Annotated in this window: 44 protein-coding genes and 1 tRNA gene; 5 read left to right on the forward strand and 40 right to left on the reverse strand. The window is 43.9% G+C overall.

Annotated features, from left to right (window positions below):
• From BU200_RS04950 to BU200_RS04965, 4 genes are all read left to right on the forward strand, one after another.
• A partial coding sequence (locus BU200_RS04950; RefSeq protein WP_142237021.1) for a transposase family protein occupies window positions 1-224 on the forward strand: 224 nt, incomplete at its 5' end.
• 211 nt (window positions 225-435) lie between these two features.
• A complete protein-coding gene (locus tag BU200_RS04955) occupies window positions 436-1,380 on the forward strand; it encodes a magnesium transporter CorA family protein (protein WP_075099120.1) in 945 nt (314 codons plus the stop codon).
• A 17-nt stretch (window positions 1,381-1,397) separates the two neighbouring features.
• Window positions 1,398-2,051, forward strand: coding sequence for a DUF1129 domain-containing protein (locus BU200_RS04960; RefSeq protein WP_075099121.1), 654 nt, complete (start codon window positions 1,398-1,400; stop codon window positions 2,049-2,051).
• A gap of 233 nt (window positions 2,052-2,284) precedes the next feature.
• A complete protein-coding gene (locus tag BU200_RS04965; protein ID WP_075099122.1) occupies window positions 2,285-2,854 on the forward strand; it encodes a hypothetical protein in 570 nt (189 codons plus the stop codon).
• Between the two features lie 267 nt (window positions 2,855-3,121).
• On the opposite strand, the gene rpsR is transcribed toward BU200_RS04965, so the two are convergent.
• From rpsR to truA, 21 genes are all read right to left on the reverse strand, one after another.
• Entirely contained in the window at window positions 3,122-3,361 is a 240-nt protein-coding gene (rpsR, locus tag BU200_RS04970; protein WP_002939250.1) for a 30S ribosomal protein S18, read from the reverse strand.
• Between the two features lie 32 nt (window positions 3,362-3,393).
• Complete coding sequence (locus BU200_RS04975) at window positions 3,394-3,888, reverse strand: single-stranded DNA-binding protein (RefSeq protein WP_075099123.1); 495 nt, start codon at window positions 3,886-3,888, stop codon at window positions 3,394-3,396.
• 11 nt (window positions 3,889-3,899) lie between these two features.
• A complete protein-coding gene (gene rpsF / locus BU200_RS04980) occupies window positions 3,900-4,190 on the reverse strand; it encodes a 30S ribosomal protein S6 (RefSeq protein ID WP_075099124.1) in 291 nt (96 codons plus the stop codon).
• Between the two features lie 336 nt (window positions 4,191-4,526).
• Window positions 4,527-5,894, reverse strand: coding sequence for a glycoside hydrolase family 32 protein (locus BU200_RS04985; protein WP_075099125.1), 1,368 nt, complete (start codon window positions 5,892-5,894; stop codon window positions 4,527-4,529).
• 19 nt (window positions 5,895-5,913) lie between these two features.
• Entirely contained in the window at window positions 5,914-7,533 is a 1,620-nt protein-coding gene (locus BU200_RS04990) for an ABC transporter substrate-binding protein (protein WP_172459317.1), read from the reverse strand.
• Between the two features lie 67 nt (window positions 7,534-7,600).
• Entirely contained in the window at window positions 7,601-8,488 is an 888-nt protein-coding gene (locus BU200_RS04995) for a carbohydrate ABC transporter permease (protein WP_075099126.1), read from the reverse strand.
• Window positions 8,489-8,498: 10 nt separating this feature from the next.
• Window positions 8,499-9,416 (reverse strand): ABC transporter permease, encoded by a 918-nt coding sequence (locus BU200_RS05000; protein WP_075099127.1) that lies wholly within the window; start codon window positions 9,414-9,416, stop codon window positions 8,499-8,501.
• A 140-nt stretch (window positions 9,417-9,556) separates the two neighbouring features.
• Window positions 9,557-10,564 carry a LacI family DNA-binding transcriptional regulator gene (locus BU200_RS05005; protein ID WP_075099128.1) on the reverse strand — a complete coding sequence of 336 codons (1,008 nt, stop codon included), beginning with the start codon at window positions 10,562-10,564 and terminating at the stop codon, window positions 9,557-9,559.
• A gap of 510 nt (window positions 10,565-11,074) precedes the next feature.
• Complete coding sequence (locus BU200_RS05010; protein WP_075099157.1) at window positions 11,075-12,739, reverse strand: DAK2 domain-containing protein; 1,665 nt, start codon at window positions 12,737-12,739, stop codon at window positions 11,075-11,077.
• Between the two features lie 2 nt (window positions 12,740-12,741).
• A complete protein-coding gene (locus tag BU200_RS05015; RefSeq protein ID WP_075099129.1) occupies window positions 12,742-13,107 on the reverse strand; it encodes an Asp23/Gls24 family envelope stress response protein in 366 nt (121 codons plus the stop codon).
• Window positions 13,108-13,639: 532 nt separating this feature from the next.
• Window positions 13,640-13,828: a 50S ribosomal protein L28 gene (gene rpmB / locus BU200_RS05020; protein ID WP_001140948.1), complete on the reverse strand. Its 189-nt coding sequence runs from the start codon at window positions 13,826-13,828 to the stop codon at window positions 13,640-13,642.
• 165 nt (window positions 13,829-13,993) lie between these two features.
• A complete protein-coding gene (locus BU200_RS05025; RefSeq protein ID WP_075099130.1) occupies window positions 13,994-14,875 on the reverse strand; it encodes a class II fructose-bisphosphate aldolase in 882 nt (293 codons plus the stop codon).
• Window positions 14,876-14,956: 81 nt separating this feature from the next.
• Window positions 14,957-16,186 carry a glycosyltransferase gene (locus BU200_RS05030; protein ID WP_075099131.1) on the reverse strand — a complete coding sequence of 410 codons (1,230 nt, stop codon included), beginning with the start codon at window positions 16,184-16,186 and terminating at the stop codon, window positions 14,957-14,959.
• A gap of 57 nt (window positions 16,187-16,243) precedes the next feature.
• Window positions 16,244-16,329: transfer RNA gene (locus tag BU200_RS05035), tRNA-Leu, on the reverse strand.
• A 178-nt stretch (window positions 16,330-16,507) separates the two neighbouring features.
• A complete protein-coding gene (pyrG, locus tag BU200_RS05040) occupies window positions 16,508-18,112 on the reverse strand; it encodes a CTP synthase (RefSeq protein WP_075099132.1) in 1,605 nt (534 codons plus the stop codon).
• Window positions 18,113-18,224: 112 nt separating this feature from the next.
• Window positions 18,225-18,815, reverse strand: a complete 591-nt coding sequence (gene rpoE / locus BU200_RS05045; protein WP_075099133.1) for a DNA-directed RNA polymerase subunit delta — start codon at window positions 18,813-18,815, stop codon at window positions 18,225-18,227.
• Between the two features lie 230 nt (window positions 18,816-19,045).
• Complete coding sequence (gene tig, locus BU200_RS05050) at window positions 19,046-20,329, reverse strand: trigger factor (protein ID WP_075099134.1); 1,284 nt, start codon at window positions 20,327-20,329, stop codon at window positions 19,046-19,048.
• 127 nt (window positions 20,330-20,456) lie between these two features.
• The gene (locus tag BU200_RS11370; RefSeq protein ID WP_115265024.1) at window positions 20,457-21,020 is read right to left on the reverse strand and encodes a TIGR01440 family protein; all 564 of its coding nucleotides are present in this window, start codon (window positions 21,018-21,020) and stop codon (window positions 20,457-20,459) included.
• Window positions 21,021-21,023: 3 nt separating this feature from the next.
• Window positions 21,024-21,494 carry an ECF transporter S component gene (locus tag BU200_RS11375; RefSeq protein WP_115265023.1) on the reverse strand — a complete coding sequence of 157 codons (471 nt, stop codon included), beginning with the start codon at window positions 21,492-21,494 and terminating at the stop codon, window positions 21,024-21,026.
• Complete coding sequence (locus tag BU200_RS05060; protein WP_075099135.1) at window positions 21,484-22,245, reverse strand: bifunctional hydroxymethylpyrimidine kinase/phosphomethylpyrimidine kinase; 762 nt, start codon at window positions 22,243-22,245, stop codon at window positions 21,484-21,486. Before BU200_RS05060 ends, BU200_RS11375 begins: the two co-directional genes overlap by 11 nt.
• A complete protein-coding gene (gene truA / locus BU200_RS05065; protein ID WP_075099136.1) occupies window positions 22,235-22,984 on the reverse strand; it encodes a tRNA pseudouridine(38-40) synthase TruA in 750 nt (249 codons plus the stop codon). The genes BU200_RS05060 and truA overlap by 11 nt, the downstream gene beginning before the upstream one ends.
• Before the next feature lie 146 nt (window positions 22,985-23,130).
• Here truA and BU200_RS05070 point away from each other — a divergent pair, with 146 nt between their 5' ends.
• Entirely contained in the window at window positions 23,131-23,583 is a 453-nt protein-coding gene (locus tag BU200_RS05070; RefSeq protein ID WP_075099137.1) for a Fur family transcriptional regulator, read from the forward strand.
• Between the two features lie 253 nt (window positions 23,584-23,836).
• Here BU200_RS05070 and BU200_RS05075 read toward each other — a convergent pair whose 3' ends face one another.
• From BU200_RS05075 to BU200_RS05165, 19 genes are all read right to left on the reverse strand, one after another.
• Window positions 23,837-24,502 carry an amino acid ABC transporter permease gene (locus BU200_RS05075; RefSeq protein ID WP_075099138.1) on the reverse strand — a complete coding sequence of 222 codons (666 nt, stop codon included), beginning with the start codon at window positions 24,500-24,502 and terminating at the stop codon, window positions 23,837-23,839.
• A 194-nt stretch (window positions 24,503-24,696) separates the two neighbouring features.
• Window positions 24,697-25,575 (reverse strand): transporter substrate-binding domain-containing protein, encoded by an 879-nt coding sequence (locus tag BU200_RS05080; protein ID WP_075099139.1) that lies wholly within the window; start codon window positions 25,573-25,575, stop codon window positions 24,697-24,699.
• A 115-nt stretch (window positions 25,576-25,690) separates the two neighbouring features.
• The gene (locus tag BU200_RS05085) at window positions 25,691-27,139 is read right to left on the reverse strand and encodes an amidase (protein ID WP_083609362.1); all 1,449 of its coding nucleotides are present in this window, start codon (window positions 27,137-27,139) and stop codon (window positions 25,691-25,693) included.
• Between the two features lie 742 nt (window positions 27,140-27,881).
• Entirely contained in the window at window positions 27,882-29,012 is a 1,131-nt protein-coding gene (dnaJ, locus tag BU200_RS05090; protein WP_075099141.1) for a molecular chaperone DnaJ, read from the reverse strand.
• 318 nt (window positions 29,013-29,330) lie between these two features.
• Window positions 29,331-31,154 (reverse strand): molecular chaperone DnaK, encoded by a 1,824-nt coding sequence (dnaK, locus tag BU200_RS05095; RefSeq protein WP_075099142.1) that lies wholly within the window; start codon window positions 31,152-31,154, stop codon window positions 29,331-29,333.
• 201 nt (window positions 31,155-31,355) lie between these two features.
• Window positions 31,356-31,880 carry a nucleotide exchange factor GrpE gene (gene grpE, locus BU200_RS05100; protein WP_075099143.1) on the reverse strand — a complete coding sequence of 175 codons (525 nt, stop codon included), beginning with the start codon at window positions 31,878-31,880 and terminating at the stop codon, window positions 31,356-31,358.
• A 748-nt stretch (window positions 31,881-32,628) separates the two neighbouring features.
• Window positions 32,629-33,663: a heat-inducible transcriptional repressor HrcA gene (gene hrcA / locus BU200_RS05105; protein ID WP_075099158.1), complete on the reverse strand. Its 1,035-nt coding sequence runs from the start codon at window positions 33,661-33,663 to the stop codon at window positions 32,629-32,631.
• Between the two features lie 658 nt (window positions 33,664-34,321).
• The gene (locus BU200_RS05110; protein WP_075099144.1) at window positions 34,322-35,005 is read right to left on the reverse strand and encodes a CPBP family intramembrane glutamic endopeptidase; all 684 of its coding nucleotides are present in this window, start codon (window positions 35,003-35,005) and stop codon (window positions 34,322-34,324) included.
• Entirely contained in the window at window positions 34,992-35,213 is a 222-nt protein-coding gene (locus BU200_RS05115; RefSeq protein ID WP_075099145.1) for a hypothetical protein, read from the reverse strand. Before BU200_RS05115 ends, BU200_RS05110 begins: the two co-directional genes overlap by 14 nt.
• Window positions 35,210-35,731 carry a DUF2812 domain-containing protein gene (locus tag BU200_RS05120; RefSeq protein ID WP_075099146.1) on the reverse strand — a complete coding sequence of 174 codons (522 nt, stop codon included), beginning with the start codon at window positions 35,729-35,731 and terminating at the stop codon, window positions 35,210-35,212. Before BU200_RS05120 ends, BU200_RS05115 begins: the two co-directional genes overlap by 4 nt.
• A gap of 1 nt (window position 35,732) precedes the next feature.
• A complete protein-coding gene (locus BU200_RS05125) occupies window positions 35,733-36,281 on the reverse strand; it encodes a DUF2812 domain-containing protein (RefSeq protein ID WP_075099147.1) in 549 nt (182 codons plus the stop codon).
• Window positions 36,262-36,594 carry a PadR family transcriptional regulator gene (locus BU200_RS05130; protein WP_075099148.1) on the reverse strand — a complete coding sequence of 111 codons (333 nt, stop codon included), beginning with the start codon at window positions 36,592-36,594 and terminating at the stop codon, window positions 36,262-36,264. The genes BU200_RS05125 and BU200_RS05130 overlap by 20 nt, the downstream gene beginning before the upstream one ends.
• A gap of 106 nt (window positions 36,595-36,700) precedes the next feature.
• Window positions 36,701-37,426 carry a M15 family metallopeptidase gene (locus tag BU200_RS05135; RefSeq protein ID WP_075099149.1) on the reverse strand — a complete coding sequence of 242 codons (726 nt, stop codon included), beginning with the start codon at window positions 37,424-37,426 and terminating at the stop codon, window positions 36,701-36,703.
• On the reverse strand, window positions 37,416-38,114 hold the full coding sequence (locus BU200_RS05140) for a histidine phosphatase family protein (RefSeq protein ID WP_075099150.1): 699 nt from the start codon (window positions 38,112-38,114) through the stop codon (window positions 37,416-37,418). Before BU200_RS05140 ends, BU200_RS05135 begins: the two co-directional genes overlap by 11 nt.
• Window positions 38,115-38,186: 72 nt before the next feature.
• Complete coding sequence (locus BU200_RS05145; RefSeq protein ID WP_075099151.1) at window positions 38,187-39,524, reverse strand: PFL family protein; 1,338 nt, start codon at window positions 39,522-39,524, stop codon at window positions 38,187-38,189.
• Between the two features lie 10 nt (window positions 39,525-39,534).
• Window positions 39,535-39,801, reverse strand: coding sequence for an ACT domain-containing protein (locus BU200_RS05150; protein WP_075099152.1), 267 nt, complete (start codon window positions 39,799-39,801; stop codon window positions 39,535-39,537).
• 390 nt (window positions 39,802-40,191) lie between these two features.
• Window positions 40,192-41,472, reverse strand: coding sequence for an MATE family efflux transporter (locus tag BU200_RS05155; RefSeq protein WP_075099153.1), 1,281 nt, complete (start codon window positions 41,470-41,472; stop codon window positions 40,192-40,194).
• 111 nt (window positions 41,473-41,583) lie between these two features.
• On the reverse strand, window positions 41,584-43,077 hold the full coding sequence (gene thrC / locus BU200_RS05160) for a threonine synthase (protein WP_075099154.1): 1,494 nt from the start codon (window positions 43,075-43,077) through the stop codon (window positions 41,584-41,586).
• A gap of 249 nt (window positions 43,078-43,326) precedes the next feature.
• Window positions 43,327-44,544, reverse strand: a complete 1,218-nt coding sequence (locus BU200_RS05165; RefSeq protein WP_075099155.1) for a ZmpA/ZmpB/ZmpC family metallo-endopeptidase — start codon at window positions 44,542-44,544, stop codon at window positions 43,327-43,329.
• Window positions 44,545-44,718: the final 174 nt, after the last annotated feature.

The raw sequence follows: 44,718 nt of genomic DNA on the forward strand, positions 1-44,718 counted from the left end.
ATGAAAATAGCTTTATTCCAGCTAAGAACTCAAAACATCACAGATTGACGGAAGAGGAAAAGCAACTAAATCGTGAGATGGCAGCGATTCGTATCCAAATTGAGCATTTCAATGCGAAGTTTAAGACGTTTCAAATCATGAAACAAGACTATCGTGGTCGGAGAAAACGTTTTGAAATACGTGCTGAGTTAATTTGTGGGATTATTAATTTTGAAACCAAGTAGTTACCGAACAAGTCTATTCCTTAAACACGGGATCGATTGCCTCATTCACTTCTGGTCCTTTTTATCTTGAAGAATAACTAAAAACTGGAGACAAACAATTCTTTTTTTAGGCCGTGGGCATCTATTTGTGAAAAACTTTTCCTTCAGAGAGCTTTTTTTGGTATAATGAGAGGGTGCATTTAAACGCAATAAAAACTGAGGAGGATTTGATATGAAACAGATGTTTCGTTCTACATTAACGAATTTAGAAGAAATCCAAACCTTTGAACCAGGGGCTTGGATTAACTTGGTTAACCCCTCCCAGGAAGAATCTGTCACATTGGCCGAACAATTTAACATTGACATCACTGACCTACGGGCCCCGCTCGACGTGGAAGAGTCCTCTCGGATCGCCGTAGAAGATGACTACACCTTGATTATCGTGGACGTTCCGACCTACGAGGAGCGGAACAATAAAAGCTACCATATCACCCTACCGCTCGGGATTATTGTCACAAAGGATGTCGTCATCACCACCTGTGTTCAGCCCTTGAACCTCTTTGATCACTTCTTCAATCAACGGATCAAGAATTTCTATACCTTTATGAAGACACGCTTTGTCTTCCAGTTGCTCTATCGTAATGCTGAACTCTTCATCACTGCCCTACGTTCGATTGACCGACAGACGGATCGGATCAGTGCCCATATCGACCGCGCCACCAAAAATGAACAAGTCATCGATATGATGGAGTTGGAAAAATCCATCGTCTATCTAAAAGCTTCCCTTAAACTCAATGAACGTGTGGTGAAAAAACTGTCTGTCCGAAACAGTACCTTAAAGAAATATGTGGAGGACGAGGATCTGCTTGAAGATACCTTGATCGAGACCCAGCAGGCCCTTGAGATGGCGGATATTTATGGCAATGTCTTGTACGCCCTTGCCGAAACATCTGCGGCGATTATTTCCAACAACCAAAACACCATTATGAAAACCTTGGCGCTTATGACGATGGCGCTCGATATTCCAACCGTTATTTTCTCGGCCTATGGAATGAACGTTCCGGAATCAGGTATGCCGTTTGGAGGACACCCCAACTCCTTCTGGATCATCTCCTTTATCTCGGCCTGTCTTAGTGCGGTTGTCGTCATCAACTTTTTACGCAAAAAATGGTTCTAACACAAGAGGAGATCACTATGCCATTTACAGAAATCAACGAATTAACCAAGAAAAATCAGGAATTTATCCATATCGCTACCAACCAGCTCATCAAGGCTGGTAAGACGGATACCGAAATCAAAGAATTGCTCGAAGAAATCCTCCCTGTCATTCTCGAACATCAAAAAACAGGCGTCACCGCCCGTAGTCTTTACGGAGCTCCTAGCGATTGGGCAGCTAGCAAGACTGCTCAATCTGAAGCAACAGATCAGCCACCACTCAATGAAAATCCTTGGCTCATGTGGCTCGATTCTAGCCTCTTACTCCTTGCTATTATCGGGATCGTCAACGGGGCAATGAATTCCTTTAACGCAGGTGTCAACTACGGTCTCATTACCATGTTGCTGATCGGTTTTGGAGTGGGAGCTGGGATGTATATGATGTACCACTTTGTCTACCGTGAGCAAGTCCAGACTGGTAAACGTCCGAGCCTTGTCAAAGCGCTTGGCTTTCTGGTGCTTGCAACACTTGCTTGGACCCTCGTCTTCTTCCTTGCAGCACTCATTCCAAGCAGTATCAATCCACCTGTATCACCATTCTTTGCGATTGTCATCGGTGCAGGAGCATTTGTCATTCGCTACCTCATCAAGAAAAAGTACAATATCCGCAATGCTATGCAACCCATGCCCTAATAGCAGGAAAACCGATTGGCTCCTGATGTCACAAACATCAATCGCCCTTCCCCCTGCTCCATTTCCAAAAAAAGAACCTTGAAGGTTTCTATGAAAAAAACCTACTCTTGGCAAGTCATCCTCATTTTATTTGCCCTCTATCTCATTCTTGTCGCCTTTTTCCCCGAGCTCAATATCATCTTGACTACTTCCCCCTCACCCTGCTCTTGGCTCTTGGTTTCCTGTGGTTGGGAGTGGAGCGCAAGAATACCATTTTATTCTTCATCTGGCTTAGTTTCTCCTCCCTCTACATGCGGGAGATTATCCCCTATGCCTATACTCCATTTAATGTCGGACCCCTCTTTTGGGGGATTCTCGTGCTAGGCGTTGCCGTCCACAGTATCAATAAGAAGAGGCAACAGCACAAGTTCCTCCAATTTGAAGCGACATCTACTACCACCCTTCACTCAACTGATAGCAATTACCTGAACATTGAAGCCAATTTCACCGACAAATACGCCTACTCCATTGCACCTGCCCTACAGGCTATCTCGATGAAGGCTTTCTGCGCCAATGTGCAACTCGATATAAGCCAAGCCCAATTTGAAAAAGACTTGACCCACCTCGTCGTGAAAAATACCCTTTCCAACTGTCGGATTCGGATTTCAAAAGATGTCAAGATCGTCAACACCCTCAAATCAGGATTGGGAGAACTCTACCTACCACCAACAAGCCATCAAGAAGCCACTCATCAACTCTACCTGACAGGAACAAACACCCGCAGGCACCATCACATTCTAGCGCGCTCCCCATCGAACAGCTGAGAGAGGTCGGTACCTTTCTTATATCAACCACCCGCGGTTGAAAGGAGGAAACTTGGTTCGTCTGATACTCCACAGCTGTAAATAGCTACGTCCCCACTAAAGGGGAGAGTCGTAAAGCAAACCAAGTTCAAAACAGTCATGTTTCCTTTATTATCCTACTCACTCGCTCTTTCATTTTCAGGCTCATGAAAAAATAGCCCTAGATGGGCTACAATTCGCTTTTCTAATTTATATGCTCATGAAAAAGAGGTTCACTGAACCTCTTTTTTAATCTTCATTTACAAATGGTAATAGTGCCATTACGCGTGCGCGTTTGATAGCTGTTGTTACTTTACGTTGGTTTTTAGCTGAAGTTCCAGTTACACGACGTGGTAAGATTTTTCCACGTTCTGAAATGAAACGACTAAGAAGCTCAGTATCTTTGTAATCAACATATTCAATTTTATTCGCTGCGATATAATCAACTTTTTTACGGCGTTTGAATCCGCCACGACGTTGTTGAGCCATGTTTTTCTCCTTTATTATTTTATCTGTCCTATCTAGAATGGTAAATCATCATCTGAAATATCCATTGGATTGGTTGCCCCAAATGGACTTTCATCGCGTGCAAAGTTTGGTGTAGATTGTGCAGGCGCTTGGTAAGGTGATTGATAGTCATTACCACCAGCAAAGGAATTACCAGCTGGGTAGCCACCACCTTGGCCTTCACGTGCAGTACGGCTTTCCAATAGTTGGAAATTTTCTGCAACAACCTCGGTTACATAAACGCGTTGTCCTTGCTGATTTTCATAATTACGGGTCTGAATACGACCGGTAATCCCCACCAAGGCACCTTTTTTAGCCCAGTTTGCCAAGTTTTCAGCCTGCTGGCGCCAAATCACCACGTTAATAAAGTCCGCTTCTCGTTCACCGTTTTGGTTTTTAAAATTGCGGTTAACCGCAAGCGTAAATGTCGCAACGGCTTGGTTCGACGGTGTGTAACGAAGTTCTGCATCACGGGTCATACGACCAACTAGTACTACATTATTTATCATAATCTACCTTCTTACGCGTCTAATTTCACAATCATGTGACGAAGAATGTCGCCGTTGATTTTTGAAAGACGGTCAAACTCTTTAAGAGCGACATCATCAGTTGCTTCAACGTTTACGAGGTGGTAAAGTCCTTCACGGAAATCTTTGATTTCGTATGCAAGACGACGTTTTTCCCATGCTTTTGATTCGACAATCGTTGCACCATTGTCAGTCAAGATAGAGTCAAAGCGCGCTACCAAAGCGTTTTTAGCTTCTTCTTCAATGTTTGGACGAATAATATAAAGAATTTCGTATTTAGCCATTGATATGTTCCTCCTTTTGGTCTAATGACTCATGGTCTAGCCACGAGTAAGTGAGGGCTACTCACGAGATAACATTATACCGCACTTTCGAGGAAATAGCAAGGAAAACAGCAATTTTATTTTCTTTATCCATTTCCTATCATTCCTCAAGGTAAGTGCCAGCTGTACCTGTACGCTTGAAATTGGTCCTAGATTCCTTTTCAGCCAGCATATATAGCCGTTTAGTTTATTTTTAGTACTAGGCAACGAGTCGCAGGTAGTACTGGGGTACAGCAAGACGAGTTAACGAAGTAATAAAAATATAAACTAAATGACTATAGCCTAGGACCGTTTCTGTTATTGGGCAAAAGATAACGTCCGTTCACCTGACAAGAAATAGGTGCTGGTTAGGCTATCCTGACCGCCGTTGACAAAGATTTCAATACTGTTTGTATCAATCACTACCAAGACTTTAGGATTTTCTGCACCAACAGCACGGCGTTGGGTAGACCACTCTTCTTCTCCCTGAATGGCGAATGTCAAGCGACTACGGTCAATATAAACCTCTTGCTTAGCTGCATCATAGCCAAATTCGATATAGTCGGACTTGCTGCCTAGACGAAAGACCTTGCTCATTGTCCAATCCTCTTGGAAATAGCCTCCTCTTATCTCTCCTTTCGTAGGCAAAACCAGCAAATCCTCTAACAGACTGGCAGGGATTTCTTGATACATAACACCATCTTGTATCTGCAATTTTCTCGGTATGGTCATGGCACAAGCCCAGTTGTGCTTGAGCTGGTCTGTTACATTAGTCCGCCCCCATGTCTGCATCCAGGCAAGCATGATCCGTTCACCAGCTGCGTTTTCCAAGGTCTGTGGAGCATAGAAATCATGACCATGATCCACTTCTTTTACTGTATCAGGCCGAAAAACCTTTTGCTCCCAATCCACATGCCCCGTCATGAGGACTGAGGAATTGATATTGGTATAGTCTAACCCCTCTTTTTGATAACGCATTGGTGACATAAGCAAGCAAGAAGTACCGTCTAGCTCAAAGTAGTCAGGGCATTCCCACATCAAGCCTTGGTGCGGCTCTCCTTTGAGGAAAATGGAAGCAAAGTCCCATGTGACCAAATCAGGTGATTCAAGTAGTACAATCGTACCTACATGGTCACGGTGTTTAGCAGCGACCACTGCATAATAGGTGCCGTCTTTTTCAAATACCTTTGGATCACGGAAGTCTGCCGCTACAAGCTCCTCTGGCAATATAGCTCCTGTCGCTACGGGGTTTGATGCTAGTTTTTCAAAATGAATACCGTCTGTCGAGTATGCCATGTTTTGCACCTGACGAATACTACCATCTGGATCCACAATATGACCTGTATACATCAGCCACAACCTATTATCTTTGACGATAGCACTTCCTGAAAAACAGCCGTCCCTATCGTAATCTTGGTCTGGAGCTAGAGCAACTGGAAGATGCTCCCAATGGAGCAGGTCTTTACTTTTGGCATGTCCCCAGTGCATAGCACCCCACTGTGTTCCATAAGGATAGTATTGGTAGAATAAGTGGTATTCCCCCCTGAACTGCACCAGACCGTTGGGATCATTGAGCCAGCCCACGGGAGCTGAAAAATGAAATGCTGGCTTATAGAGAGGATTGACCTCTCCCTGATGCTGCGCAATATAGCGATTCGCTTTTGTAACACTCCATACCTCTCCCATATTCTCTCACTCTCTACTTCTATTTTTGATTTTCTAAATATTTATCGTAATATTTCTGTTTGATAGCTAACCAGTCTGATAAGCCGTATTTATCTAGCTCTTTGAGATAATCATCCCATTCTTTGTCAATAGTACCATTGACAATCCATTCTGCACGTTTGCGATAGATATAGTCATTCATATCTGCCTCAATTTGTGCCAATCTATCCAAATCCTCTTCTTCCATAAAGACGCGCGGATAGATCGCCTCATTGTTCATATATGGAACATAGGTTTTCTTCAAAATATCCAACCGCCATACAGCATCGTCTGGCATGGTTGTTAGCTTACCGTAGTAGCTGTCTAAAATGGCAAGCGGTCCACCTACTTCTGTCTTTTGACGAAGCTCTCCTGGTGCTGTTCCATCAAGCGGTAAATGTTTTAGGCTATTGCTTGCCTTGTCAAATTCAAAGATATTTTGCTGACTATCATCGCCGTAAGTACCCCAGTTGTTTTGAACAGATTGCAAAGGTACATACTGGGCATCAATCCATTTGGCAGTCAATTCAAGGTTTTTATTGGCACTGGTAATGACCATACGGTCGCGCGAAAAGCCCATTCCGTTGGTTCTAGCAACGTGTTTTTTCCCACTTGGTCCAGTGAGAACAGGAAGAACATCGTAGCTATCATTGAAACCTGATACATTTGCCTTATCCCATGTAAAATAGACACCGTACTGATGATCCCCCCCTTTTGCAATATAGGTATTCCAATCTTGCTCAAAGGCTTCTGGATCTAGCAAGCCCTTTTCTTGTAGTTGACGGATGAATTTTACCCCTTCTTTATACTCCGGATTATCCGCTGTAAAATCTACAATACCGTCATTCCCAACGACCAAGTGATCATCATTGTCACCGATACCAAAGGCAGCAAACAAGAGTTTGAAGTCCTCATTTCCACCTGCATTGATAAAGGACATCGGAATCTCATCTGCCTTTCCGTTTCCATTTGGATCTTGTGTCTTAAAGGCTTCTAAAACAGTTACCAGCTCATCTGTTGTAGTTGGCATTTTGAGATTTAACTTTTTCAACCAGTCAATGTTAATCCAAGCCATATCATTTACGGAGTGAATGGATTCTTTGCCCTCACCCAATTCTTCAATCCAAGGGAAAGAATAGATATGACCGTCGGGCGCTGTGATTAAGGCACGGTATTCTGGCTTTTCATCCAAAATCTTCTTCAAATTTGGCATGTATTGGTCGATCAAGTCCTCAACTGGGATAATCACCCCTTGTTTTGCCCATTTCACTAATTCAACGTCCGATGCAACAGCATTGTGAATCGCATCTGGCAAATCACCCGATGAAATGTCCAAGTTGCGCTTTTCTGCAAAATCAGAAGAATAGTTGATCCAGTCAATATGAACACCTGTTTCCTCTTCCAAGCGTTGATAAATCAGCTTATCATTCGGATCTTTTGGTGCAAGTGGTGAACTACCTGTAATAAACTTCAAGGTCACCTTATCTTTAAGCGGGAAAGAAACATTTTCTAGCTTATAGTCTGGACTAGAGGCAGTCTTTTTATTGCCACAAGCAGTCAAAACCAAAGCAGAGGTTGCCAATAGAGTCGCACTGAGACTCATCCATGTTTTCATTTTCATGAGAAAACTCCTTTTTATATTGATATACATTTTATGACATTTCCTAAAATCTATGTTCTAGGAAGTATCAACCCTTCAACGAACCAGCCATAATCCCCTTATCAAAGTATTTCTGGAAGAAAGGATACATGACAATCAGCGGTAAGCTGGAAATCACAATCGTTGCATACTTAATCATTTCTGCGATTCGTTTTAATTCATTCATGGCTACCTGCGCTCCAATCATATCTTTACCCGGTTCACTTTGAATCAAGATTTTCCGCAAAACAAGCTGAAGCGGTTCTAGGTTCGGATCCTTGATATAAATCATGGCATCAAAGTAAGAATTCCATTGTCCTACAAAGGCATATAAGAAGAGGACAAACATGATTGGTTTGGCAAGTGGCAGCATAATCTTGATAAAAATTTCCAAATCGTTGGCACCGTCGATATAAGCTGCCTCTAACAACTCATCTGGAATCCCTTGGAAATAGGTGCGAGCCAAGATGATATTCCAGACATTGATCGCACCAGGCACGATAATGGCCCAGACGGTATTGAGCATACCCAAATCTTTTACAAGGAGATAGGTCGGTACCAAGCCTCCACCGAAGAACATGGTGAAAATCAGAAAGGCATTCAACCACTTTTTACCAACCAAATCCTTTTTCGACAAAGGATAGGCAGTCAAAACAGAGAGGAAAACCGTCAAAGCTGCAAAGCTAAAGGAATAAAAGAGGGAGTTGAAAAATCCTCGAACAATCGATTGGTCACTAAAGACCCTCTGGTAGCCCTCAATCGTCCAGTCAGTAGGGTCAAAACTAATTCCCTTACTCACGAGTACCTGTGGATCCATGAAAGAAGCCACCAAAATATACATCATTGGTACAAGTGTAATCAAGACCAAAAAGGCAATGATGAGTTTATTCACGACCAGCATCCGCTTGTCGAATCTTGTATATAGTTGTGTGTTCATTTCATTCTCCTTACAATCCTTGACCGTTGTTCAGCCGTTTGACAATCTGATTCACCGCAACCAATAAAATCACATTGATGACGGCATTGAATAGTCCAACAGCTGTCGAATAGGAATAGTCTCCTGACACAAGACCGACCTTATACACATAAGTTGAGATGATTTCTGAACTGGTCAAATTGAGAGAGGTTTGCATCAAGAAGGCTTTTTCATAACCAACATTCATGATATTACCAGCTGCTAGGACAAATTGAATGACCATAACAGGGCGCAAGGCTGGCAAATCAATATGCCAAATCCGCTGGAAGATATTGGCACCGTCCATTTTAGCTGCCTCAATCAAAGACGTATCCACATTGACCAAGGTCGCTGTGTAGAGGGTAGATGCCCAGCCCATTCCTTGCCAGATACCACTCAAAATATAGAGGGGACGAAAGGCGTTGGGATCCGTTAAAAAGTTTGTCTGAATCCCAAAGAAAGATAGGAAACCGTTGATTGGCCCACCGACTGAAAAGAAGAGGAAAACCATTCCGACAATGACCACGACTGAGATAAAGTTAGGGGCGTACAGAATCAGCTGAATCCGTTTCTTCGCCTTATCACTCAGCAACTGATTGAGCATGATTGCCAACAGAACCGGCGGCAAGAAGCCGAGTAGCAAACCGTAGATACTGAGCTTCAGCGTATTTCCAAGCAGGATACCGAAGTTCGGAGAAGAAAGAAACTTGCCAAACTCTTGAAAGCCAATCCACTCGCTTCCCATGACACCTTTTAAAGGATTGTAATCTTTAAAGGCTATCAGAACCCCGTACATCGGAATATACTTAAAGACAAAGGTCAACAAAAGTCCCGGGAGCAACATCAGTAACAATACTTTTTGTTTCTTGATTCTACTCCAGACAGAGTATTCCTTCCCCATATTCACCATTCCTCCTTTTTGAAACGTTTCAATTTTGATAAACAAGAAAATCTATTGCAGAAAATAGACTTCTTCTATTTTTAAAACGTTTCAATTTTATTGAAAAATAAATTTTGATACCTATATCTTATCATTGATAGCGCTTTCTGTCAAGACCTCCTTCTCATTTTTTTCGTTGTTGCTCCCTCAATATATGAAATCGGTAGTATACTTTGTAGTTTATAGCTCTTTTTATGAATAATAGCGAGTAAAATATTGACCGCTTCCTGCGCCATCTGCTCTAAGGGCTGCTTAATCGTAGAGACATGGTAGTTTCTATCGTTTGAGAAACGGATGCCGTCATAACCAATCACTTGGACATCTTCTGGTACACGCTTGCCTTGCTTTTCTAAAATAGCGATTGTATCTAGCGCCGTAAAATCATTGATGGCAAAAATGCCGTCAATCTGGGGATGCAGTGCCAAGAAATTTTCCAAGTCTCCAAGAAAATGATCCACCGGCTCTGCTCTATCAAAAATAAGACACTCTTTTCCTATCTGGTCTATCGTCTTCTCAAAAAATTGCCGTCGTTTCTTGGTCTCATTAAGAGTATCATTATGACTGCCGACAAAAGCGAGGTGCTGACATCCTTTCTCGAGTAAAATCTGTGCCGCCAACTCGCCACCTTTTTGGTTGTCGGATGTCACACAGGCAATTTCCTTGTCCTGATAGGTTCTATCAATACTAACAAAGGGAATATTGGATGCTAGATAGTCTTCAATCGGACTGTAAGTAATGGCAATAATACCGTCCACCTTATTCTGTCGCAGCATCATGAGGTATTCAATCTCTTTTTTAGCCCCATCTGTATTGCATAGCAACAATTTATAATTCTTTTTACTGAGGGCCTCTTCAACAAAAAAAGCAAACTCACTAAAAAATGGGTGCCAGATAGTCGGAAGAATCAAGGCTACCGTCTCTGTTCGATTGGTCTTCATCCCTCTAGCATAGACATCTGGAATATAGTTCAACTCCTCAATCGCCTGCTGAACCTTTTGAAGCGTTGTCTCTTTTATGCCCTGTTCCTGATTGATGACCCGCGATACCGTTCCAACACTAACACCTGCTAGCTGAGCCACCTCTTTCATCGTCACTGACTTTTTCTGCATTTCTTTCATCTGATCACCTCCCTTTCTACCTAGTATACCATTTTTCGAAATCGCTTTCTATATTTTTCAAGACTTCTATCCTCAAGAATAAAAGCAACCTCGTTCTCACTCCCTTGTTTCTAGGCGTTCTGCTCATACTCATCAAAAATCAAATTCTGACGTCGTTCATTCACCTTGCTGAGTAAAAGCTCCAGTAGAGATTTTTAGCCTATTCCCTTAAAACAAGAAAGAACAGAATTCTATTTGCTTCAACAGTCTAAGAATAGACTGGTGAAGGTTGGAGATAAAACGAGTGAAACTCGTGTCGAACAGGATAGGAATAGACTGGGAAAGGTGGGAAATAGAACGAGTGAGACTCGTGTCAAGTGTAGCTCCCTTTGGGACGTAGCTGTTTCAGCTTTAGCCAGTTCCAGATGTTGATTTTTATAGGGTATCAATATAGTCGTTTCGTCTGATAGATAAGAAAAGTGTCACTACAAAAATAAAGAGCTTGAACCTCTGTCCAAACTCTTCGTCTTCTTATTCGACACTAAACAAATATGGGTAGACTGGTTGTTCCCCTTGGTGGATTTCCACTTCAAGGTCTTCGTATTTTTCTTCCAAGTCTTGAGCAAGGGTGTCAGCAAGGTCTGGATCGCCCTCTTCCCCCACATAAATGGTCACGATCTCACTATCTTCATCCAACATCTTGTCAAAGGTTGCCTTGAGTGTTTCCATCATGTCTGGATTTGAAACAACAATCTTACCATCAACCATACCAAGCTGATCGTTTTCATGGATCTCAAGTCCGTCAATCCTTGTATCGCGAACCGCTATCGTCACGCTACCGCTCTTCACATCAGCAAGCGAAGCAGTCATGACCTCGAAGTTAGCTTCAATATCACGACTTGGGTCAAAGGCCAATAGGCTAGTAAAGCCTTGCGGAATCGTACGAGTCTCTACCACCTTAACAACAACTTCTGCTACTTCAGCTGCTGATTGGGCAGCCATCAAGATGTTCTTGTTGTTCGGCAACAAGATGACATTGCGGGCATTGACCAATTCAATCGCCTTAACAAAATCTTCCGTAGATGGGTTCATGGTTTGACCGCCTGAAATCACATAGTCTACACCCTGTGATTTGAAAATTTCTGTCAGCCCCGCACCTGCTGCCACAGCAATCACTGCGTATTCTTTTTGTTCAGCTGGTTTTTGGAAACCCTCTTCTTTTTCCACCTGCGCTTCATGTTGCTCGCGCATATTATCTACTTTGACCTTGACCAAGCTACCGTATTGGAGACCAGCCTGCATCACAAGACCCGGATCCTCGGTATGGACGTGAACTTTTACAATTTCATCATCATTTACGACAAGCAGAGAGTCTCCCAAGTCATTCAGATAAGCACGAAATTCTTCGTAGTCAAAGTCTTTCACATAGGTTGGACCTTGGCGGAGTGCCACCATGATTTCTGTACAGTAACCAAAGGTGATGTCTTCTGTTGCAACGTGTCCAGCGACTGATTTGTGGTGTTCTGCATTGATCATTCCAGACATCACTGCTGGTGTTGCCTCAAAATCGTCAGAAGCAATGTAGTCACCTGTAAGGGCTGCAAGGAAGCCTTCATAGATGTAGACTAGACCCTGACCACCAGAGTCTACCACTCCGACTTCTTTCAATACTGGAAGCATGTCTGGTGTTTTCTTAAGCGCGCGCTTTGCGCCCTCTAAGGTCGCACGCATCACCTCAACAGCATCATCAGTTTGTTCAGCTTTTTTCAAGGCTGCTGTGGCTGCACCACGTGACACCGTCAAAATGGTTCCTTCAACTGGTTTCATAACAGCCTTATAAGCCACTTCAACCCCATATTGGAAGGCTTGCGCTAGATCTTTACCAGTCAGCTCCTCTTTTTCTTTGACAGATTGACCAAAGCCACGGAACAATTGAGAGGTGATTACGCCAGAGTTTCCACGCGCCCCCATCAAGAGACCTTTTGACAGAATTTGCGCTGCTTCACCAACAGTATTCGCTGGTTTATCAGACACTTCTTTAGCACCATTGGTCATGGTCATGCCCATATTGGTACCTGTATCACCATCAGGAACGGGAAAGACATTTAAGGAATTAACATATTCTGCTTGTTTATTCAGGCGAGTTGATGCAGCCTGCACCATTTCTTGAAATAAACTAGTTGTAATTTTAGACACCATTATTCTCCTACGACTTTGATATTTTGAATATAGACATTGACTGTATCTGCTGCAATACCTAATTGATTTTCTAAGTTAAACTTTACACGCTCTTGAATATTGCGAGAAACTTCACTAATCTTGACACCATAGCTCATCACAGTATAAACATCTACTGCAATATGCCCTTCTTCGGTCGTTTTCACCACGACACCCTTAGCATAGTTTTCCTTTCCAAGAAGTGCTTGAAAGTTATCCTTAATCGCAGATTTGCTCGCCATACCAACAACGCCAAAAATCTCCGTTGTAGCACCCCCAACAACTGTCGCAATGACATCATCTGTTAGTTCAATCTGGCCATCTTTTGTATTGATCTTAACCGTCATTTTTTCTACCTCAAATCATTTTATCACTCTATTTTACCACAATTTCTCATGACTGTAAAAAATTATACTGTCACGGCAGAAGAAGCCCCTAGCAGCATATCCCTAACTAATTGGGCTCTATAAAAATCAAAATCTGGAACTGGCTAAAGCTGAAACAGTTATGTCCCAAAGAGATCCACACTTGACACGAGTTCCACTCGTTTTATCTTGTTTTATCAGATTTTGATTTTTGACGAGTATAGTCATTTAGTTTATATTTTTATTACTTCGTTAACTCGTCTTGCTGTACTATTGAAAAAAGTTACACTTTTCTTATCTATAACTTGTCTAGTTATCAACTGGACAACTACCTGCGACTTTTAACGAAAACTTCGTTTTCTTCATTTCCCACCTCAAACAGTCTCTCCCCAGACTGTTTGAGCTAGTACTAAAAATAAACTAAACGGCTATATAAGTGGACTAAAAAACAACAGCCCTAGTTCAGATTCTCCCATTTGAGGGTCGAAAAAAAGAGACCCTGCGGATCTCCTTTTTAAACACGTTCAACTTTACCTGATTTCAGTGCGCGAGCTGAAGCCCAAACTTTTTTAGGTTTTCCATCAATCAAAACAGTTACCTTTTGAAGGTTTGGTTTTACCGCACGTTTTGTTTGGTTCATCGCATGTGAACGGTTGTTTCCTGATACAGTTTTACGACCTGTAAAATAACATACTTTAGCCATGTCTATTCCTCCTCATTTGATCAAATATTACGGATGTGCTAGCACCACATACCTTACTATTCTACCAAAAAATTCAACTCCTTGCAAGAAGAACTTTCCAATTTTTTGCAAAGAACACTAAAAAACAACTTCTCAAACGAGAAGTTGTCGCTAGTGGAGCGCATGTTACGCTTTGTTTTCTGAACCGAAAACGTCGATACGCTCTTCAACAGAGGCTTGGATTGCTTTTACACCGTCAGCCAAGAATTTACGTGGGTCGAAGAGTTTTTTCTTGTCGTATTCCGCTACGTTTGCTTCATAGCCACGAGCGAATGCGCGAGTTGCGTTTGCAAATGCGATTTGGCACTCGGTATTTACGTTTACTTTTGCAACCCCAAGTTTGATCGCTTCTTGGATTTGCTCATCTGGAATACCAGAACCACCGTGAAGAACGATTGGGAAACCTGGAACAGCTTCTGTCAATTTCTTCAAGTGATCAAGGTCAAGACCTTCCCAGTTTTCTGGGTATGGACCGTGGATGTTACCGATACCAGCTGCCAAGAAGTCGATACCAGTTTCTACCATTGCTTTTGCGTCTTCGATTGGCGCAAGCTCACCAGAACCGATAATTCCGTCTTCTTCTCCACCGATTGTTCCAACTTCAGCTTCAACTGAAATACCTTTTGCGTGTGCCAATTTAACGACTTCGCGAGCTTTTTCAAGGTTTTCTTCAACTGGAAGATGTGAACCGTCAAACATGATGGAAGTGTAACCAACTTCGATACACTCAAGCGCATCTTCATAGTGACCGTGGTCAAGGTGAATCGCAACTGGAACTGTAATATTCATTGACTCTACAAGATTTGCAATCAAGTTACGAGCTACTTTATACCCTCCCATGTATTTTGCTGCACCCATTGAAGTTTGGATAAGAACAGGAGCTTTTTTAGCTTCTGCTGCACGCAAGATTGCTTGCGTCCACTCAAGGTTGTTTGTGTTAAATCCACCAACTGCGTAACCGTTGTCACGAGCTGCTTGAACGAATTTTTCTGCTGAAACGACTGGCATTTTCTAGCCTCCTTTTATTTTTGTGGGCATCCCCACTTACATTGTTTATTTTATCACATTTTCAAGAAAATGGCTAATGTTTCATGAATTTTTTATTTTTTCTTCTCTTTTATAGCCCTCTAAAAATTCTACCAATCTCTGTGGCTGGGCCGTTGGAAACATCATTGTCGTATAATCTCCAACTGTCGTGTCAAAGGAGAGAATCTCCCTTCCCTTACCTTTTACTTCCCCTAAAACATCCTCAAACTTGCCACCATGGTTAATATCCAAGTATAGGTCTGCTTTCTTCATTAAGTCCTCAATCGTCACTCTCATAATCTTAGGATATAGCCTCACATTTTCATACTGGGCCAAACGGGTCAGAGTTCCCGACATTGCGGTGTAAGCTCCAATATGGAAACAACAGTCTGGTAAAGAAACTACCAACTGCTCAATATGCTCCAAAAGGTGACTATTAGTAAGAGTAAAAAGGTGCAATCTAGTAGAAAGGATGGGGATTGCTCTTACCCCCCCCCCCTCAAAAACTTTAGCAACAATCTCTTCCCAATCCAACATAGCATAGTCCCACCAGATCTGCCGAAGCCTTCCTGAGGAAAAGGTATTCCAAGGCTTATCTGGAGAAATATAGTGAAGAACCAAGGGGAGAGGAGTAAGAGGGAGGTCAAAGACACCTAGCTCGCCACGCACATAGGCTCCATAGTCGTAGCCAATGGGGAAATTGTAGGTTTGGTCTAAGGCAAGCCAACGTCCAGAAAAAAGGCTATTAAGAATCGATTGATCTCCTTCAGGCACCTGCTGCCAATCCCGCCGCGTTCTTTCGATGAGCTGTTCAAATACCTTTTCCTCTTTCCAACGCTTATTATCAATCAGCAAAACACCCGAATTAAAGAGTGAGGTCATCCCATGCAAGGCAGCTACTGCTGCTAGATAGTTCTCTCCCAAATCCAAATCAAATAAATGGCAGATTTCTCCAGTTACAATCAAATCACTATCTAGATAGAGCACACGATCCTCCACCACATACTCAGGGATAAAATAGCGGGCAAAAGCCATATAGTTGATGTGCTCAAAACCAGCCGTCCAGTCCCTATCCAAGCGGGAATCTAACAACTTAATATCAACTAGTTCCGAACCGATTCTTACCAGTTGCCGTCGGGTCGCCCGAAACCACTCACTAGGTATATCTTGGTTAAAAATATAGACCTTTATTTCTCGATTATGAGAACACAGCGATTTTAAGGTGCTTTCGATTTGGCGAAGATAACCATAGTCACCCGCTAATACAATAGCTGATTTTTGCCTGCCTGTCATCCTATTCCTCCCATGCTAGCAACTAACAAAAAAGACTGGGCAAACCAGTCTGTTCCATGCGGAGAGAGGGACTTGAACCCTCACGACCTAAAGCGGTCACAGGATCCTTAGTCCTGCGCGTCTGCCAATTCCGCCATCCCCGCGATAGAGTACCTTACCAGTATATCAGCTACTCTATCTCTTGTCAATACTTTCCGAATATTTTTTCTAAATTTTCTTCATCCCGTATCTACTGGCATGTCAACATGTGAGGTGACAGCAAGCACTAAAGCTACTGACACGCCTCATCACAGGACGAGATTTCCTCGCTTTTACTCCTGCCTATCTCCGATTTTCAATCGCTGACGACACAAAGGCGGTGTAAAGCTCCTCTGGGCGATTTGGACGGCTGGATAACTCCGGGTGATACTGGCAGGCTACGAAGAATTTGTTTTCAGGAATTTCCACGATTTCGACCAAGCGATTGTCAGGTGATACGCCAGAAAAGACAAAACCTGCTGCTTCAAATTGTTCTCGGAATTGATTGTTAAATTCATAACGGTGGCGGTGGCGACGTTGCACCACTTCTTGATAGTTATAAGCTGCTGCTGCCCGACTTCCCTTTTTGAGTTTCGAAGGGTAAAGTCCGAGGCGCAGGGTACCGCCCATATCTTCTACATCAATCTGATCGCGCATCAGATCGATAATCGGATAACTTGTATCAGGGGCTAATTCAGCAGAGTTTGCACCATCAAATCCTAGGACATGGCGAGCAAACTCGATACAAGTCAACTGCATGCCCAGACAGACACCTAGCATCGGCACATCTTGCTCACGGGCATATCTTATCGCCTGAATTTTCCCTTCCGTCCCTCGTTGTCCAAAGCCACCAGGAACGATAATACCATCTGCGCCTCCAAGTACAGCTGCAACATTATCTGCTGTCACGTCATTGGCATTGACCCAGTCAATCTGAACCTCTGCATCATTGGCATAGCCAGCATGTTTCAGCGCTTCTACCACAGAGATATAGGCGTCCGGCAATTCCACATATTTGCCGACCAAGGCAATCTTGACTTGTTTTTTCAAGTTCATAACCTTATCCACCATGGCAGACCATTCGGTCATATCTGCTGCTGGCGCATCAATTTTCAAATGGTCACAGACGATTTGGTCCATCTTTTGCGCTTGCAAATTCAGGGGAATCTGGTACAAATGATCGACATCAAGCGATTCGATAACCGCTTCTGGGTCTACGTCACAGAATTGTGCCAGTTTGTTTTTAATCCCTTGACCGACAGGTTCTTCTGTGCGGATAACCAGCATATTGGGCTGGATCCCCAGACCCCGCAATTCCTTTACAGAGTGCTGGGTTGGCTTGGTCTTCATCTCGCCTGCCGCTTTCAAATAAGGCAGTAGCGTGGTATGGATATACATAACATTATCGGCACCTACATCTGATTTCATCTGACGAAGAGCTTCAAGGAAGGGCAGGCTTTCAATGTCTCCGACCGTTCCCCCGACCTCGGTGATAATCACATCTGCATCCGTTGTTGTCGCTGCCCGCTTGATCTTTTCTTTCAAGGCATCGGTAATATGAGGAATGACTTGGACTGTCGCTCCGAGATATTCCCCGCGGCGTTCCTTACGGAGTACCTCGCTGTAAATCTTACCTGTCGTTACATTGGAATATTTATTGAGGTTGCTGTCAATAAAACGCTCATAGTGACCAAGGTCAAGGTCAGTCTCTGCTCCATCTTCTGTCACGAAGACTTCCCCATGCTGGTACGGGCTCATTGTTCCCGGATCAATATTGATATAGGGATCAAATTTTTGAATCGTTACGGTCAAGCCACGATTTTTCAAAAGGCGTCCCAAACTCGCCGCAACTATCCCTTTTCCAATTGAGCTGACTACGCCACCTGTTACAAAAATATACTTTGTCATACATTCAGTTCTCCTTCAAAATAAAATAGCTCCCTGAAACAGGGAGCTCTGACCTCAAAAGAGGTGCCCGACTAATAGCATATCGAAAATATGAATATTTGTCAAATGAGACTTATTCCTCATCAATCGCGTCGTCATCTTCTTCTGTGTAGTCGTCATCTTCTTCATTTAACTCAACTTCTTCATCCACTAGATCTTCATCTGGGATAATTTCATTGATTTCAGAATCGTAGGATTCTGCCTCGTCTTTTTCGTCATCTGGATTGTCATCATCATATTCCGTTGATGCCGCAGATTCAAAACGATCCTCATCTTCTGGATCATCATTGCCATAATCAATCGCGTCTTCGTCGCCATCCATAAAGGCATTCACGCGTTTTTTCTTCCGTTTTGGTGCGTCTTCATCCTCTTCCTCAAGCGTAATGACTTCTTCATCAATCTCATCAATAGCATACCATGAACGAAGTCCCCATTTGTTTTCGCCAAGAGGGATAAAGCTACCATCCACATTCAAGTCAGAATAGAAAGTCGGAAGAGCTGCGCGAATATCGCTATTTGATTTCTCAAGGTAGTTTTGCACTTCATTGACCAAATCATTGAAATACATTTCATGATCACGACCACGTTCTTCTAAGATTGCACGCGCCACTTCAATCATCGACAATTCACTTTTTTCTTGTCCTGCAAATACGTTTAATTCCAAGTCTATTCTCCTTATGTAAAATATGAACCCCAGCAAGCCCTGCCACAGATTCATCCATACTCTTTGAATATAGCTACGTTTATTTTTCGTACTAGCTCAAGAGTATTTTCGGTTTTCCCTACTATTTTACGCTAAAATCAGCAAATAGTCAAAGATAAGTTTACTCTTGTTAGAATTGTAGAAAAATAGAAGCTAAGAACAAACTTAACCTCTATTTCTGTTGTTTTCTATTATTTTACAGTTGCTGTGCTTGTGATGACTTCAACAGCTTTTTTCACTGCGATGTCGTGTTTCAACATGTCCTCTGAAAGCAGACGGCGCACTTGCTCTACTTCCATATTATAAGTAGTTGCTAGTTCTGTAATTTCTGCTTCGATTTCTTCTGCTGTTGCTTCAAATCCTTCTGCTTTCGCCACTGCTTCAACAACAAGGTTTGTTTTCGTGCGTTTCTCTGCATCCGCTTCATGTTGCTTATGAAGATCTTCGCGTGTTGTTCCAGTGATTTGGAAATACATATCTGGTGAGATACCTTGCTGCTGCATACCACCGAGGAACTCGTTCATTGCACGGTGTACTTCTTCGTGAATCATTTCTTCTGGAAGTTCAACGATTTCCGCATTTGCAACTGCCAAGTCAATAGCTGCTGTTTCAACCGCATCATCAAAAGCACTTTCTTTCGCTGCTTCTAATTCTTTACGGTATTTTGCTTTCAACTCGTCAAGTGTTTCCACTTCTTCATCAAGGTCTTTTGCCAACTCGTCATCAAGGGCTGGCACTTCTTTTACTTTTACTTCATGGATTTTTGTCACGAAGAGGGCTGGTTTCCCTGCCAAGTCTTCTGCTTGATAATCTTCTGGGAATGTCACTTCTACATTCACTTCTTCACCAGCACTGTGACCTACCAATTGGTCTTCAAAGCCAGGGATGAATTGACCGCTACCAAGACCTAGTGAGAAGTTTTCACCTTTTCCGCCGTCAAACTCAACACCGTCGATCGAACCAACAAAGTCGATAACAACTGTATCACCTTCTGCAGCTGGGCCCTCTTTGATCGCCAACTCTGCCAAGGTGTTGCGCTCGCGCTCAATTTTTGCATCTACTTCTTCGTCTGTTACTTCTTTTGTTGCTTCAACTGATACTGCTAGGTTTTTGTAGTCACCTAATTTGACTTCTGGTTTAGTGACAACTGCTGCAGTGATTGTCCAGTCTTGTCCCTTTTCCATTGACACAACGTCGATAGTTGGTTGTGCAACTACTTCAAGACCTGCTTCTGCAACAGCTGCTTCATAGGCTGCTGGCAAAAGAGCGTTAACAGCTTCTTGGTACAATGCTTCTTCACCAAATTTTTGGTTGAAGATCGCACGTGGCAAGTGACCCTTGCGGAAGCCTGGTACGTTGATCTCTTTTTTCACCTTGTTAAATACACGATCCAATTCTGGTTTGATAGCATCTTGAGCAATGGTAAAGGTCAAGACACCGCGGTTTGTTTCTTTTGCTTCAAATGATACAGACATTCTGTCATTTCTCCTTAAAATTTTATTGCATACAAGCCATTATATCATATCTTCTAGCATTCTCCAAATTTTTATGCCAATTCTTTTGCAGGCTATTTTATGCAGAATGATGAGGGGTTAGGAGCTACTATCTTTTCCGAATGGCATCTTCTTGATAGCAGGCTCTTGCTCCGCCAATCAACTTTGGTCGACTGGCAAGGGCGGTCACGTGGGCATGCCCAATCTGGCGTAAGCTTGGACGCAGAGGCACTTGGACATGTTTGACGTGCATACCAATAGCGGTATCTCCAATATCCAGTCCTGCATAGGCTGTGACAAACTCTACCTCGACAGGATCTTTCATATACTCAAAGGCTGCTACTTGTCCCGAACCACCAGCGTGCAGGCTCGGAAGGACATTGATGATTTCTAAATCCTTGGCAAGGGCAAAATCTCGCTCAACCACCAAGGCGCGATTCAAGTGTTCACAACCTTGAACAGCAAGATAAATCCCACGATCCGACAGTAGGTCTAAGATGGTCTTGACAATGACCTGTCCCACCTCCAGATTGGAATGCTTGCCGATACGACCACCGATTACCTCACTGGTCGACAGCCCCAAGACAAATAATTGCCCCTTTTGTATCCGGCTCAATTCCAGCACTTCTTCTACAATAGCGACCGTTTGCTCTTTTAGCACCTTCATGTCCATCATCTATACCTTGACCTTTCTAGCCCTTACCATGACCTTAGCAAGGATCGAACCGAGAGCCATTCCGACCATATTTTGCACGAGATTTCCCATAAGGCTATCTAGCGCTGCTGCCAGATTATAGATCATCATACTGGCTAGAAAATAACCTCCTACCATTACAAGGCTAGCAAGAAGAAGACCTACCACACGCTTCTTACCCGACCAACCAGCTGCATAACCTTGAAAGCCGTGAAAGATCAGACTAAAGAAAGCCCACTGCGGATAACCCAGCAATAAGTCAAGCAGAAGCCCCGATAGACCACCGACAATCGCTCCCTCTGTTGAGCCCAGATAGAAAGCTGTAAAAAAGATACCGACATCTAGAAATGTGATAAGCCCTGTCAAGGTTGGCAGGTGTACGTATCCCAAGACAAGCGTCAAAGCTGTCAAGATTGATAAGAGCGCAATTTTTTGTGTATACTTAGTTTTCATAAGGCACCACCCCATATTCATCAGATGCTTGAATAGCACGGTAGACAAAGTCCTTAGAATGTCTCACCGCTTCAAACACATTCTTTCCCAATGCCAATTGGCTGGCAATACTGGACGCAAAGGTACAGCCTGCACCTGTATTATTGTTCGCCACTACCTTGGCTTCCAAAATCTGGTACTCCCTACCATCATAGTAGAGATCTATTGCCCGCGCTTGATCTAGTCGATTACCACCCTTAATCACGACATGTTGCGCCCCTAGTTCATGCAAGGCTTTCGCCACCTCTTTCATCTCTTCGAGAGTTTGGATTTTTCTTTGGGTCAATAGCTCCGCTTCTACCAGATTTGGAGTGATAATCGTCACATAAGGGAAAATTGCTATCAATTCATCACGCAGATGGTTGACCTCCACATCATGCGTTTCCTTACAGACAAGAACCGGATCCAAAACAATTGGGAGATCTGCCTGCGCACGCACAAAGTCAAGCGCCTGCTTAGCAATGGCTACATTGGGCAATAAGCCCAACTTTATAGCTGCAAAATCCACCTCTTGCAAGCTCCTTAGTTGTTTTTCAACGACCGTTTCCTCCACAGGAAAGACTTCAAAGCCAGCTCCTGTCATAGCTGTCAGACAGGTCACTACGACAAAACCATGCAAGCCATTGACCGTATAAGTGGTCAAATCCGCATAGAGACCACCTCCGCTAAAAATATCATTGCCTGAAAGGGCTACTATATACTTACTCTTCATATCGGATCTCCTTTAAATACAAGCCATTGGGTGCCGCCGTAGGTCCCGCTAGTTGACGATCTTTTTCTTGTAAAATCCGCTCCACCTGCTCAATCGGCATCCGGTTGTTGCCAATCTTGAGCAAGGTTCCCACCATATTGCGCACCTGCTTGTAGAGAAAGCCATTGCCTGTAAAGGTGAAAATGAGCAAATTCCGCTCAGGCTCTAGCCTGACACGCGCTTCTGTAATCGTCCGCACCTTATCTTTTACCGCCGTTCCTGACGCCGTAAAGCCCGTAAAATCATGACTTCCCACCAAGGCAGATATGGCCTTTTCTATTCGCTCTATCTCCAAGTCATAGGGAAAATGGGTCGCATAATGCCGCAACATGGGATTTTTGGGCCGCCCAATATCTACCAAAAATTCGTAGGTTTTCTGGTGCTTGGCATAGCGACAGTGAAAGTCATCTGTCACCTGCTCGATCGCCACCACATCTATATCTTCAGGACTTTGCGTATCAAGGGCAAAGCGTAATTTCTCCACCTCTCTGGCACCGGGTAGGTCAAAATGGATCACCTGACCATAGGCATGGACACCGCTATCTGTCCGCCCAGCACCATGCACCACGATTTCTTGCCCCCTATTTAAACGTTGCAGGGTCTTTTCTAATTCCTCCTGAACCGTCCGTGCATGCGGCTGCCGCTGAAACCCTGAAAAATTGTATCCATCATAGGAAATAATCGCTTTATATCTTGTCATAGCATGATTGTACCATAGCTAAAAAGTCTCTGACAAGGTTTTTACCTGCCATCTGTCCTAGGACAGATGAGAAAATAGCACCTTTATTCGCGCTTTTTTGTCAAATGGTGTATAATGAAGAAAATACTTTGAAAGAGAGACGTGCCATGTCACACCACGCACACCATAATCACCAAGACGCCTATCAGCACGTCGTGAGCCATTTAAAAGAAAAAGGCATTCGGATAACCGAAAGCCGAAAAGCAGTCATTCGTCAACTCATCACTAGCCCAGACCATCCGAGCGCCGAGATGATCTACAAGGAATTGCGTCCAAACTTTCCGACCATGAGCCTAGCCACTGTCTATAACAATCTCAGGGTTCTAGTCGAAGAAGGGTTTGTAGCCGAGTTAAAGCGCAACAACGATACGACTACTTACTATGACTTTATGGGGCACGACCATCTGAACATTATCTGCGAACGCTGCGGAAAGATTACCGACTTGATTGCCGAAGACATACCAAGCCTTGAGCAACAAGTACAGGAACAGACCGGCTATCACATCACCAAAGAACTCTTAACCATCTATGGTATCTGTCCAAGCTGTCAGACGAAGTAAACATCATTCTCTAGCCTTGCCCTAACCGCCAGACTAGAGAGCCTCAAGTCCCGATAGGACAACCATAAAAAGCAAGAGACCGAAGCCACAACTGCAATTGCAACAGCTAGTGTATTGGTTTCGGACGAAGCCGATTAGAAGCTGGGACAAATGAGCTAGCCAAGACTTGGACAGACCGAGTAGGGGCAGTCATTTGTACTGGCCTCTTTTTTTATTCCCATACTCTTTGAAGCTCATACTCGCTCTATAAAAATCAATAGGTTGCTAAGCGTTTTTCCAGATGAACTTGACCTAGTGCATACAAGCTACAAATAACCCAGTAAATCAGAGCCACACAGATATAAACTGTCATGTAATCAGACTTCGCACCACCGACAATCTTGGCCTTATTGAACAATTCTGGCACGGTAATCATGGCGGTGAGCGAGGTACTTTTGACCATGTCTAGCAAGACATTACTGAGGGGCGGCACGGCAATCCGAAAAGCTTGAGGAATGATGACCCTGCGATAGATGACGGAAGTCTTTAGACCGAGAGAACGAGCCGCCTCCCATTGACCATGATCAATGGCAGAAAGGGAGGAACGGATAATCTCTGAAATGTAGGCGCTCGACATGAGGGTAAAGGCAATGATACTCGCACTGATGGCATCTAGCTCCAAGCCCATAAAGGGGAGCCCAAAATAGATAAAAAAGAGCAGAACCATGAGCGGGATCCCCCTCATCAAGGAAATGTGGATCATGGCTAGATAACGCAAAGGGGATAGCCGCGACATGCGCAAGAGCGCCACAAAAAAACCTGAAACCGTTCCTAGGACAAAGCCGATTAGGGACAAGCCTAGCGTATAGGGTAAGCCCTCCAATATTTTTGGAATGGCTTCTTTTGCCAATTCGAGATTAAAGATTGCCTGCCAATTCATCCTATTCCTCCATCATCTCATATCGTCATACTCTATAAAAATCAAAATCTGACTAGGCAATGAAATCGCAGGTCAGCAAGGTGAGGTAAGGATATCAGAGTTTGATTTTTGATGAGTATCAATAAAAGAGAGCGAGTGCAGGGCTACTAGCCCGTTCTTCCTCACTCTCGTTCTTTCCAGCTTCAAGATGCTAACTATTTCATATCAGCCACATCAATGACAGGAAGATTTTCCACACCTTTTTCAGGCTCTGTCAAGTCTTGGCCAGCGTAATACTTTTCAGAAATTGCTTTTAAAGTCCCGTCTTCTTTCATCGATGTGAGGGCTTTATCTACTTGCTCTTTCAAACTTGTATCCGTCTTGCGCATCACAATCCCTTGCTCCGTTGGATTGTACTTAGGTGTACCCATTTTCACCTTAATATCTGGGAATTGTTGCGTAATGTAATTGATAGCAATCACCTGTGTGTAGTAGTCATTGGGAATAAAATCTGTCCGACCAGTCGATACGTCGCGGAGGTAAACGTCGTTAGTCACATTGTCATAGATAACAGGTTCTGCACCCAATTTCTCGGCAAGTTTCATATACTGGGTTCCTGCACCACCTCCAGCTTTCTTGCCTTTCCAGTCGCTCAAGTCTGCCGCTTCAATGCCAGATGATCCGTCCGCACGGACAATCATTCCACCGATTGAATACTTGTAGGGGATGGAGAAATTGTATTTTTCAAGGCGCTCTTTTGTCGTGTCAAAGTTGTTGACTGTCACGTCTACTTTTCCACTGTCTACCGAGGTAAAGGCTTCTGCAACGCCGATTTCTTGATACTCTATCTTAATATCCAAGCGTTTACCAATTTCATTGACCATGTCAATTTCATAGCCGACCAATTGGTCTGCATCATCATGGTAAGAGGTTGGGTAGAGGGTTCCGGGAGTTGCGACTTTTAAGACACCTGCTTCCTTGATTTTCTCCCACTCTGTCTGGTTCGTGGAAGCGCTTTTATCGGCTGTGCCAGAACAAGCCGCTAGAGCAAACGAAGACACGAGTAAGGCTGGGACAAGCAATTTTTTCAACATGATAATCTCCTTTTTCCATTTACTGATCTGTTGTCCAAGATCACAAAACGTCTAAAGAAACGGTATCATAAGGAGAGACTTTTATCAATTATTTTAACTGAAAATTTAAAGCGCTTTACAGGACGAAGTTGCCATGTAGCTGTCCAAGCTCTTCTGCCAAGGACAAGAGGATATCCTCCCGCCCCTTAGCTGCGGTCAGCTGAATACCGATTGGCAAGCCCTGCTCTGTTTGGTAAGTCGGCAGGCTGATAGACGGCTGACCCGTCAGATTAGCATGGGGAGTAAAAGGTGTCCAAGCCAGAGCCTTTTCAAACATCTGCCAGATCAGTTCTTGCTGCTCCTCCATCCCATAAGTGTCAATATCTTGTAGTTTTTCTGACAGGTGCTTGTCCAAAGCAAATTGACCATGCTTGGGAGCAACCCCAGCCACCGTAGGAGTTAACAAGACATCATAAGTCTCATGAAAAACAGCCATTTTCGCACTATATTGATCCCAATCCTGCAAAATCTGACTATAACGATAAGCAGGAATAGTATGACCGCTCCGATAAATAGCCCAAGTCATCAACTCCATATCCTCCATCCTCATCTTACGACCCAAACTCGCTTCAATCCCTGCAAACATCTGTGCTGTCTCAACGCTATTCATCAGGTAGTAAGAGGAAATAAGCTCGGCTCCATCAAGTGGATATGCCGTCAATTCCCTCACCTGATGCCCCAGCGCTTCTAAGGCGGGTACAAGCTCTAAAACAGCCGCTTGCGCGTCAGCCGACACCTGTGTGTCGATCGGTGACTGGAGCGAGAAGGCAATCTTGAGAGGTCTTTTTTCATATCCGAACAAACTCTCCCAAGACAGGGTCTGTAACGGAAAGGGCGCTTCTACTTGGTAGGTTTGCAAGTGATAGAGAAGCCGTTTGGTGTCTCGGACAGATTTGGTCAAGGCAAAATGCACGGACGCCCCCTGCCATCCCCGATAGCTAGATGGTCCAACTGGTATCCGACCACGACTGGTCTTTAAGCCGATAAGTCCGTTAAAACTAGCTGGAATACGGATCGAACCGCCTCCATCTGAAGCTCCCGCCAAGGGTACCATGCCAGATGATACGGCTGCCGCTGCCCCACCGCTTGAACCGCCTGCATTACGGGTCACATCAAATGGTAGATTGACAGAACCATGTAATTGGCTATCTGAAATATTCTTAAAGCCAAATTCTGGTGTGTTGGTTCGCCCTAGTACAATAAACCCCAATTCCTCCAGACGCTGCGTATACCGATCACTCTTTTGCGCCCTGTAATTGGCAAACAGGCGAGAGCCCGAGGTCGACAACTCACCTTTTTGTTCCTGCCCCAAATCTTTCAATAGAATCGGCACCCCTGCAAAAGGCTGCTCTCCTATTTTCAGATTTCTCGCCCGCCCCAGCGCCTGCTCATACTGGGTAGTCACGACTGCATTCAATGCAGGATTCAAACGCTCAATCCTGTCGATACTTGCTTGGACGCATTCTTCGGCTGATAGCTCTCTAGTCCGAAGCGCCTCTGCCATAGCTGTTGCATCTTGGTACATAACATTCCTCCATCTCATACTCGTCAAAAATCAAGCCCTATTCTCAACAGCTTTAGCCTATCATGAAAGACAAAAATCAGCAAGCCATAGTTGCTGATTTGGTCATTTCGTTTATCTTTTGTTACCTCCTAAACCCGTCTTGCTGTACTCTACATGCTCAAAGACAGTTTTTCTAAGTTCCAATCCTTATGTCATGTTTTTCCTTAACATACTTGTTAAAAGCGAGGCTGGGACAAAGGTCAAACCGAATCGAATATAGAAAAAGCGAACAAGGTGTATTTTCTGTGATTCAGAATCTACTCTTGTCCGCTTTTTAGGTCGTTGCGCCAATGTATAGTATTTGTTGCTTCAGAATTTCTTAAAGGAAAATCTTTCTGTCCCGAAGCAACCTGTTCCTTGAAACAAGCAAGAAAAAGAGTCATAACCGTTGCAACTTTAGTTGCTTTCACAGTCTAGGAATAGACTGGGAAGATGGGAGATAAAACGAGTGAAACTCGTGTCAAACGCTCTCGTATCTTGTAATTGAGTTCAGCCTAAAACCTCGGAAAAAAGATAAATACTCCTAGAAGCAAAGACTTCTGCGTCGTATTTCCTATTTTTCAGTCGGTTTTTTAACGCCCTCGTATCTTATGGAATTGAACTCGTGCTACAACTCGCTGACAAAAAGATCAATCTCATTGGGTGCAAGACACACTGCTTCGATTGCCTATTTTGTCTAGGAGTTGCTTAACGCTCTCGTATCTTAGAGTTCCTCAAAGGCGTCTTTTACTTTATCGAAAAAGCCTTTTTTCTGGGGGTTAACAGTCATATTTCCTGCTGCCGCAAATTCTTTCAAGGCTGCTTTTTGTTTGTCATTGAGGTTGGTTGGTGTGACAATATGAATGGTTACATACTGGTCGCCCACAACACCACCACGTAGGCTTGGGGCACCTTTCCCTTTCAGACGGAATTTCTTGCCAGTCTGCGTACCTTCAGGAATCACCAAATCGACATCACCATGAACAGTCGGCACATGCACTGTATCACCTAAAGCTGCTTGAACGAAGTTTAGGTTCAATGTGTAGTGAATGGTCGTGCCGTCACGTTCAAACTTGTCCGAAGCCTGCACCTGAATGATGACAAATAGATCTCCATAAGGACCACCGTTAAATCCAGCCTCTCCTTGACCTGAAAGGCGGATTTTTTGACCTGTTTCAACACCTGCTGGTACTTTGACAGTAACTGTATGAGCCTGCTTTTCGTGACCTGTACCGTGACAAGTATGACATGGGTCTTTGATTTCTTTTCCACGACCATGACAGACATCACAGGTCATTTGTCGGCGCATCATACCGAGCGGTGTCTGGGTATCAACGTTGATAACACCAGCACCATGACAGCGACCACAGGTTACAGGGCTAGTCCCTGGCTTGGCTCCAGAACCCGTACAGGTTCGACAGGTCGCTTCACGATTGTAGCTGACTTCTTTTTCTGCACCAAAAATTGCTTCTTCAAATTTTAAATTGATACGGTATTGAAGATCGTCTCCCTGACGCGGCGCATTGGGATTACGACTTGCGCCACCTCCTCCAAAGAAGCTAGAAAAAATATCTTCAAAACCACCAAAGCCTGCACCATCAAAACCGCTAAAGCCTCCGCCACCAAAGCCGCCTTGGGCACCAGCAGCACCAAATTGGTCATAATTAGCGCGCTTTTGAGTATCACTAAGTGTTTCATAGGCTTCCTGAATGTCCTTGTATTTCTGCTCCGCACCAGCCTCTTGATTGATATCTGGATGGTACTTCTTGGACATTTTCCGATAAGCCTTTTTAATCTCGTCTTGAGAGGCATCCTTAGAAACCCCAAGCCGATCGTAAAATTCTGTATTGTTCATATAAGATACCAAGCCCGTAAAAAGCAAAGTGAAAATAGGAAATCGGCAGAAAATCCTGATTTTCTAGACGATTTATCTTTTTCACACAGCTTTTAGGGCGGGTTCATTTCCTTTCTATTAAAACACTAAATCTTGCAACAACTAAAAAGAGAGAGATTATAACCCGTGTTCAGTTACGAACACTTTCTTCCTTTCATAAGTTTGTGGAAAGAACCGAGAATGCAAAGCGGGTTCTGTTCCTTGCTGTTAAAGTGCTACATTTAGCAAAAACAGAGGCTGGTTTGCAACCTCTGTAATAAGCTTTTACACTCTCACATCTTATTTTTCAGTGAATTCACCATCTACAACGTCATCACCTGCTGGATTTGCTTGCTCAGCACCTTCTGCTCCTTGGGCTGCTTGTTGCGCTGCTGCAGCTTGTTCATACATCTTAACTGCTAGACCTTGCGCTTTTTCGTTCAAGTTTTCCAATTTTGCTTTCATGTCGTCCAAATTGTTAGCTTCTTGAGCTGCTTTCAATTCGTCAAGTGCGGCTTGGGCTGCATCACGTTCTGCGTCAAATCCTTTGCCTTCTGTTTCCTTGATTGTCTTTTCAGTAGCAAAGATCGCTTGGTCAACTTCGTTGCGAAGATCAACTTCTTCCTTACGCTTCTTATCTGCTTCTGCGTTAGCTTCTGCATCTTTCATCATGCGATCGATCTCTTCGTCTGTCAATCCTGAATTTGATTGGATTACGATTGTTTGCTCTTTTTGAGTACCAAGGTCTTTGGCTTTAACAGATACGATACCGTTTTTGTCAATGTCAAAGGTTACTTCGATTTGAGGGATTCCACGAGGTGCCGCTGGAATGTCTGTCAATTGGAAACGACCGAGTGTTTTGTTGTCCGCAGCCATTGGACGCTCACCTTGAAGAACATGGATATCTACTGCTGGCTGGTTGTCTGCTGCTGTTGAGAAGACTTGTGATTTAGATGTTGGAATCGTTGTATTGCGTTCAATTAGTTTGGTAAATACGCCACCCATTGTCTCAATACCAAGTGATAATGGTGTCACATCAAGAAGCACGACATCTTTAACATCACCAGAGATAACCCCACCTTGGATAGCAGCACCCATCGCTACTACTTCATCTGGGTTTACAGATTTGTTTGGCTCTTTTCCAGTTTCAGCTTTAACAGCTTCTACGACAGCTGGGATACGAGTTGAACCACCTACAAGGATTACTTCATCAATTTCAGAGATAGAAAGTCCTGCATCAGACAAGGCACGGCGAACTGGTTCTTTTGTGCGCTCTACAAGGTCGCGTGTCAAATCATCAAATTTCGCGCGAGTAAGGGTCATTTCCAAGTGAAGAGGTCCTGCTTCCCCAGCAGTGATAAACGGCAAGCTGATTTGAGTTGATGTAACACCTGAAAGGTCTTTCTTCGCTTTTTCAGCTGCATCTTTCAAGCGTTGAACCGCCATTTTATCCGCTGATAGGTCAATGCCATTTTCTTTCTTAAATTCAGTTACCATGTGGTCGATAATTTTTTGGTCAAAATCATCTCCACCAAGTTTGTTATCACCAGCAGTTGCAAGAACGTCAAAGACACCATCTCCTAATTCAAGGATAGAAACGTCAAAGGTTCCTCCACCGAGGTCAAATACCAAGATTTTTTCTTCTTTGTCTGTCTTGTCAAGACCATAAGCAAGAGCTGCTGCTGTTGGCTCGTTAACGATCCGTTCTACTTCAAGACCTGCAATTTTACCTGCATCTTTTGTCGCTTGACGTTGGGCATCATTGAAGTAAGCAGGGACAGTAATAACAGCTTTTGTTACTTTTTCACCAAGGTACTCTTCTGCATACCCTTTCAAGTATTGAAGGATCATAGCAGAAATTTCTTGTGGAGTGTATTCTTTACCATTTGCAGCAACTTTTTCAGCTGTTCCCATTTTTGATTTGATAGAGATAATGGTGTCAGGATTTGTCACTGCTTGGCGTTTTGCTGCATCACCAACGATAATTTCACCATTTTTGAAAGATACAACAGACGGAGTTGTACGATTTCCTTCTGGGTTTGCAATGATTTTGCTTTCTGTTCCTTCAAGAACAGCCACTGCAGAGTTTGTAGTTCCTAAGTCAATACCAATAATTTTAGACATAATAATGATACCAAGAACGTTGAAATAGTCCTGTGGACTGTTTCAATCGGGAGATTAGAGAAAACGAGGCTTTCTCCATCTAACGACTGAAAGTAACGTTCAAATCCTTTCAACAATTAAATTTATTTTTTCTTTTTAAATCATAGTTTTCTGTCATTTCGGACAAGTTATACTCTTTAAACATCAAAACTATACTAATGATTAGTTATACACGACCACCATAGCTGGGCGAAGGACACGCTCGTGAAGCTTATAGCCTTTTTGGAAGACTTGGGCAATGGTGTCGGCTGAGTGGTCATCATCTGCCGGCATGGTTTGAATCGCCATGTGGAAGTTAGGGTCGAATGCCCCGTCTGCTGCCACTTCTTCAATGCCTTCAGCTTTGAGTGCCTGAACCAGACTTTCTTGAACCATTTCAAGACCTTTTTTCACCTCATCTGTCAAGCCATCCACCGCTAGGGCACGCTCTAGGTTATCTAGGGACGGCAAGATTGCCTTGCCCAAATCTTGACTACGGTATCTTTGTAAGGTTTGACGTTCTTCACTACTGCGACGCTGAATATTTTGCATCTCTGCCACAGCACGCAGATACTTGTTTTCAAAGTCTTCCGCCCGCTCATTCGCAAGCTCCAACTCTGATTTTTCTTGAGGTGTTTCTTCTTGGACAGCTTCTTCTGTCTCCTCCACTTCCTCAACTTGTTCTTCTTTTTTGATTTCTTCGGTCACGTGAAACCTCCTTTATAACAATATTTAGAAATGCTTTATTTTTATAATAACAATTTTAGCCTGACTGGGCTGCCGTTAGGAAATAGGCTGAAAACCTCCACTGGAGCTTTTCACTCGTCATGTTTCCTAATTTTCAGTTGCTTTTTTACGCTCTTGTATATTACTGAATTGAGTTCAGCCTAAAATCTCGGAAAATAGAGACGCAGATGTTCTAGCTTTAGCTAGTTACAGCTGTGGCTCCCTTTAGGGATAAACATTCCTAGCTCTCAAGGTATAGTATACCTTGAGAGGCGGGAAATAGAAGTTTGCGAAGCAAACTCTCTCTAATCTCTTCGTCATGTTTCCTAATTTTCAGTCGCTTTTTTTACGCCCTCGTATCTTGATGAACTGAACTCGGGCTACAACTCTCTGACAAAGCGTAGTCAAAAAATTGAGTAACCTTAGATAAGACACAGTAGGCATCTGATTGTAGCTATCACTACAATCTAGTTGCCTTTGTGGGGGTCTCACTACGAAGCGAACCGCTTCTGTTCGGCCGCCTATTTTGTCTAGGAGTTGCTTCCACAGTCTAGGAATAGACTGTGGAAGGTTGGAGATAAAACGAGCGGTGCTCGTGTCAAACGCCCTCGTATCTTGATGAACTGAACTCGGGCTACAACTCTCTGACAAAAAGATCAATCTCATTGGGTGCAAGACACCCTGCTTCGATTGTCTATTTTGTCTAGGAGTTGCTTAACGCCCTCGTATCTTAGTGAACCTCATAGTGGTTACTGCTTAGGTATCGATAAAAATCGGTCAGTTTCATCATGAGGACGCGATTGACGAGGTTGATCAGGCTGATCATGCGGTTGTAGTCTACATTGATCGGGCCGATAACGGACAGGAGCCCAAATCCACGATAGGGAATAAGAAACTTAGTCGTCATCACGGTCAGACTTGAGAGTGATTCTTCTCGACTGTCAGCCACCCTGACACTCTGCATCTCATCTTCTCCAAGATTGCTCCGCATTTCAAGAGCTACTTTTTGGGGAGAATCAAAGAACTGGTAAGCTCGAGTATCTGCAAAATCTAGCAGGCGAATCTTTCCGGCAGTTACGATATCCTCGGTAAAGAGATCCGAGAAAATGTGTTCAAACAGATAAAGTACATTGTCGGTCGTGATGAAATGCCGTTGGATAATCTGCGGAATCTCGGTTCGTAGCTTATAGTGAATATCTAGCACCGATTTTCCAAGCAGGCGCTCGCGCACCAGACTTCTGACCTCCATTAAATCCTCACGGAGAAAATTCTTAGGAATCGCAAACTGTCTGGTCAGCGTTTTTGACTCATCCAAGGTCATCACCGCCAATGCTGCATGCTGACTAAGGATAACAATATCAAAAGCTGTTAGCTTTTGCTGACTGGGCTCGACATCAAGTACCGCCACCGTGCAAGCTGTCAAGTCGGATAGGATAGCTGCTGTCGTCTGAAAAATATCATCCAAGCGGAAAAACTCGCGGTCGAAACTTCTGACAACTTGGTACACATCTTCCTCATCCAGACTATCAAAACTCAAGGAATGCTCCACAAAGTATTTGAAACCCTCCACACTAGGCATTCTACCACTTGAAGTGTGGGCTTTTTCAAGCAGGCCTTTCTTTTCGAGAGCTGCCATTTCATTTCGAATGGTTGCGCTACTAGAAGCAATACTCTCTTGGAGGGCTTTAGATCCCACTGGCTCGTGTGTTTTTGTAAAGATTTCAACGATTAAATTTAGAATTTCATGCTGGCGCTCTGTTACCAAAACCTCACCTCCAGTCAGGATGCTCTTATTATCTGCAACAATCAAATTCAAACAATATCCATATCGCCTGCCATACATCAGTACAGGCCGTGGCTCGTTTGCTTTTTGACTTTTATTGAGTATTAGCACTCTAACCTTTCGAGTGCTAACTCATGATTCTATTATACACCGATTTATCAGATTGTCAAGGCAGAAAAGCCAAAAATTAGCACTCTTTCTACAAGAGTGCTAAAAATCAGTCTAAAGACCTAGTTATAGTTATTTAGTTTTCGTCAAAACAGTCTGGGGAGAGACTGTTTGATACGAGCACCGCTCGTTTTATAGCCGTTTAGTTTATTTTTAGTACTAGGCAACGAGTCGCAGGTAGTACTGGGGTACAGCAAGACGAGTTAACGAAATAATAAAAATATAAACTAAATGACTATATCTCCAACCTTCCCCAGTCTATTCCTAGACTGGGGAAGCAACTCCTAGACAAAATAGGCAGCCGAACAGAAGCGGTTCGCTTCGTCGTGAGACCCCCACAAAGGCATCTGATTGTAGCGATAGCTACAATCAGATGCCTACTGTGTCTTATCTAGGGTTACTCAACCTTTTGACTACGCTTTGTCAGTGAGTTGTGGCTCAAGTTCAATTACAAAAGATAAACTTATACTCCCTATAAAAAGATCTGAACAGCAAAGACCACGGTCGGGAGGGCATTATTCAAGATATGAACCAAGATCGAATCCTTTATCTCACCCCGACGAGCGTAGGATAGATATAAAACGCTAGCTAGGGAGAAGTAGAGGATAAATTCTACGGGTGCAAATGAATGAAGGTGCATAAGAGCAAATACAGTAGATGACAGCAACCAAGCCAACCATCGGGAGCTATTTTTGAAAAGCAGCTGGATAAACAGACCCCTAAAGATGATTTCTTCTACAATCGGTGCCAGCAAAGAGGTATAGAGCAAGAACAAGATGGCAATCGGGAAGAAGCCGTCTCTTAGTTCCCCTACAATTCCCAACAAGGCTGCATCATTAGCACTGGTCGCTTGTCCACTCGCTAACAGGATCAATACGGTGCCAACAACTGCCACTATTCTTGCCAGTAGTCCAAAGAGCAGAGCAAGACCAAGGTCTTTCCAACGCAAGGCTTGCGCTACCGTCTGTGCGCGATAAGTACGCCAAAGCCAGACCGTCACTCCTAGAACAAGGAATAGATAGAGGAGACTGGTAGCCCAAGCAGTCAGTGAAGTCAGGGCTTCTTGATACTGGATGAGGTAGAACAGAGGACGATTGAGGATAAATACTAGAAGCAAGTACCCCACTACTTTTAAAAGGTTCTTATATTTTTTCATGCGCTTCCCTTTCTAATTCTTTTTTCGACTTCCACCAACGATACAGGAGCATTCCGATTAAGAGCGGGTGAATGAGGATAACCATATCAACCAAGAGGGACAAAACTGTCAGCTGTTCAAATCGCAGACGGTGCAGATTCACTAAAAAGTTAATACACAAAATAGGTAGGACTGCCAGAGTAACTTCTTCACATTTTCTTTTTTTCATCTTAACTCCTTTTCTGAATAACGCTTTCTTAATTTGTAAAAACCAATACCACAATAGATAAGCAAACCCATATACACAATCCCCAAGGTAGCCCATAGCGACAGTCTATTGCCAGCACGAAAGGCATGCCACAAGAAAACTAGACTCATCAGTAATAAAAAGATAAATCGCCACTTGAAGATCCGTCCAATCATTTCTAGCTTGGTCTGCCTATCACTGTAAATATCCGTTTCCTCTCCGTCTCTGACCGCTTTACGGAAGCAAACAAAATTATTACAAACACCTACATAATCCCAGCCGTAATCTGCATACATTTGATAATAAGTATCCCGATCCTCACCCAATCTCGGTTTAAAGTCTAGGCGATAGGCAACTTCTTCTGGCTGGGATCTTTCAAAAATGAAAAGACAGGCAAAACGTATTTCTTTTAGCCGCCAACCTTTCCGATGCATGGCAATTAAATAGTTCTCTTCCTTTTCAAAATCAGTGATAAAGAAGAATTTTAGTTCCTTTTTCATGTCATACCTCCTTTTTCCACTGATCCAACATCCATAGTTGGTAGGCTACAAAAGCAAGCCAGACCAGCAAGATTAACCCCTGCCAGACAAATTGGTACCACTTCCACTCAGCGATCTGCCATATAGAGGCAGTTGCCAGAGAAAACCACGGAACAATAATACTAGACAACACTCGATATGTAACAAGCCTCTTGTAATGCTGGTAGACCCCCTCACGGTCATTGTAGAGGAGCGATTCATCGGGAGAATCTACTGTTGACACAGGCTTACGCCAGATAACATAAGGCGATGCACCGCAAACCATTTCCCATCCTGCATCTTGAAATAAAGTCAGATAGTGATGATCGTATTCTGGAAAAAAGCCGATTTCTTTCTTGCTAGGCTGATAAAAATCAAGGCGATAGATCATGTTTTCGGGCTTACAAGATACAAATTCAATCGTGCCACTCCAAGGTGATACCTGCTTTAAGGCCTGACCCGACCGCTGCATACGACTGAAATATGCTTCCATTTGAATCGGTTTAAACCTATTAAATTTCTGCTTCTTCATATCTCTCTCCTCGGCTATTTCGATAGAGGCGCTCAATCCTCGATTTCTCAATCTCCAATACCTCTCGCCCTAACCCTGTTATTCGATAACGTTTCCGCTTCTCTTCTTCACGGACAAAGGCAATCAGACCATCCTTTTCCATTTTAGACAGGGTGCCATACATGGTCCCAGGGCTAATCACGACCTGACCTCCAGTCAATTCCTTGGTCTTTTGGGTGATGTCATAGCCATGCCGCTCTTCCTGTAAGGCAAATAGAATATAGAATGCCGTTTCCGTCATCGGAAGATAGATCCGCCTTATTTTTTCTTCCATACATTTTCTCCTTGTAGTTCGATATATCGAACTTCGATATAACGAGTATATCGCACCTCGATGTATTTGTCAAGAGGGACAAAGAAAAAACGCCAATCATGACGTTTTATTTCCTATCTTTTAATAAAGCAAGGTATTCTTCCAAGACCAAGTCGTGTTTTTCCATGTACTGGGCATTTTCAACCCCGACATAGCGGAAGTGCCAGCTTTCAAAAGCAATTCCTGTGAGGTGGCTTTTCCCTTCTGGATATCGAAGGACAAGGCCGTATTGTGGCGCCAATGCTTTGATTTTTTCTGCCACTTCATCTAGTTGCCCTGCTTCTTCACTCATGTCAATGGCAAGACCAGTCTGGTGTTCGCTAGCTCCTGGCATCTGTACTTGAGAACGAACCGCAGCTTCTGCTTCTGCCCGAACAACCCCACTCGCTTCTAACTCTGCAACTCTCTCGTTATAGAGCTGTTCTTGCTCAGCGCGACTTCTGTAGCCTGATAGCAAGACCTCGTCGGGAACCATTACTCGATCGGCTACTAAAAAGTCTTGCGTAGCTGTCGCAATTCTGCTATCAACCTGAATATTTCCTACTGTCGCTAAGGACTTCGGCTCTGATTCAAGCAAATGATCACGATTGACCAAGACCAATTCCCAGTCATCTAGAGAAGCAGACGCTAAGGCATCTTCTTCGGACGAACGTGCAGCCTCCTTTACTTCTATCGTCGCAGACTTATCAACAATACTTGCCGGATCCAAGCTCCAAAGAAAAAAGTTAAGGACCACAAATACCAGCAGACAAGCGATGAAAGCAACTATGCCAATTTTTTTCCTATTCATCATGCGCTTGCATCACACTCGCTCCAGCCCTACGATAAGACATATCCCCTACAGCTTCAATGCTAAATTGACCATCTTCATATTTCAAAACGGTGACAGAGCCATTGTCCAGCGCTAGGTTAGTCGGACGTTCTGGCGCTAGTAAGTTGACCAAGGTCGCAATGGTCATACCGTGGCTTACGACTAGGGCATTGCCACCACCTTGTTTTTCCAGATCTTTGGCGATACTTTCAAATCCGCTCAAAATACGCTCTTTCAGCACCTCCCACGGCTCTGACCAGTTGGCAGAGTCTGCTTCATGCACACCATTTGCAATCTCTTCAAAGGTCATGGTGCCAGCATCAACAATGCCACTAATGCGGGGTAAGACACCGCTAAATAGCTCTGCATCATACATCCCCTCAAAGCTACCAAAGCACCATTCCCGAATCCGCTTGTCTTGGTAATAAGGGATTTTACCTAAAATGCCTAGCTCTTTTTGAGCAATGGTAATGGTCTGAACAGTCCGTCCCAAGTCGCTTGATACAGCAGCCTTAAATTCCAAGCCTGCTTCTTTCAAGCCAAGGCCTAGCTCACGGATCCCCTCTTCACCGATCTTTGTCAAAGGTGTATCACACCATCCTTGAATACGACCAATGGTATTAAACATGGTCTTTCCGTGACGGGCAATGTATAGTCTGGTTTCTGCCATTCTTGTTCCTCCTCATATTCCTTATTCTATTATATCAAAAAACGACTGCCTAAGACAATCGTTTCCTATTTTCTAATTCTTAAAACTATGAATCGGAGCAGGGATTTGTCCACCACGCGCGATAAAGGCAGCAGATGATGCGGGATTGACCTTCATGACAGGCGCTGTCCCTAGCAGACCACCAAATTCGATCATATCGCCCTCTTTGCCTTTTGGAATAATCCGTACAGCCGTGGTTTTCTGATTGATAACCCCAATTGCCGCCTCGTCGGCAATCATAGCCGCAATGGTTTCGGCAGGGGTTTCTTCTGGAATGGCGATCATATCAAGACCGACTGAACAAATCGCCGTCATTGCCTCTAATTTTTCCAAGTTGAGCGAACCAGATTGCACGGCTGCAATCATTCCCTCGTCCTCTGATACTGGAATAAAAGCACCCGACAGACCGCCAACCTGATTACAAGCCATGACACCTCCCTTTTTGACCTGATCATTGAGCAGGGCAAGGGCTGCCGTTGTCCCATGCGTGCCAACGGTTTCAAGTCCCATTTCCTCAAGCACGCGTGCTACCGAATCGCCGACAGCAGGCGTTGGGGCTAGGCTCAAATCGACAATTCCAAATTTAACACCCAAGCGCTCGCTCGCCATTTGACCGACCAATTGCCCGATACGAGTGATTTTAAAGGCTGTCTTTTTTACTGTTTCAGCCACGACATCAAAACTTTCTCCGCGGACTTTTTCAAGCGCACGCTTGACCACACCAGGACCTGAAACACCAACATTGATAACGACATCTGCTTCCCCAACACCGTGGAAGGCTCCTGCCATAAAAGGATTATCCTCAACAGCATTAGCAAAGATGACGAGTTTCGCAGCTCCCATTTCAGAAAGGGTCGCTGTTTCCTTGATGATGCGTCCCATGTCCCTCACCGCTGTCATATTGATCCCTGTTTTGGTAGACCCGATATTAACCGAAGAGCAAACCTTGTCTGTCACAGCGAGAGCCTGAGGAATTGAATTGATGAGAATCTCGTCCCCTTTTTGGTAGCCTTTCTGAACTAGGGCAGAAAATCCACCGATAAAATCAACTCCAATTTCTTTTGCTGCGCGATCGAGCGCCTGCGCTAACGGCACATAGTCTGTCGCCTCTGTCGCTGCGCCGATGAGGGCGATCGGGGTTACACTAACCCGCTTGTTGACAATAGGAATCCCCAACTCGGCTGCAATATCCTCTCCCACCGCGACCAAGTCACGCGCCTTGGTCGTGATTTTTTTGTAAATCTTTTCAGCTGCACGATCAATATCCATATCAATACAATCTAGGAGCGAAATCCCCATGGTGATGGTTCGAATATCAAAATTCTGCTCTTCGATCATGGCAGTGGTTTCCGTAACTTGTCTAATATCCATATCCTACCTCTTAGATGTTGTACATGGCATCAAAAATTGCCGCGCTCTGAATGTTGATTTTGACATTCAAGGTCTCACCAAAAGCATCAAATTCCTTGCGTAAGGCTGTAAAATCCTTCTTCTCCTCGCTCGATACAACCGTCATCATGGTGAAAAATTCATCCAAAACAGTCTGTGAAATATCGTCGATATTCAGCCCTAACTCTGCGATTTTAGCAGAAACACCTGCTACAATCCCTGTCTTATCTTTTCCTACAACCGTAATAATAGCTTTCATACATACTCCTATCGTCTATATTCTACAAACTAAGATATAAAGCCCGTTAAAAACTCACAGCCTCCCCAAAAGGAAGGTACAGCTCCAATCAGCTAGAACCGAAACTGCTCCCCCCTTTTTGCACAGCCCGTCATCCGAACTCAATTCCTTTGCTTGTTGATTGTTATTGCCTATTATTTTCCAAAGTATCCCAGCTTTCTTTTCCTAACAAAATCCATGCTAAAAAAGAACCGGAATGACTTCATTGTAGCACATAGCCGACCTTGCTGTATAGCTTAATGGACTAATCTGTCGCGAATGAGGGCAAAAGACAAACATTCGGAAAGAGTTGAAAATTTGTTTCAAAACCTTGTTACAATTTCAATGCAAAGATGCCAACACCTAACTCTCTTAGTTGATAATCGTTTTCTTATGGCGCTGATAGAGGGTTGCCAAAAAGAGCCAACGAAAGACATTGTCTAGGAGGGTACCTGCCCAGATTCCGGGCAGCCCAAGCCCCAAGGTGATGCCGAGTAGGTAGCCTGTCCCAATCCGAATCACCCACATGCCAATGGCTGTGGCATAAAAAGGAAGTTTCCCATTGCCCAAGCCCTGCCAGATGGCAGTATAGATGACAGTTCCTGCTGTAAAAGGGAGGCCCAGAAGCGAGAAGAGGACAACCAAAAGGCTAGCGGCTACTGCCCCCTCATCATGGGTATAGAGGTGAGTGAGGGGACTTCCTAGGGCAAATACCAAGAGAGCAACGGGCAACATCAAGCCGACTGCCAGTCGGTAAGTCTTACGCACAATCCGGTCTAGCTCATCTGTCTTTTTCTGCCCCCAGCTATGCGCTACCAAGAGAACGGTCGCAGTTGCCACGCCAAAGGCTGGCATGTAGTTAAATTGGGTCAGAACCTCACCGATCGCATTGCCAGCTACCGCCTCCGTACCAAAGCCGACCACAAGGGCGATCAGCACCACATCACCTGCCCGCATCATAAGGCGTTCGCCCGCAGCGGGCAAGGACAGTTGGAGCAAGTCCTTATCCCAGCCCCAGCTTGGCTTAGCAAAGGGGATGGAAAGAGAGTGCCACAAGACCACAACCCCCACCAAACGAGCCAAGACTGTCCCCAGAGCCACACCGACGATTCCCCAATGGAGACCAAAAATAAAGAAACTTGAGAAAAGGGCATTGAGAAGATTAGTCAAAAGACTCACATACATGGGTAGACGGGGATTGCCCGTAGTCCGCACCAAAGCTCCGAGGCTGGTCATTAGTCCCAGAAGCAGAATCGTTCCACCCACAATCGCCAGAAAGAGACCTCCTGCCTCTGCCACTGCAGGTTCCGTCCCTAGCGCACGCAAGATCCCTTGTCCGAAAAACACGGAAATCAAGCCCAGAACAAAACTGATGAGGACGGTTAGCTTGACTGCCTCGGTTGCATGGTAGGCTTGCGATTTCTGATCCCCTGCCCCTAGGCTACGAGCCAAGACACTTGAAATGGCGGCAGCCAAGGCTATAAAAATCGCCTGATAAATGGTGATGATATTTCCAGCGACTGACACACCTGAAAGAGAGACCAGACCGAGACTTGCCACCAAGTAGCCATCCACCATGCCCATGAGCATCTGTAAAAAATTTTCTGCCATAGCAGGCAGCGCAATTTGCATTATATTTTTATTATCTATCATATCCTAAAAAGGGAGTGGGATACAATCACGATTTCAGCAACCGCAATCTTTCTCACTCCGTTATTTCTAGATTCGAGCTAGTACTCATTAAACATCAGACAAGTTGAGATTTTAAAGAGTATCCACACCTAAGTAGCGTTCGACTTCTGCCTGCATATCACAAGCTGCAACGACTGTCTTGTGGCGAACAGGGGCTGTTTCCAAGCCATCTACTGCTGGTGGCAGTGCTACACCCGATAGGGTCTGCAATTTCTCAAGGGCTTCAAAATCACCCAAACCAGTCTCGCCTGTCACCGCTTCAACTGCTACAATTGGGAATTTGTAAGGACTTGCTGTGGAGGCAATCACCGTCTTTGTCGGATCCTTTGTTGCTGCCACATATTTTTGATACACACTGGAGGCAACTGCCGTGTGGGGATCTTCGATATAAGAAGACAGTTCATAGATCCGTTTGATCGCTTGCGCCGTTTCGTCCTCGGTTGCATATTCTGCCGCAAACCAGTCAAACAAGTCCTCATCTACTGGCTCTATCTCATACTGACCGTCCACTCCCAAGGCAGCCATCAAGGCAGCTGTTTTCTCTGCATCATTGCCTAAAAGATGGAAAATCAAGCGCTCTAAGTTTGAAGATACAAGAATGTCCATAGAAGGACTGCTCGTCACCTTAAAAGCTCGTTTCTTGTCATACACTCTGGTCTTGAAGAAGTCTGTCAAGACATTGTTTTCATTTGAAGCACAAATCAATTTCCCAACTGGCAGACCGATTTGTTTGGCATAAAAGGCAGCGAGAATATTTCCAAAATTCCCTGTTGGTACAGTGAAGTTGAGCGTCTCACCTGCCACCAGTTCTCCGTCTTTCACCAACTGCGCGTAAGCATAGACATAGTAAACAATTTGCGGTACAAGGCGTCCGATATTCATCGAATTAGCAGATGAAAACTGCATCTTCTTGTTGCCTAATTTGGCACGCAAGACCTCATCATTAAACATCTCCTTGACCTTGGTCTGCGCATCATCAAAATTCCCCTCAATCGCTACCACATGGGTATTGTCTCCTGTCTGGGTCGTCATTTGCAATTCCTGCACCTTGCTGACACCGTCCTTTGGATAAAAGACGATAATCTCTGTCCCGGGAACATCTGCAAAACCAGCCATGGCTGCCTTTCCGGTATCACCAGAAGTTGCCGTCAAAATGACGATTTTATTTTCCAAGCCATGCTTCTTGGCTGCCGTTGTCATCAAATAAGGGAGGATAGACAGAGCCATATCCTTGAAAGCAATCGTTGGGCCGTGGAACAATTCCAAATTGTACTGACCGTCTAGCTTGACTAGAGGCGCAATGCGCTCATCATCAAACTTGCTGTCATAGGCGTTGGTGATACAGTAGTCCAACTCCTCTGCCGTGAAATCATCTAAGAAAGCCCCTAGAATCAGTCTAGCTACTTCCTGATAGGACATGTCTTTTAAGCGGTCAAAATCCAATGCCACCTTGGGATAGGTCAGTGGCGTAAAAAGTCCACCGTCTGTTGCTAAGCCTTGCAAAATCGCTTGGCTGGCTGTCACTCTGTTATTCGTATCACGTGTTGATTGATATACTAATGTCATACCTTATCCTCAAATTCTTTTTTTCTATTTTATCATAATTTGTCAGAAAATTGAAAGAATCTAAGAAAAAACCAGATAAAAATCTGGTTTGGGCTTTCTTAGTAGCGAGTGGTTGCGATACTCAGTGGAGGAATAAGTATCTTGAATTATAGCCGTTTAGTTTATTTTTAGTACTAGGCAACGAGTCGCAGGTAGTACTGGGGTACAGCAAAACGAGTTAACGAAGTAATAAAAATATAAACTAAATGACTATAAACTGGAAGTAGTATTAGATCCGAGAGTTCCCTGTTCGATCCGTTCTTCGCCAAGGGCTTTTTCAGCATCTCCTACATATCGAATAGCTGGTTGAAGCGGTGTAGAAATCGTTTCTACATTCCCCACTTTTATGCTCTGCGGATTCGTCCTATCTTGTGTATTAAAAGGAAGGATAGCATCTGCAACATAAGCAGTCGCCTTATCCTGTAACACACTATTTTTCAAATCATTGTATTGTAAGGCTTTGTTGAGTATTTTTTGTTTAACAGCTCGGACATGCGTTGCCTGACTATAAATTTGTGAGCTGTTACCATTTCTCAGTATCGCTAGGTCAGCCTGTATTGCAGCAGTTAGTTCTCTCGTCAGCTCTTCGTCTGTCCATAGCTGATTGACTGCTTCCTTTTGCAACAACTCCCTATATTTCGAAACTTTGTAGTCTTGGTAATTCCCTGCACCAATGGCATTAAAGGCTTCAATATCATTCGAATAGCGATCACTTAAATAGGTAGCCATCTGATCATAGCCAAGCCAACCGATTATTTCATGAGCATTTCGTTTGACAGAGATATCCCCGACCATATTTTTTCCTGCTTCTGCAACATTTGCAGCGTAGAAACTTTCAAATAATGGAATGAAATCATACTGATTAGGGACAATCGTTGTAAATCTTTCCATTCCATGAGCTACAAATTGACCGCTCACATAGCCGTTTTTGACAAGATCTTCGATTGTATTTGGCGCAGTTTGTGCTGCGACAAATTGATCCGTTGTCCGTCTACTTGCCGCTGTTGCGTCTGTTTCCACTTGCTTGACCTGAATGAAATAGTTCAATTTATCTGCTTCTGACAAATTCAAGGCAATTTCTGCTTCTTTAGCCTCTAGATAAGCAATTAGATCGATTAAATGTCGACTATAAGTTTCTAATTTTTCCTTGGTATTCAGTGACTCTGAAGCCTGAATCCGACGATCACTTTCTGGAATAGGTGTTGTGGTGTTAAACAAAAAGATTGGCTTAATTCTAGCGCTATTCCCTACGGTAACATCACCTGTTTCAAACATGGAGCGGGTTAAAATTTCTGCACCTAGACCTGCTCTCTTAGGCGCACCGAGCACGGCGCGTGCATTTTCTCTATCATTGCCATGCGTCATTTCATGGGCAAAGGTACCTACACCAGATAAATTTTTGGACATCAGTAACTGTTCATATGCCAATAAGGTTGTAGCACTTGTCGATACAGCTCCTATAAACTTACTATTTGTGGGCACCTCTAAAAACTTCAAGTAGTTGTTAAGTAAGCCCTATTTGTAAGCATTAATTCCAGTAAGCTTCGCTTTCGAAGCTTACTTTTTGCTTATTTTCCTATTTTTGGGCGCACTAAGCCCATG

The sequence above is a fragment of the Streptococcus acidominimus genome, assembly GCF_001921825.1.
In the GTDB taxonomy this organism is placed as follows: Bacteria; Bacillota; Bacilli; order Lactobacillales; family Streptococcaceae; genus Streptococcus; species Streptococcus acidominimus.

Bases quoted from the DNA above. Each gene is read 5' to 3' on its own strand.
- BU200_RS04955 (WP_075099120.1), top strand. From the start codon at position 436: ATGAAACAGATGTTTCGTTCTACATTAACGAATTTAGAAGAAATCCAA.
- BU200_RS04960 (WP_075099121.1), top strand. From the start codon at position 1,398: ATGCCATTTACAGAAATCAACGAATTAACCAAGAAAAATCAGGAATTT.
- rpsR (WP_002939250.1), bottom strand. From the start codon at position 3,361: ATGGCTCAACAACGTCGTGGCGGATTCAAACGCCGTAAAAAAGTTGAT.
- BU200_RS04975 (WP_075099123.1), bottom strand. From the start codon at position 3,888: ATGATAAATAATGTAGTACTAGTTGGTCGTATGACCCGTGATGCAGAA.
- rpsF (WP_075099124.1), bottom strand. From the start codon at position 4,190: ATGGCTAAATACGAAATTCTTTATATTATTCGTCCAAACATTGAAGAA.
- BU200_RS04985 (WP_075099125.1), bottom strand. From the start codon at position 5,894: ATGGGAGAGGTATGGAGTGTTACAAAAGCGAATCGCTATATTGCGCAG.
- BU200_RS04990 (WP_172459317.1), bottom strand. From the start codon at position 7,533: ATGAAAATGAAAACATGGATGAGTCTCAGTGCGACTCTATTGGCAACC.
- BU200_RS04995 (WP_075099126.1), bottom strand. From the start codon at position 8,488: ATGAACACACAACTATATACAAGATTCGACAAGCGGATGCTGGTCGTG.
- BU200_RS05000 (WP_075099127.1), bottom strand. From the start codon at position 9,416: ATGGTGAATATGGGGAAGGAATACTCTGTCTGGAGTAGAATCAAGAAA.
- BU200_RS05005 (WP_075099128.1), bottom strand. From the start codon at position 10,564: ATGAAAGAAATGCAGAAAAAGTCAGTGACGATGAAAGAGGTGGCTCAG.
- BU200_RS05015 (WP_075099129.1), bottom strand. From the start codon at position 13,107: ATGACGGTTAAGATCAATACAAAAGATGGCCAGATTGAACTAACAGAT.
- rpmB (WP_001140948.1), bottom strand. From the start codon at position 13,828: ATGGCTAAAGTATGTTATTTTACAGGTCGTAAAACTGTATCAGGAAAC.
- BU200_RS05025 (WP_075099130.1), bottom strand. From the start codon at position 14,875: ATGCCAGTCGTTTCAGCAGAAAAATTCGTTCAAGCAGCTCGTGACAAC.
- BU200_RS05030 (WP_075099131.1), bottom strand. From the start codon at position 16,186: ATGACAGGCAGGCAAAAATCAGCTATTGTATTAGCGGGTGACTATGGT.
- pyrG (WP_075099132.1), bottom strand. From the start codon at position 18,112: ATGACAAAGTATATTTTTGTAACAGGTGGCGTAGTCAGCTCAATTGGA.
- tig (WP_075099134.1), bottom strand. From the start codon at position 20,329: ATGTCTGTATCATTTGAAGCAAAAGAAACAAACCGCGGTGTCTTGACC.
- BU200_RS11370 (WP_115265024.1), bottom strand. From the start codon at position 21,020: ATGGACATGAAGGTGCTAAAAGAGCAAACGGTCGCTATTGTAGAAGAA.
- BU200_RS11375 (WP_115265023.1), bottom strand. From the start codon at position 21,494: ATGAAAACTAAGTATACACAAAAAATTGCGCTCTTATCAATCTTGACA.
- BU200_RS05060 (WP_075099135.1), bottom strand. From the start codon at position 22,245: ATGAAGAGTAAGTATATAGTAGCCCTTTCAGGCAATGATATTTTTAGC.
- truA (WP_075099136.1), bottom strand. From the start codon at position 22,984: ATGACAAGATATAAAGCGATTATTTCCTATGATGGATACAATTTTTCA.
- BU200_RS05070 (WP_075099137.1), top strand. From the start codon at position 23,131: ATGTCACACCACGCACACCATAATCACCAAGACGCCTATCAGCACGTC.
- BU200_RS05075 (WP_075099138.1), bottom strand. From the start codon at position 24,502: ATGAATTGGCAGGCAATCTTTAATCTCGAATTGGCAAAAGAAGCCATT.
- BU200_RS05080 (WP_075099139.1), bottom strand. From the start codon at position 25,575: ATGTTGAAAAAATTGCTTGTCCCAGCCTTACTCGTGTCTTCGTTTGCT.
- BU200_RS05085 (WP_083609362.1), bottom strand. From the start codon at position 27,139: ATGTACCAAGATGCAACAGCTATGGCAGAGGCGCTTCGGACTAGAGAG.
- dnaJ (WP_075099141.1), bottom strand. From the start codon at position 29,012: ATGAACAATACAGAATTTTACGATCGGCTTGGGGTTTCTAAGGATGCC.
- dnaK (WP_075099142.1), bottom strand. From the start codon at position 31,154: ATGTCTAAAATTATTGGTATTGACTTAGGAACTACAAACTCTGCAGTG.
- BU200_RS05110 (WP_075099144.1), bottom strand. From the start codon at position 35,005: ATGAAAAAATATAAGAACCTTTTAAAAGTAGTGGGGTACTTGCTTCTA.
- BU200_RS05115 (WP_075099145.1), bottom strand. From the start codon at position 35,213: ATGAAAAAAAGAAAATGTGAAGAAGTTACTCTGGCAGTCCTACCTATT.
- BU200_RS05120 (WP_075099146.1), bottom strand. From the start codon at position 35,731: ATGAAAAAGGAACTAAAATTCTTCTTTATCACTGATTTTGAAAAGGAA.
- BU200_RS05125 (WP_075099147.1), bottom strand. From the start codon at position 36,281: ATGAAGAAGCAGAAATTTAATAGGTTTAAACCGATTCAAATGGAAGCA.
- BU200_RS05130 (WP_075099148.1), bottom strand. From the start codon at position 36,594: ATGGAAGAAAAAATAAGGCGGATCTATCTTCCGATGACGGAAACGGCA.
- BU200_RS05135 (WP_075099149.1), bottom strand. From the start codon at position 37,426: ATGATGAATAGGAAAAAAATTGGCATAGTTGCTTTCATCGCTTGTCTG.
- BU200_RS05140 (WP_075099150.1), bottom strand. From the start codon at position 38,114: ATGGCAGAAACCAGACTATACATTGCCCGTCACGGAAAGACCATGTTT.
- BU200_RS05145 (WP_075099151.1), bottom strand. From the start codon at position 39,524: ATGGATATTAGACAAGTTACGGAAACCACTGCCATGATCGAAGAGCAG.
- BU200_RS05150 (WP_075099152.1), bottom strand. From the start codon at position 39,801: ATGAAAGCTATTATTACGGTTGTAGGAAAAGATAAGACAGGGATTGTA.
- BU200_RS05155 (WP_075099153.1), bottom strand. From the start codon at position 41,472: ATGATAGATAATAAAAATATAATGCAAATTGCGCTGCCTGCTATGGCA.
- thrC (WP_075099154.1), bottom strand. From the start codon at position 43,077: ATGACATTAGTATATCAATCAACACGTGATACGAATAACAGAGTGACA.